The sequence below is a fragment of the Halomonas sp. KAO genome, from assembly GCF_015595025.1.
GTDB lineage: Bacteria > Pseudomonadota > Gammaproteobacteria > Pseudomonadales > Halomonadaceae > Halomonas.
The window spans coordinates 206405-249006 of the sequence record NZ_JADNRL010000026.1; the positions used below are offsets into that span (position 1 = coordinate 206405).

Below are 42602 nucleotides of genomic sequence, written 5' to 3' on the forward strand. Positions count from 1 at the left end.
GCGACCCGTGCGGGCCGCGACCAGCGGCGTGGAGGAGCTGGCACTCGAGACCAGCGTGTTTCTATCCGCGCGACCCGTGCGGGCCGCGACCCCGCGGATCCTCGGGCGGGTGTTTTGGGTGGAGTTTCTATCCGCGCGACCCGTGCGGGCCGCGACCAACGGCTGGATGCTGGCCCTGTCACTCGCCGCCGTGTTTCTATCCGCGCGACCCGTGCGGGCCGCGACTGCTCCCTTGTAACAGGTTGATTCAACTAATGAAATACTAGTGAACCAGCGAAAGATCGCGGGAACTCCGGTCAGAATCGCCAACATTTGATTAGGGCATGAAAATATCAATTAAAACATAATGTTAAAGAGCCGCGAACAGATCGGAAAAAAGCAGGACGCTTGGGGTTCGCAAAGCACCGTGGCTGCTAAAAAACGAGTGGGCCATTCATATCCAGTGCCGGTTTGGCACCGACATGCTCGATGCGTTTTTGCCACTGTCGCCCCAAGAAATAGAAACGCAGGCTATCGACCTCTTCATCGATCAAGTCACACAGCTGCTGACGTAGCCGTGCCCACTGGTCCGGATCGACTTCGATCTCGAATACCGAATACTGCACCCGCTGTCCGAAGTCACGACACGCCTTGGCCACACGTCGCAGCCGCCGAGGCCCACCTTCGGATGTAGTGCTCACGTCATAGCTGACCAGTACCATCATTGCATTCGCCTCCCAAGCAAGACGCTATTTCCAGAGAAAGGGCGGATAGGCATCCAGATCCCCACGAAGATGGCGTGCCAAAAGCTGGGCTTGTAGTGATGGCAGTAAACCGATCGGCGCCTTCTCACCGATAAAGGCATGGTTGAGCTCGTCACGCTTTCGCTCCTGGTAGGCGGTCAGCACGGCCTTGCGAGCATCATCCGTCAATATGACGCCACCACTCTCGGTCACCGTGAAGTCCCGCTCACGCAGCTGTCGCCGATTGATCAGAGACAAAGCCAGTCGGTCCCCCAGCAGCGGCCGGAATTCCTCGGCGAGATCGAGTGCCAGGCTGGGACGCCCTGGCCGGTCGCGATGCAGAAAACCGACGGATGGATCGAGGCCAACACTCTCTAGCGCCGAACGACAGTCGTGAGTAAGCAAGGTATAGAAGAACGACAGCAGCGCGTTGGTACGATCCCGTGGCGGCCGACGATTCCGCCCCTGAAAGCGAAAGGCCTCATCGTCACGCCGAATAAGTCGGTCGAACACGCTAAAGTAGACCTGCGCAGCTTCGCCCTCGAGTCCTCGTAGCCCGCTGGTCAGCGGTTCCGTCAGCAGGTCGCGGGCAATCCGCTCCAAACGCGAACGTGCCTGCGCTAGACGGCTACGTTCACCTTCCGGGAGTTTGGCACCGTAGTCTCGCAGGCCACGTGAGAGCACGGCGCGCTGATTGTGGACCTTGCCGACGAGAATGCCACGCACGATGGCCGCACAACCGGCTTCATCGTCACTTCGCCGGTACTGCGTACGCCGTAGCAGCACGTTGCCCGACACCGGCCCCTCGATACGGGCCAGAAACTTGCCGTTGGGCGAAAGATGCGTGATGGTGACGCCCTGCTCGGCGCAAAACCCCATCAGGGGAGGCGAGACCAGAACGCGGCCGAAACAGATCAGCGATTCGAGCATATGGATGGGCAAGCGTGCACGCTCCTTGCCCTCGACCTGCATGACAACATTAGCGCCTTCTTTCTTTAACCAAGCGCCTTCGGTCGTAATGTAAAGGGAATTCAGCTGACGTCGCATGGCGTTTACTCGTTGCCCAGGGTTTGGAGCTGGCGCGCCAACCAGCGACTCGCCGAGCGTTGCTTTCCCATTATCTGGGGCTGGCAACAATCGATCAGGGAGCAGCGATCGCAGCGCTTAGGTTCATAGATGGCCGCAGGCGTCTCGACGCCTTCGAACAGCGTGCGCGTGTTCGCGATGACCTCCCGGGTCAGCGCTCGGAGCGCCTCATCGAAGGCGATGATCTTGCGCCGCCGTGTCTTGCCATAGTAGAGCGCACCCTCGCCGATCGTGACCTCAAGCATCTCCTCGAGGCAAAAGGCCTGGGCGCAAAGCTGCACTTCATCGGCGCGATGCGCCTTGGGCCGGCCCCGCTTGTACTCGATCGGCCGGACCACTATCGTCGCTTCGCGCTCATCGAACTCGACCACATCCGCAACGCCCGTCAGTCCCAGTCGCTCGCTGGCGAGCGGCAAGGCCGTGGCGGTGTGAACACCGCGACGTCGCTCGTGCCCGGAGCGATCGACGCGTTCATGCAGGATGCGCCCTTCAGCGGTATAGCGGTTTTCTGCCCACTGCTGCTCAAGGTGAATCAGCGCGCACTGCCGTGGACAGAACAGGTAGTGCTGCAGCGCCGACAGCGGTAACGGACGAACCTCATCCTCCATGCCCTGAACCGCCTAAAGCCGCACATCGATCGTAATGCCGGACGGCAGCTCGTCGCGGTCGACGGTGACGGCATAATTACTGTAGTAACGCGCCGGCGTGTCGGTTTCGCCTTCGACGCGCTTGACCTGGACGCGGTCGAATAGGGTGTGAGCCGGCGCATTGCCCATCGGGTTTTCGTGCTTGAAGACGATCAGTTTGCGCGCCGACATTTCCCCTCGTGAAGCGGAGCGATCATGTTCAAACATGTTGATCAGGGCACGCCAGAGCAGCTCAAGGTCGTCTTCAGTGAAACCAGTGCGCTCACCAAGCTTGGCGGAGATATAGCCGTGAACCCGATAGAGCCCATAGGGGATGATATGCTTACGCCCCATGGTGCGCTCTTTTTCGAGATCCTTCTCATTGGTCACCGCCATGCGTGTGATCGAGACTTCCATCGGTACGACGGGATCGATCGAGGTGGCGAACGCCATCTGCACCGGGCCGCGTACCTGACCGGAATTGACCTCGGTGGTCATGACCGCACCAAAGGTTCGCACGTCGAAGAAGTTGGCACACATCCATGCGGTCAGCTCTCGTGCCTTCGCCTGGTCTTTCGGCAGCTTCTTGGCCTCGGGCTCGATACCCAATGCCTCGTATGCCTTCTTGTGCTGATTGTTCAGTACCGACTTTTCCTGCATATAGATCGCGTAGCCCGCGTTGCCTTCCTGCTCCAGCGCCACATAGTTACGGATCTTGCGCTTGAGGCACACATCGGTCACCAACCCCTGGTTGGTCTCCGGGTCGAGTCGCGGCAAATTTCCGGCATCCGGATCGCCATTGGGGTTGCCGTTGGTCACGTCGAACAACAGCACGAATTCATAGCGATTGGCGATAACACTCATTTTGACTCTCCCTGTTCATCTTCTGCGTTGTTAGCGGCGCCATCTTTCGTGGCAAAGCGTGCTTGCGACTGATGGTAGTAACCGATCGCAAAACGCCCCTGATCCTCGATGCGAAGACTCTTGGGAAAGCTTTCTCCAAGCCCATCGATGATTGCCCCGATCTCGCTTTCGATCTTGTGTGCCAGCCCTCCCTTTTCTTTCTTTCGCATATTCGATAGGTGGTGCTGGACATTGCGCAACAGCATCGGGAAGACGCTGGCCGGCGTCGCCGAGGCGGCACCGTAATAGCGATCACGGATAGTGGCGTTAAGCTCTTTTCCCAGCGCACTACGTTGGGCATTTTCCAGTTCGGCGAACAGTCGACCAAGCAGATAGCCTTGGTGGGTGGAGTGTGGATCGAGACTCACGGGCACCTCCTGTGTGGATGACGTCATATGCGCCGCGAGACGCGCTTCACGCGCGAGCACGGCCTTGCAGAGGGCAACACGTGGACCAGTAACCTGTCCATCGCTGCGAAAGCGCATCACAATATTGTTCAACAAAGCCCGAGGATAACGGCATCCGGTGATAATCGAACGCATCAGCTCTCCGGCTAGCTGAGGTGGAACATCCTCGGCACTTGGCTTGCCATCTTTTTTTCGAATTGGCGCAGTCTGTTTTGTTAACCAAGAGCTACTCGGCGCCACCCCTTTCCAAGGCGAGGGCTCCAAGGCAAGGTCACGCCGATGGTCGACGTAATGACGGACCAGATGATCGAGATCGTTGACGCACCAGAAACGAATCGAGAGTCGAGCGGCATTTGGGGCCAACCCCAGTACAAAGAATTCTGTGCTGCCGTCCAGTTCAGGATCCAGGCTAGCCAGCGGCCGCCCCATCGCCACACCCTCGAGCACGGTCTTCAACCGTGCAGCCTCCTGCTCATCCGTAGGCGGGTTGTTGAGCAATGCAAACAACCCCTCGGCGGCTTCGGCATGCACCGTGTCTTGCGCCCGCGCCCAGAACACCACCGTGGCGTCACCGATCTGCAGACGTTGGTGGTTGTGCGCATCACGTCGCAGTATATGGTTGAGCGCCGTGGCATAACCGAAAACGGCGGCCTTCGAGATCGAGGCATTGGCCATGCCACCCTTGCTATAGGATTCGTAGGCGTCGCTGTTGAAGGAGATCAACGCCGCGCCCGAGCTTTGAGCCCCGTTGACTTCGCGGATACGAGGATGGCCCGGTGCCAGTGGCCCAGTCTCGCCAGTCACCAGGCACTGCCCATGGGCTCCATCGTCTTTCTCCATCACCTCGCGCCAAATATCGCGCACAGCCGTCTTTTCATGCAGATAGGCGTGCTGGCCATCGATGCGAAAGACGAAATTGGCATCCAGCGCCTCATCGCTATATCCCGGCAGTGTCTTCAGCCGCTCCGGCTGCCATTGCTCCATCAGCCGCAAAAAGGCACGCAGATCCGGATCATCGCTATCGCCGAACAGCTCAAGCTGACGCTCTTTGAATGCGGCATGCTCATCGGCAAGTCGCTTGCCTGCGCCCTTCGTCACACCGAAGGCGTAAGCGGTCTTGTCCCATAGGGGATAGGCGTGAATGCCTGAAGTTCGCGACTTATCGATGGGAACCTGCATCAGCACCGGCCGCGGTTTCTTTCCGGTGGTGTCGCGAAGATCGGCGATTTCTATCGGTTGGCCATCGGCAGACAGAATCAGTGCGAAGCTGACTTTCTCGCTGCTAAACCCCGGCGCCGGCACCTTACCCTGCACCGCCAGGCGGTGATAATAGTCGTTCAGAGCGGAAAGCATCATGCCAGGGCCTCCGCGAAGGGCGGAACTTCGATCACGCCATCGCGCATGCCGGCACGAAAGAAGCGTGGCGTCTTGCCGTTGGCGAAATCGATATCGTGAAGCATGAAGCCCAGATCTCGCTCGCCGGCCAGTTGCTCATCGACCGAGGGCATTGCCTCGTCGGACTCGATCAGCGCAAACGACGCCGGAAACTCACGTGTTCCCAGGCACGGCATATGAAAACATTGTCCCTGCCTGGCGCGACGGTTGAAGATATCCAGGTGCTTGCCGGGCGTGTCGCTGTCATCGGCGCGTGAGGTGAACTCGAAGTGCGCTTCGATCACATAACCCACATCGCGTAAGACGGTGGCCGCGCGCTGTTGGCGTCCCTGGTCGACGTAATAGGCAACATCATCCACGCGCCCGGCCTTCATCGCCTTCGAGACCGTTGATGCTGGCAACTTATGCCCTACCTCGTTGCGTCGAATCGACTCGAAGCGAATCGGTTTCAGAACATGGATGCGATCAACACACCATCGGATCGCCGGCTTCCAGTGGATGGCCTCCAGGATGCCACGTGCCGCCGAGGGCGTGATCACATCGTAAGATACCCGTTCCACCTTCATCTCGGGGCGAGTAAAGCAGGCCCGCTCTCCCCAGATATGTAAACGCACCCCGAACGTCATCCTTTACTCCTTGTGGTGTCTTCTATCGCTTCATCAGCCGACATCACCAAATGTTTGACTCGCTTGCACGAAACGTCGGCTCATTCCAATTCAGGCCCAGCCAATCGTCGTAGAGGTCCTCGTTAATCAGCACCATGAACTGCTCGCCGAATTTCGCCGGCTCTACCGCGGCAATGGCGCCGGCGTGCTGGAGCGCCTCGAAGCCCCGCCGCGGCACCTGCACCGTGTAGGGCTGAAGCCGGCGGGCAATGCCACCGACGCCCTCGACATGGCTGAGCCGCCTGATGGCGTCGCGGGCGGTATCGTCGAAGGGAATGATCACGGCTTGCTGGGTGTTCTCGATCATGCGGAACTGCTGTGCCACCGTATCGAATGGCAGCCCCTCTAGCCCGCCACGCTCGAAAAGCCCCAACAGGTCATGCTTGTCGAGCGTATCGTGCCCCTGCTGCCAATAGAGCAGACGGAAGTAGGCGTCGATGGCATCCAGTGCTAGGGGGGCATCGCCGTGGCTGCGCAGCACCTCGCGGGTCACCTGGGCAAACTGCTTGAGCTCCGGCGGCGGCGCCCAGTCTTCGTTGGCCGTAGCGAAGATGCGCACCTCGCTATCGGAGGCCACACGCTTGCCCTCACGATTGCAGCGCCCGGCCGCTTGAGCAATGGAGTCCAGTCCCGCTTCGGCGCGCAGCACAAGAGGGAAGTCGACATCGACCCCCGCTTCAATCAAGGACGTTGATACGACTCGACAGGGTGAACCGGCTTTAAGCGCTTTACGTATGTCGGCTAGCACTTGCCGACGATGCACGGCACACATGGAGGTGGTGAGGTGAAAGGCGCCAGGGTGATCCTCGATCGACTCAAATAGAGCACGGGCATGTCGGCGATTATTGACGATACACAGCACCTGATCGCACTCGATCACCTGATCACGCAGTGTCACATCATCGAGCGTACCAATATGGCATACACGAACGCGCTCCAACTCCTGGTAGAGCCTTTGAGGACAGGGAGCTAGCTCTTTAAGGTCACGGAGCCCACCCTTGAAACTATGCTCGGGTTCATCCAATTCCGCGAGCGCTGGCTGGGTCGCGGTACACAGCACAACACTGGCGTGATAGTTCAGGGCCAGCTCGTCCAACGCCGCCACGCTGGGGCGCAGCAGTGGCAAGGGCATGGTCTGCGCTTCATCGAGGATCACCACGCTGCGCGCGATATTGTGCAGCTTGCGACACCTCGAGGTCTTCGCCGCGAACAGGCTTTCGAAGAACTGCACGGCAGTAGTGACGATAATGGGTGCATCCCAGTTCTCGCTGTCCCGACGCAGCTTATCGATGCTTCTGCTATCGCGCCCACTAGCACCATCATTGGCGTCGAACGCACTATGGTGCTCCAGCACGGCAGCCTCGCCATGCTCGCCCAGCGCCTGGCGAAACACTGCCGCATTCTGCTCAACGATGCTGGTGAAGGGGATCACGTAGATGATGCGATCCATGCCATGGGCGATGGCATGCTCGAGCGCAAAGGTAAGCGACGCCAGCGTCTTGCCACCACCGGTCGGAACCGTCAACGTGAAACGTCCCGGTGGTTCGCTCGCCTGGCCACGCACATGGGCCAGAATCTCACCGCGTAGCCGATTGACCTCGCTGTCGGCCTTGAATCTCGATAAGTGCCGATCCAGCGATTCACACAACACCTCGAGCGATGGACCACCACCACGAGCGACGCGCAACCCCCGCTCATGCTGGGCGTAGAAGCGTTCGGTATCGATGAAATCGGCATCGACCAGACAGGAGAAAAGCATGCGAACCAAAAAGCCTAGCTGGAAGCAGGCGCGATCTTGGCGCGGCGTAAAAGTGGCCGGTGCCGGCACGCTGGCCGGCAGAGCGACTTCATCCCGCCAAGCCGTATCCAGTTCCGGCAGTTCGGCAAGCAAGCGCTGGCTCAGCGGCGTACGCTCGCCGAGGTCGCGCCCATTAGCGAGCCCGGCATGATGGCCAGCGATGGCATAGGCGAGAAGATGACCTAGCTGCCCGAGCTGCTCCTTAGCGACAACGGCTCCAGCTGTGGAGTGATCGACTCGTTTAGGTGCCCCCTCGAGTCGCTGCTGAAACGGCTCTGTATATTTGCCAAGATCGTGCAGAAGCCCGGCAACTCGCCCCAGCTCGGCAGAACCGAAGCGCTCGGCCCGGCATGCCGCTAGCCGTCCGACCTCAGAAAGATGACTCTCGAGTGTCTGCCAGTCGGATTTATCGGCCACAGATGTGGAGTGCGCGTAGTACATGCGTCCCTGCTACTTTTTAATTAGCTTTCTCCTAGCTAAGCATCCCGAACCCCACTTTGCCACCCTGCGCATCTGTCCACGTTATTCTTCCGTCCGGCGTTGATGCAGGTCATCGTCGCACTATACCTGGACGGGAATTCTGTGGAGGCATCTGAAACATTTCCCTGGGCCACCCTGGCCCACTGCCGGCTGATCGAGATTCTGCCCCCCTGAAGGTCGGGTAGTGGTCGCACAAATCGGCGATGCCGTCAGGAGCTTCTCCGTCGCCGACGTCGCCAGAATCGCCTTGGCGACAATCACCGCACCCCTGGCGAAGCCTGCGCCATGCAACGCCGAATACCCTGGCAAACAGGGCCGCCCGCAGCTGGGCGTTGCACTGCTCGATGTCACGAATTTTTGGGTTCGGGTTGTGGAAGGCCATCGGCTCCTCCGCGGTCATCTCACCCCTTAGCGACCTTCACCGCGGTCCCGGTCGCCACCAGAAACAGCATCGACTTGCCGCCGCCGGAGATCTCGCTGTAATCGAGGTCGATGCCGATGACCGCATTGGCGCCCACGGATTCCGCCTCCTTTCGCAGCTCATCCAGGCAGGTCTTTCTGGCATCGCGCAGCGCGTTCTGGGACGACTTGTTGCGCCCGCCGAAGAAGTCGCGGAAGCCGGCGAACATGTCCTTGAGAACGTTCATGCCGAACACGCATTCGGCGGAGACGATGTCGATATGCTCGGTGACTCGGTAGCCCTCGAGGTGCGATGAGGTGGTCAGGATCACGCGTTCAGCCATGGTCGGGTCACTCCTGGGGTGGTGATTACTGTGGTGATTGCGGTGGTAAATGATATGGCGACGGCGGTAGCGAACAGGCCACCTGGGTTCGGTTCCTGCGCCAAGGCGCTACAGTGGAGAGTATGTCTTCCTTTACCCCATGGCGACCTCGCCGGCAGACCCTGGCGGCGCTAAGCGGCGACATTTCCGGCGCCTTCGGCGACCTGGGCACGCTGCTGCCCTATGTGATCGCGGCGACTGCCCTGGGCGTGCTGTCGCCGCGGCCGGTGTTTGTCGGCCTCGCCATCGGCTATCTGCTGGTGGCCCTGCTCTACCGCGCGCCCATCGCCGTGCAACCGATGAAGGCGCTGGGCGCGATGATACTTGTCGGCGGCCTCACCGCCGGTGAAACGGCCCTGGCCGGCGCCACGCTTGGTTTGGTACTGCTGGCGCTGGCCGCCACTCCCTATCTTGGCCGTGCGGCCCGGGCGCTGCCCCAGTCCGTGACGGTCGGCCTGCAGGCCGGCCTGGGCCTGATGCTGATGGCACTCGCGTTCGAGATGATGGCCGCAGGCTGGTGGCTGGCACTGCCGGCCGTGGCCGCCCTGGGCCTGTCCTGGCGATGGTCACGTGGGCCCTGGGCGCTGGTCGTGGTCATCGCCGCCATCTGGCTGGTGCCGGCTGACGCACTGCCCGAGGCAGTGCATTCGACGCCGGCGGGCGAAGGCATCTCGCTTCCATCGGTGGCAGGCGGGATCCTGGCCCAGCTGCCGCTGACGCTGCTCAATGCCGTGGTGGTGGCCACCGCCGTATCACGGTCACTGTTTCCGGCCGCCGCCTCACGCGTCAGCGAACGTCGCCTGGCGGCGTCCAGCGGGCTGCTCAACCTGGTGCTGACGCCGCTGGGGGCCATGCCGATGTGTCACGGCGCCGGTGGCATGGCCGCCCACTATCGCTTCGGCGCCCGTAGCCTGATCGCTCCGCTGACCATGGCGGCAGCCTGCGCTTTGGCCGCGCTGCAGGGTAGCGCCGTGATCACCTGGCTGGCGGCGATTCCCACGCCGGTGGTCGGTGCCCTGCTGGCCTTTGCCGGGCTCGAGCTGACGTTGAGCAGGCGGCTTTTCGACGCCCGCCCCGACTGTCGGCCGGTAATCGCCGCCACCGCCGTGGCAACTCTCTTCGGAGGAGCGCTGATTGGCCTGGGGGTAGGACTTGCCAGCGAGCGCCTGCGCCGGCATCTTGTGCGCAGGCGCGCCGAGGGCACGCCGCCTGACAGGGGCCAATGCCCCTGACCCACCACACTCGAGGAGACTCAAGGATGAAGATCAGCGCACGCAACGTGATCAAGGGCACCGTGCTGGAAGTGAAGGAGGGCCCGGTCAACAGCCAGGTCCGCGTCGATATCGGCGGCGGCAACACCATCAAGTCGATGATCACCAGCGACGCCATCGAGGAGCTCGGCATCGCCGTGGGCAGCGAGGTTCAGGTAGTCATCAAGGCCTCGGATGTGATGCTCGGCATCGACGACTGAGGTAAGCGAATCGCCCAACGGTGCACTAGGCCACAGCCTTGGCCTCGGCATCCAGCCGTTGGGCGGTCTGGTCCACCCCGCGCAGCCACACCAGCAGCACCGCCCCCAGGGCGACGAAGCCACCCGCCAGCCACAGGCCGATATCGTAGTGGCCGGTGGCCTCGGCCAGCATGCCGGTCAGCGCCGGGGCGATGATCTGGGCGGCGCCATAGGCCAGTGTCATGCGCCCCATCATGCGCGCCGGGCTCTGGGGGTAGAGCCGGCCGGCCATGGTCAGCACCAGGCTGACACAGCCCAGGAAGGTGCCGCCGTAGAGCACCGCACTCGCCAGCACCCCCGCCAGGCTGTCGGTCACCGCCGGCAGCACGATCCCCACCACCTGCAGGCCCATGGCGGCGATCAGCGCGCCGAGATAGCCGATCCAGCGCGCGATCAGATCCCACAGCATTACCGCGGGCGCCGCCGCCAGGCCCACCAGGGCGAAGGTCCAGTTGCCGGCCCCGGCCAGCAGCGGCTCGCGCTCGACGATGGCGACGATAAAGGTCGCGCTGATCACGTAGCCGTAGCCGGCACAGAAGTAGGCGGCCAGCATCAGCCTCATAAAGGTGCGGCTGGGCGGCTGGGCCCGGCGCTGCTCTCCCCCGCTGCCCGGTGCCGGCTTCGCGGGTCTCGGCAGCCAGCACCAGGCGGGGATCAGCAGCGCCACGGCCAGGGCGGCGAAGCCCCACCATTGAGCCTGCCAGTCAAACGAGAGTCGCAGCATCAGCTCGACCGCCAGGGCCGCCAGCAGCATGCCCAGGCCGACCCCGGCGAAGTGAATGCCAAGCTCGCCACGCTGCCGATGGCTGATCAACCAGTGCAGGATCAGCCCCGAGGCGAGCAGCATGGCGCCGCTGCTGGAGAAGCCGGCCACCAGGCGCATCGTCGCCCATAGCCAGAAGCTTTCGGCCAGCGCCATGCCGGCGGTGGAGAGCAGCGCCAGCACCAGGGTGAGGCGGTAGAGCGTATCCTTGAGCCGGATGCTGCTGATGGAGGCCGCTGTCAGTGCCCCGAGCATATAGCCGGCGTAGTTGAGAGCGGCCAGCCAGCCTCCCTGGGCGTCACTCAGCCAGGTCTGCTGCTGCATCACCGGTAGCAGCGGGGTATAGGCGAAACGCGCCACGCCCACACACAGCAGCTGGCTGAACAACCCGGCCAGCAGCACGCGGTAGCGCGGTAAGAGTAGAAAGGGCTTGGCCATGCCTGGCGCTCCGTGATCCTTGGAAGGTGGCGCCGATAGGGGGCGCATCACCGGCCAACCTACCACATGCTCGGTGATAGGAAATCGCGACGTTCGCCCAACTGGGCAGGTGCGTCCCGGCAGACGAGTCAGGCTTGCACGGAGAGGACCCGGCCCATGGGGGCCACCGGATAGCGATTGCGAGCGGGAAGATGATGCAGGCCACATCATCTCTTTTTTGGTCGCAGCCAATGCATGGAAGCAGTCAATGCGTAGAAAAGTGCCATGCCTTCACCGCCCCTCGAGACGAAATCGGTGCGATCGAGCATCGTGACAAGCCGCTTAATCAGCCGTGTAGGAGGCACTTTTCTGCTTTCATTGACGGCCAGCGCCGAATGGCGACGGCTGGACGATGGCAGGGCCGAAAGGATAGCATTGAGCGATCACTCAAGCTTTATCCTCAAGGGTTGAAGCGCTTAAATCATGGACCGGCATCATGTCCCGAGTTACACAACACAACCGGCAAGAGTCTCTGGAACGTGCCTTGCAGCTATTTTGGCACAAGGGGTTTCATGACACCTCACTCAAGGATCTCGAGCGGGCGCTGGAGATGCACCCCGGGAGTATCTATGCCACTTTCGGCAGCAAGGGTCAGCTATTCCAGGAAGCGCTGGAGCGCTATGCCCACCTGGCACTGGTTGAGCTTGAGCGCACCCTGGCGGCTCACGAGTCACCGCTAGCCGGACTGGCTGCCTATTTGCGCCAGCTTGGCGGGCTTCGCGATCAAGCGGTACCCAGCCGTGCCTGCATGCTGGTCAAGAGCCTGCTGGAACTGGGGGAGCGGGAGAAGGACGCCCGAGAGAAAGCAGAGGCGCTACTGACGACGATGGAGAAGCGCTTTATCGACAGCTTCGCGAAGGCCCAGCAGACAGGAGAGCTGGACGAGGAGCTCGACCCCACCCGGCTTGGCCGACGGTTACAGGCCGAGGTGATGGGGCTGCGCTCCTTCGCCCAGCGCGATGTCGATAGTGCAGCCGTACATGCTCTGGCCGACGACATGGCATCCTCTCTGGAAGCGCTGCGCTCCTCTGCTCACTGAGCGGTAAAGGCGTGGCCCGTTGAGGCGATCTCCTCAACGGGCCACGTAACGCCTCTCGATACCCAGGCGCCTAGCCTCGGATGTTGCGATCCAGCAGGGCGTCCAGGCTCTCCTTGGGCTGCACTCCACTGAGTGACTCGAGCTTTTCCCCTTCCCTGTAGAGGGTCACGGTAGGCAGGCCCCGCACGCCATTCTGGGCAGCCAGCACCGGCGCTTCATCGACATTGAGGGTCACCACCTTGAGGGTCTCCCTGCGCTCCTCGGCGATGGATTCGATTACCGGGTCGAGCATCTTGCAGGGTGCACACCACGGCGCCCAGAACTTGATCAGTACGGGCTTGTGGCTTTCCACTACCTCGTCGACGTAACTGCCTTCATCGACTGCTGTCAGATTATTCACGTCGTCTCCCTATCTCAGCTGACCTTGTGCCACTCGAACTTCTTGAAGGGTTCGTCGAGCGGTGTATCGGCAAGGTGGTTGGTGTAATTGCTCATGACCTTTTGCGCCACCGCCAGAACCACCTCAAGGATCTGACGCTTGGTGAAGCCCATCTCCAGGAATGCCTGAACGTCGCTGTCCTCGACGTTTCCGCGCCCGCGCACCACTGCAAGCGTGAAGTCTCGCAGGGCTTCCAGACGTGCCGTAGGCAGCGGAGTTTCGTTGCGCAGGGCCTCCGTGATGGCATCGTCCACCTGCATGCTCTTGGCTATGCCGGTATGCGCGGGCACGCAGTAGTGGCACGCATGCTCAACGTTGATGGTTTGCCATACCACGGTCACTTCTTCGTCATTGAAGCTGCTGTCCAGAAACAGCTGGTGAAGCTGCTGGTAAGCATCGAGCAGGCCGGGCGCCTCCGCCATCACGGCGTGCAGGCCCGGGACCATGCCGAAGGCTTGTATGGAGTTATCAAGAAGCTTCTGGCTTTCTTCTGGTGCGCTTTGCTTGTCGTGAAGGGTAAATTCGGTCATTTGGCGAATCCTTGAGTCAGGTAAAGTAGCGGTAGACCGACAACATGTCGTCGGGACCAGCACGCGCTTGAGTGATCGCTCAAATTTAGACGCATGCATGGCTACGCCGTGTTTCATTGGTCACCCTAACCCATCTTGAGCGATCGCTCAAATTTCGACGCCTGGTCAACCGATCAGGTGGCGTCGACCCGACCTGCCCTTCCGCCTGGAGACAAGAAACGGTATCAGGTAGCGGCCAACGGGATGGCGTATCTTGATACTCTCGGGGCCCAGGCGGTGACCATGGGGGACGCCCTCATCTGCATCGCCAGGTGAACCGAGCCTGACACTTGGCCGCGTGGTGAAGATTGTCGCCTGCCATCTCTGAACACACTGCAAGGAACCGTGATGAACCCCCTGATCGCTCGCCTCAAGGCCGTCTCCTCCCCCGCCATCGGCCTGGGCTGCATGAATCTCTCCCACGGCTACGGCCACTCGCTTTCGGAGGCCGAGGGGCGGCGCGCCCTGGAGGAAGCGTTCGAGATGGGCTATCGCCACTTCGACACCGCCACCCTGTATGGCGCCACCGCCAACGAGCGCCTGGTGGGCAGGGCGCTCGCCGGCAAGCGTGACGAGATTCTGCTGGCCAGCAAGTGCGGCATGGCCATCGACCCCGAGCTGGGCCGAAAGGTGATCGATGGCCGCCCGGCCACCCTGCGCCGCCAGTGCGAGGCGAGCCTCGAGCGCCTGCAGACCGACCACCTCGACCTCTACTACCTGCACCGCTGGGACAAGGGGGTACCCATCGAGGAGAGTGTGGGCGCACTGGGTCGACTGATGGAGGAGGGCAAGATCGGCGCCATCGGCCTCTCCGAGGTATCCGCGGCCACCCTGCGTCGGGCGCGCACCGAGCACCCCATCGCCGCGCTGCAGACGGAGTACTCGCTATGGACCCGCAACCCCGAGATCGCGGTACTCGAGGCGTGCCGCGAGGCCGATACCCTGTTCGTGGCCTTCAGCCCGCTGGGGCGTGGCTTCCTCGCCGGGTCGGTCCGCGAGCGGGAGAGTCTGGTCGAGGGCGATGTACGCCTCGGCATGCCCCGCTTCACCACCGAGAACCTCACCCGCAATCTGGAATTGCTGACCGAACTCGAGCGCCTGGCCCACGAGCGGGAAGCCACCACTGGCCAGCTCGCCCTGGCCTGGCTGCGTGCCAAGGGCGACGACATCCTGCCCATCCCCGGCACCCGCCGCGTGGCCCATATGCGCGAGAACCTGGCCGCGAAGGAGCTGACCCTTAGCGCCGACGACGTAACGAGCCTGGATGCGCTGTTCGCCCCGCCGCGTATTTCCGGCGCACGCTATGCCGAAGGGCCGCAGGCCGAGGTCGATACCGAGCAGTTCGGCGAATAGCGGGCCCCTATAAGCCCGCCTCCCGACCACACTCCCGGATCATGGGGAGATGGCAGCCTCGACGCGATTGCCCCCGGGCATGCAAATGAAAAAGGAAAAGGAAAAGGAAAAGGAAAAGGAAAAGGAAAGGCCACACCATAACCATAAAAAGAGCAAGGCCGCCCCCCGAAGGGTGCGGCCTTGTTAACGACTCGCGCAGTCAAGGTGCGCCATTAGTCATCGAGTGCTGCGGTGTACGCGTCTGCTGAATCGCGCTGGATCCACAGCGGGTTACTCCAGGCGGTATCGTCATCCTGATCGTCCACCTCCAGGGCGACCCAGCCCTCCACGTCGCTATCAAGCTCCAGTGCCAGCTCCGCCTGGCGACCATCCAGCGCAACGGTCTGCAGGACCTCGCCGCCGCGACCGATCAGGCGTGCCTCGGCCAGGCCATCCACGGCCTCCACGTCCAGCGTCCAGGTGTAGGTCTCACCTTCGGTCAGGCGCAGCGTATCGCCGAACAGTCCGTTGCGCGGATACAGCAGCGGACCTTCGGTGGCGTAACCGTGGCCATTCTTGAGGGCCCGGGCAAAGGCACGCGGCGTCAGTTCGCCAGGCACCCGTGCCATCATGCGGATACGGCCGGTAAGGTCGTTCCAGGCATCGTGGGTGTCGGTGCCGGCGGTGAAGTAGACGCCTGTGCCGACGTCCCAGAGATTATGGGCGGTCGCCACGGTCGGCTCATTGTCGACCTCGGCGTTGATCTCCAGCAGGTCGAAGCCGGTCGCGAAGCCACCGGGTACATTGTCGGCGGCTAGATTGCGGAGATAGCCATAGTCGTTGAAGGGGTGGTTGAGCGGGATCACCTCGGCGTTGAGACGCCGGGCCTCGGCCAGCACGTCCTGTACGCTATCGGTGCCCGGGTCAACTTGCAGCTCTGCACCGATGTCGATGGGGAAGGGGTTCTGATGCCCCCAGGAGGGCGAGATCTCGATGGAGGGGATAAAGGGCACCCCACGCCGCTCGGAGAGCGCCTGAAACTCCGCATGGTTGACCGTGGAGTCGTGGTCGCTGACGAAGGTCAGGTCGAGATCCGTGGCCAGCTGGGCGCGCACCACCATCTCGGGCGGCGTGGTGCCCTCCAGCACGTTGGCATGGTGGTGCAGGTCACCGCCGTACCAGTCCTGGTCGTTGGGCTCAGCCAGCCGCTCGATAACGAAGGTCTCGTCGACCGTCTCGCCGGACGCCAGGCTGACCTCAAGCTCCTGGGCCTTGGCGGTGAAGCCGGCACCGGCATTCACCCCCAGACGATAGTCGCCGGGTGCCAGCTCGAGCCTGGCCTGGCCCGCGGGCTCCAGCTCGGTGAAGAAGGTCTGCTTGCCGAGGAACTCCACCGGCGGCTGCTGGCCCTCGAGGATCACCAGGCGTGCGTCGCGAGGAGTATCGGAGCCCGCCTCACGCACTTCGAGATTGAGCGTGCCGGGCCCCTTCAGGCCATCGACATCGAGCGTTTCCGTGTCACCCGCCGCGATACTCAGCGACACAGGCTCACTGCTCGCGTGGCCAAGCCCCGTGGCATAGGCCGAGTAGTCGCCCTCAGGCAGGTCGATCGCGTACTGACCCTCCTCTGCCAGTGTCCAGGCATAGGGATGGCCATCCTTCTCGATCATCACCAGGCCATCCGATGGCGCCTCGCCCTGATCGTTGCGCAGGCTACCGCTCAAGCGCCCGGTCGCCTCACCGCGACGCTCGGCCTCGGCGGCGACTACCGGTGCCAGGTCGCCATCCGGAACCACCTGCAGCCAGCCCTCGAAGGTGCGCGACTCACCGGGCGCCAGATCATGCTCCAGGTACATGTCCTGGCCCTGATAGTTGACGCGGTCGAAATAGGGCGCATGCAGGGCAAAGGCCCAGTCACGGTCATAGGCCACCATGCGATCGCTGCGCGCGTTCTCGGCGGTGGTCTCCTTGGCATCACCGAGGCCGGGCACGCCAAACAGGTAGCCGGTATCCGGCCACAGGGTAAAGCCTGAACGAATGGCCTCGAGGGGCTCCTCGCCCGCGTTCTCCAGCTCGGTATGGAGGTGGATCCGGTCACTACCGGCTTCCAGCGTATAGGTGGTGGTCACCCAGGCATCGGCCCAGTTGCGCCGAATGCGCACCACGGCACGCTCGGGAGTGTCCTCGACGATCTCCACTTCCTTGCCGTCGTTGGGCCAGGCGGACCAGTTATTGGGAATAAAGTCGGCGAAGGCGATACGGTCGAGGTCGATCTCGCCATCCTTGACCGCGGCCAGGTCCACCAGGGTTCCGCGTGGCACGCCCCAGGGTGGGCGTGACTCCGTGGCGATGGCAAAGGCCAGTCGATCGTTGGCGACGGTCAGGTCCTGGTCGGCCTGGGCTTCACCGTCGGGTATGGCAGTCGCACCACGAGTGATGCTGACATCGGCCTGCACGCCCGAGGCACCCGCCAGCAGGCCGGCCAGCACCAGGCCACTGAGTCGCTGATTCATCGGAGACTCCTTTGCGTTTCGTGTTGTATTGGAAGCGTCGTATTTTCAGCATGATTTATTTTAAATGAACATTCAAACAAGGATCTGGAGCGCTCTCGAATCCCATGGCGTCGCCGAACGCGTTATGCTGCCAGCCCCGTACGGCAATCTGGCAAGGCACCTGGCGAGGAGAGAGGCATGAACGACACCCTGGATGCGGTCATCGTTGGCGGCGGCATGGTCGGGGCGGCCGTGGCGGCGGCGCTGGGTCAGGCCGGCATGCGCGTGGCACTGGTGGAGGGCGGCGCTCCACCGGCGGCGATTCCCGATGACGCTCCCTTCGACCTGCGGGTATCGTCGCTCAACCTCGCCTCCCAGCGCCTGCTGGAGGAGGTCGGCGCCTGGTCCTTCATTCCCGAGTCGCGGCGTTGCCCCTTCCGCCATATCGAGGCGAGCGATGCGGCCGAGAAGCGCCATATCCGCTTCAGTGCCATCGACCTCGAACTGCCCGACTTCGGCTTCTTCGTCGAGAACCGGGTGATCCGTCGCGCCCTGTGGCAGCGCCTGGCCGAGTTGCCTGGCGTCACCACGATCTGCCACGCCGGCCCGGTGGCCTGGGTGCCCGGCGGGCACCGCTGCCTGCTGGAGCTCGATAACGGCCGCCTGCTGGCGACGCGGCTGGTGGTGGGTGCCGACGGCGCCGGCTCCCACACCCGGGAGCTGGCCGGCATCGCCACCCGCGACGAGGACTACGGCCAGCGCGCCCTGATCACCAACGTGCGTACCCGGCTGCCTCAGCAGGATGTCAGCTGGCAACGCTTCGCCCCCCGGGGGCCCCAGGCGATGCTGCCGCTGCCCGGTCACTACGCTTCGCTGATCTGGTACGACACTGCCGAGGCCACCCTGGCCCGGGAGGCGCTGGATGACGAGGCGCTGCGCCTGGCCATCGAGCACGAGTTTCCCACTCGCCTGGGCGGCGTGGAGGAGGTGCTCGGGCGGGCCAGCTTCCCCATTCGGCGTCGCCATGCCGAACGCTATGTGCGCCCGCGCCTGGCGCTGGTGGGCGATGCCGCCCATGTGATCCACCCGCTGGCCGGCCAGGGACTCAACCTGGGCATGCAGGACGCCGAGGCGTTGAGCCGGCGGGTGATCAATGCCTTCCGGTCGCGGCACGACCCCGGCGGCCGGGCGCCACTGGCCGGCTATGCCCGGGAGCGGCGCCCCCAGACCCTGGCGATGATCGCCGCCATGGAGACCTTCCACCATGTCTTCACCGGCGCCGCCCCGCTGCGCCACGCCGGTGCCGCCGGCATGGCCGTGGCCGAGCGCCTGGAGGGTGCCAAGCGCGCGGTGATGCGTCACGCCCTGGGGCTGTAGGCCCCCCCCCCTACGAAGCCCCGCGCAGCGACCGCTCCAGGCAGGGGCCAGTCGGCCTATAGGCACTGGTCAGCCGGCATTTTGTTATGTTATAACCTTTGCCGCTTTCCGCCGCCTACTGCCCAGAGGACCCCATGGCACACCGCAGACACCGGCACCGCCCGGAAGGACCCTGCCACTTCTCGCTGATGTCGCTTTCGGCCACCCGCCGCCTGCTGCTGGCGGCACTGCCGCTGGTGGCCCTGTGGCTGGCGGTGGCCTGGGCCGCCGGCTGGGGGGTGTGATGTCACGCCTGCAGCTCGAGAACCTGACCCTGGCCCGCGGCGGGCGCACCGTGCTGGAGCATCTGGAGGGTCGCTTCCAGGACGGGGCCATCACCGCCCTGATGGGCACCAACGGGGCCGGCAAGAGCACCCTTATCAGCGCCATCATGGGCATGCTGCGACCGATCTCCGGCCGGGTGGCCTGCCAGGTGCCCAAGGAGCGCCGTGCCTGGCTGCCCCAGCAGCTGGCCCTGGATCTCACCTTCCCGATGAGCGTGGAAGAGCTGATCATGACCGGCAGCTGGCCCAGCCACGGCGCCCTCAAGGGGTACTGTGCGGCCCACTACCGCCGCGGCCGCGAGATCATGGCGCGCCTGGGCATCTCGCACCTGGCCCATCGCCAGCTGGGTGAGCTCTCCGGCGGCCAGCGCCAGCGCGCACTGATCGGCCGCACCCTGATGCAGGAGGCCGAGCTGCTGCTGCTCGACGAGCCCTTCGCCAACGTCGATATCGAGACGGTGGACGTGCTGATGGATGTGCTGCGCGACATGGCCCGGAATGGCGCCACCATCGTGGTGGTGCTGCATGACCTGGAGCAGCTCTCGCGCCTGGCCGATGACGTGCTGATACTGACCGGTGGCCACGGCCGTTGGGCGAACCCCGCCTCTCTGCTGGAGCGTTACGCCGGACAGCCGCCCCGTGCCCCCCGCCTGCCCCTCACCTTCCCGGATACCTTCGATGCTGGAACTGCTTGACGCCTGGCTGCTTGCCCCCCTCGACTACGGCTTCATGAAGCGCGCCCTGGTGGCCGGCCTGGCGCTGTCGCTGGCCGCACCGCCGCTGGGGGTGTTCCTGATGCTGCGCGGCATGAGCCTGATCGGCGATGCCATGGCCCACGCCATCCTGCCCGGAGTGGCCCTGGGCTTCCTGGCCGCCGGCTTCTCGCTGCCCCTCATGAGCCTGGGCGGCATCCTCTCGGGCCTGCTGGTCGCGGTGCTGGCCGGCAGCGTGTCGCAGATGACCGGCCACCGCGAGGACTCGGCCATGGCCAGCTTCTTCCTGATCTCGCTGGCCGCCGGCGTCATGCTGGTCTCCATGGGTGGCAGCAGCGTCGACCTCACCCATGTGCTGTTCGGCTCGATACTGGCCGTCGACACCACCGCCCTGCTGCTGATCGCCGCCATCAGCAGCCTGATCGTGGTGGTGCTGGCGGTGATCTTCCGCGCCCTGGTGGTGGAGTGCCTGGACCCGCTGTTCCTGCGTGGCCAGGGCAGCCCGGTGAGCCTGATCCATGGCGTCTTCCTGGGCCTGGTGGTGCTCAACCTGACCGCCGGCTTCCAGACCCTCGGCACCCTGATGGCGGTGGGCCTGATGATGTTGCCGGCGACCACCGCCCGCTTCTGGAGCCAGCGCCTCGAGGGGCTGATCGGCATCGCCATCCTGGTCGCCCTGATCGCCAGCAGCGGCGGGCTGCTGCTCTCCTATCATCTCAACCTGCCCTCGGGCCCCTCGATCATCCTGCTCGCCGGGAGCGGCTACCTGCTCTCGGCCCTGGTGGGTCGCCACCACAGCCTGCTCGCCCGGCTGCGTCGCCGCGCCACGCCGCTGGGCGCCCCGGAACCCGAATGACTCAACGGAGATCCCCTGTCATGCGTCCGCTGTCCCCCGCCATCAATGCCCTGGGCCTGGCCGCCCTGCTCGCCCTGCCCACCGCCCATGCCGAGGAGCCCGTGCAGGTGCTGGCCAGCTTCAGCATCCTCGCCGATATGGTCGAGAATGTCGGTGGCGAACATGTCGAGGTCACCTCCCTGGTGGGGCCCAACAGCGATGCCCATGTCTATTCACCGCGGCCCACCGACGCCCGAGCCCTGGCCGAGGCGGATCTGGTGGTCTTCAACGGCCTGCAGTTCGAGGGCTGGATGGAGCGCCTGGTGGCAGCCAGCGACTACACCGGGCCACTGGTGGTCACCACGGAGGGCATCGAGGGGCTGGTCGATGCCGAGCATGAGGAGCACGGTGGCCATAACGAGCATGACTACAGTGACCAGGACGAGCAGCACGGCGACCAGGACGCACATGGCCACGCCAGCCAAGATGCGCATGACCATGGCGACCAGGACCCCCACGCCTGGCAGAACCTGATCGCCGGCAAGCGTTATGTGGCCAATATCCGCGACGGCCTGGTCGAGGCCGACCCGGAGAACGCCGATGCCTATACCGCCAACGCGGCCCGCTATATCGACGCGATCGAGGCGGCCGATGACGAGGTCCGCGCGCTGATCGACGAGATCCCCGCCACCACCAGCGTCATCACCGGTCACGCCTCCTTCGGCCACTTCGCCCACGCCTACGGGCTGCGCTTTATGTCACTCCAGGGACTCTCCACCGACGCCGAACCCAGCGCCGCCGATATGGCCGGCCTGATCGAGGTGATCCACGAGCAGGATGTGCGCGCCCTCTTCCACGAGAACATGACCAGCCCCGCCCTGCTCGAGCAGCTGGCCGAGGAGACCGGCCTGCCCATCGCCGGCACCCTCTACGCCGACGCCCTGGCCAGCGAAGGCGAGGCCAGCACCTGGCTGGGCATGATCCGCCACAACGCTCACACCCTGCACGACGCCCTGGCCGAGCCGGGCCAAGAGGACCACGATCACGAGGATCATGGTCACGATCACTGAGCCACTCAGCTACTCAGCCACTCAGCTACTCAACCACTCAGCCACCGAGTTTGACCAGTCAGCATGAGGCGCCTTCGGGCGCCTCCTTGCGTTATTGGGGGTCTCATATCTTGGCCGCATATGTCGACTAACCGAGGCCTTGATTCCGCCAGCACGGCGATATGGCCGAAAAATTGGCAGTAAATGCAAAAATCCTGGCCCGATAGATCAACCCCTTCCCGATCTTTGTTCCTACCATGGGTCACGGGGCACCGGTTCACCACCCGCTCCAAGATCGACAACAACAACGCAAAAACGCAAAGGCACCCACATGATCCCTACCCGCACGCCTGCCCTCGGTGCTCTCGCCGCCTCCATGCTGCTCGCCTCACAGGCCGCCACCGCCGCCATCACCGATAACGAGATCCGCATCGGCTACCTGGCCGACATGACCGGCGCCTATCGAGACCCCATCGGCCCCCTGGGCGAAGACGCCATCCGGATGGCCATCGAGGACATGGGAGGCAAGGTGGCCGGTGCCAAGGTGGTGCTGTTCAGTGCCGATGACCGCAATAGCCCCGACGTGGGCTCCAGCGTGGTACGCGAGTGGATCGACGAGCGCAACGTGGACATGGTGACCGGCCTGGTGGCCTCCTCGGTAACGCTTGCCACCGTCAAGCTCCTCGAGGAGGAGAACCGCCTGGGACTGGTCAACGGTGCGGTCTCCTCGAGCATCACCAACGAAAACTGCTCACCCAACCATGTCCACTGGGTCTACGACACCTGGGCCATGTCCAACGGCACTGCCAGTGCCATCACCCGGGAAGGCAACACCGACTGGTACCTGCTGAGCGCCGACTACTCCTTCGGCCACGCCCTGGAGCGCGATGTCGCGCGAGTGGTGGAGGAAAGTGGCGGCAACGTGGTCGGCAGCATCCGCCACCCCTTCCCCAGCAGCGACTTTTCGTCGTACATGCTGCAGGCCATCGAGTCGGCCGCCACCGATGAGGCCCAGGCGGTACGCGCCCAGATGGCGGCGACTCCGATCGACGACATCTTCGCCAGCGGTGGTTATATCCGCGAGGACGGGCGCATGGTTCATGACATGTACCTGGTGGAAGTGAAGTCACCGCAGGAAGCCGCCGACGAGGACGATATCTTCCGCCTGGTACGCACCATTCCCGCCGCGGAAGCGTTTCGGCCCCTGGACCAGAGCGACTGCCGCCTGATCACGCCCAGTGATGCCTGACGCCCCTCTCCCCCCAACAAGACAGCACAACTCGTGGAGATGAGATGACCATGCAGAATCGCATCCAGCAGCACACCATCGGCGCCGCCCTGGGGCGCACCGCCCGCAAGCACGCCGTCCGTTCGGCACTGACCTTCAACGATCGTCAGTGGACCTATGGCGAACTCGACCGGGCAGTGAACCGGGTGGCCAACCGCCTGCTGGCCCTGGGCCTCGAGCCGGGGGATCGCCTGGCGGTCTACGGCAAGAATTCCGACGCCTATGTGATTGCCTGGCTGGCCGCCACCCGTGCCGGCCTGGTGCATGTGCCGATCAATTTCGCCCTGAGCAGCGAGGAGCTCAGCTATATCCTCGAACAGTCCGGCGCCAGCGGCCTGCTGAGCGACCTCAGCCTGGCCGACAAGGTGGAGGCCGCCTGCCGGGGCCGTGACCTGGTACTTTCCGGCACCCTGCATGCTCAGGAGGGTGACGATTTCGATGTGATTCGGGAGGCCCTCGGCACGGGTGATGCCTCCGAGCCCGAGGTCATGCTCGATAGCCAGAGCCTGGCCCAGCTGCTCTACACCTCGGGCACAACCGCCGCCCCCAAGGCGGCGATGATGACCCACCAGGCCCTGCTCGCCGAGTACATGGCCTGCATGGTGGAGCTGGATATCAAGGCCGACGAGCCGATGCTGGCCGCCCTGCCCCTCTATCACTCGGCACAGATGCACGTCTTCTTGATGCCGGCCCTGCTGCTGGGCGCACCGATACATCTTCGCGAGGCGCCGGCCCCGGACGACTGCCTGGCACAGATCCAGCGGCACGGCATCGTGTCATTCTTCGCCCCGCCCACGGTGTGGATCGGCCTGCTGCGCCATCCGGAGTTCGATCGGCATGATCTCGGCCGCCTGAAGAAGGCCTACTACGGTGCCTCGATCATGCCGGTTCCGGTGGTGGAGGAGCTGCATCGCCGCATCCCCGGGGTAGGGCTCTACAACTGCTACGGCCAGAGCGAGATCGCCCCGCTGGCCACGGTGCTGCGCCCCGAGGAGCACGATGCCAGGCCGGCCTCGGCGGGGCGCCCCATCCTCACCGTGGAGACCCGCATCGTCGACGCCGAGATGAACGACGTGCCGGCCGGGGAGCAGGGCGAGATCATTCATCGCTCGCCTCAGCTGCTCACCGGCTACTGGGGCAAGCCCGAGATGACCGAAGAGGCGTTTCTTGGCGGCTGGTTCCACTCTGGCGATGTGGGCTACCTCGATGAGGAGGGCTATCTGTTCATCGTCGATCGCATCAAGGACGTGATCAATACCGGGGGTGTGCTGGTGGCCAGTCGCGAGGTGGAAGACGTGATGTTCCAGCACCCCGCCGTCTCCGAGGTGGCCGTGATCGGCCTGCCGGATGAGAAGTGGATCGAGGCGATCACCGCCGTGGTGGTGCTCAAGGAGGGGGAGGAAGTCAGCGAGGAGGCGCTGATCGAGCATGCCCGAGCCCGCATGGCCCACTACAAGGTACCCAAGCAGATTCACTTCAGTGATGCGCTGCCCAAGAGCACCGCCGGCAAGATTCTCAAGCGACACCTGCGCAAGGAGCTTCACCCGTGACCGTGAGTACACCACAGGACGAGATGACCCCGCTGTTTCACGACATGATCTGCCGTTTCCTCGAACAGGAGGTCACTCCCCACTATGAGGCCTGGGAGGAAGCCGGCGAGATGCCTCGCGCACTCTGGCGCCAGATGGGTGAGGCGGGGCTGTTGGGTATCGACATGCCGGAAGCCCTGGGTGGAGCCGGCGCCGACGTCGCCATTACCCAGCTGGTCATCGAGGAGATCTCGCGGCACGGCTTCGGCGGGCTGGCCAGCGCCTACAACATCCACGCCAATATCGTCATGCCCTACCTGCTGCATATCGCCACCCCGGCGCAGCAGCAGCGCTGGCTCCCCTCCATGGCCAGTGGCGAGGCGATTGGCGCCATCGCCATGACCGAGCCCGGGGCCGGCAGTGACCTGGCGGCCATCAAGACCCGGGCCCGGCGTACCCCAGCGGGCTGGCGCCTGGAGGGCAGCAAGATCTTCATCACCAACGGCCAGGTGGCCGATCTGGTGATCGTCTGTGCCAAGACCGATCCCGATGCCGGCGCCAAGGGCGTCTCGCTGTTCCTGGTCGACACCTCGCTGCCCGGCTTCACCCGTGGTCAGCCGATCAAGAAGATCGGCCAGCACGCCAGCGACACCGCCGAGCTGTTCTTCGACGGCATCGAGCTGCCCGAGGATGCCCTGCTCGGCGAGGAAGGCGCCGGCTTTGCCTACCTGATGCAGGAGTTGCCCCGGGAGCGCCTCGGCGTCGGTGCCCAGGCACTGGGCGCCATGCAGGGCGCACTGGAGCTGACCCTCGAGTACGTGAAGGAGCGCCGCGCCTTCGGCCAGCGGGTGGGCGATTTCCAGAATACCCGCTTCACCCTCGCCGAGGTGCGGGCGGATATCGACATGGGCCGTGCCTATCTCGAGAAGTGCATGGCCCAGTATCGCCAGGGCACCATGGGCCCTACCGAGGCTGCCATCCTCAAGCTGCGCCTCACCGAAATGCAGTGCGCCACCGCCAATACCTGCCTGCAGCTGTTCGGTGGCTATGGCTATACCCGCGAATACCCCATCTCACGCTTCTATCTGGATGCCCGAGTGCAGACCATCTACGCCGGCACCTCGGAAATCATGAAAGAAGTCGTCGCCCGCTCGCTGCTGGGCAAGGCCTGAACCTGGAGGATCCCTTATGCATCTCGATTCCGTTGTTATCCTGGACGGCGCCCGCACCGCCATCGGCGGCTTTGGCGGCAGCCTCGCGGGGCTGGCCCCCCATGAGCTCGGCACCATCACCGCTCGGGAGGCGTTGAAGCGCGCCGGGGTCGAGGCCGAGGCGATCGATCACGCCGTCTACGGCCATATCATCACCACCGGCCCCGAGGACGCCTACCTGGCACGCCATATCGCACGGGATGCCGGCGTTCCCGATGCCGCCGGCGCCTTCAACGTCAATCGCCTATGTGGCTCCGGGGTGCAGGCGCTGCTGTCGGCCGCCCAGCAGATCGCCCTGGGCGATAGCCGCTTCGCCCTGGCGGGCGGTGCCGAGTCCATGAGCCGTGGGGCCTATCTGCTGCCACCCCAGGCGCGCAGCGGCTTGCGCATGGGCCACGCCGGGGTGACCGACCTGACCCTGGGCATTCTCAGCGACCCCTTCGGCAGTGGCCATATGGGCGTTACCGCCGAGAACATCGCCAGCCGCTGCGGGCTGAGCCGGGAGACGGTCGACCGGTTTGCCATGCAGAGTCACCACAAGGCGGCCCGAGCCATCGCCGAGGGGCGCTTTACCGAGCAGATCGTGCCGGTCACCGTGCGTGAGGGGAAGCAGGAGCGCGTCTTCGAGCGTGACGAGCATGTGCGCGACGGTGTCACCCTGGAGGAGCTCGCCCGCCTCAGGCCTGCCTTTCAGAAGGAGGGCCTGGTCACCGCCGGCAACGCCTCGGGCCTCAACGATGGTGCGGCAAGCCTGGTGCTGGCCCATGCCGACGAGGCGGAACGCCAGGGTCTGAGGCCCCGAGCGCGGATGCGCGTGGGCACCAGCGCCGGAGTCGAGCCACTCCTGATGGGACTGGGGCCGATTCCCGCGGTACGCCGCTGCCTGGAGCAGGCCGGCCTCTCCATCAACGATATCGATGTCATCGAATCCAACGAGGCCTTCGCCGCCCAGGCCATCGCCGTCGCCGATGCGCTGGAGTTTCCCGCCGACAAGCTCAACCCCAATGGCGGTGCCGTGGGGCTGGGCCACCCCGTCGGCGCCACCGGCGCCATCCTGGTGATCAAGGCGCTGGCCGAGCTGGAACGTATCGATGGCCGCTACGGCCTGATCACGCTCTGCATCGGTGGCGGCCAGGGCATCGCGCTGTTGATAGAGCGCTGCTGATTCATGAGCTGCTTCAGGGTGGTGCATGACCGGACCCAGCCAGGTCATTGGGCTGCGTCCTGAGAGCGACGAAGTGGCCGTTGCCGGTGTGTCCGACGACAAGTTCGACAGCAACGTCGTCAGCAGGCATGGGCCAATGCCGCCCGCCGGTAGGCGGCGGGCGTATCACCGGTCCAGCTACGAAAGGCGCGGCTGAAGCAGGCCTGGTCCTCGAAGCCGAGCCGCTGAGCGATACTCGCGAGAGGCTGGTCGCTGCGAGTCAGAGCCTGCACGGCGACATCGCGTCGGCACTCGTCCTTCACCGCCTGAAAGCGCGTGCCCTCCGCGGCCAGGTGGCGCGACAGGGTTCGCACCGACATATGCAGCGCCTCGGCTACCTCGGCCACCCCGGCGGCATAGGCATCTTGGCGAGTCAGGTGCTCGCGCACCCGGTGGGAGAGCAGCCGCTCCTCGAAGGAGACATAGAACCAGTCCGCCGGGGCGCGCTGCAGAAAGGCACCCAGGTGACGCTTGGTCTGGCGGATCGGCTCGTCGAGCACCGCCCGATCGAAGTAGATCGCGGTCTGGGGGCGATCGAAGAGTAGCCGGCCGGGATAGAAGTAGCGGTAGTCGGCGCTATGCGCGGGCTGGGGGTAGGCGCACTCCAGGGTGATCGGCGGAATCTTGCGGGCGATCATCCAGGAGGCGATGCCATGCCAGAGCTTGAGCATCAGCTCATGCACCAGGATTCGGCTGCCCGTCGGCGGGCGATGTTCCACCAGGCCGATCCGCACCAGGTCATCGGCATGACTGATCTCGTAGCCAAAATCATCAAGCAGGATATGGAAGAACAGCCGATAGCGGTGCAGGGCCACCTTGAGGGTGGGCGCCTCCAGCAGACTCAGGCAGAGCAGCTTGAGGGTGCCGCCTCGCAGCGGCCGCGAGAAGAAGCCCGGGGTCTCGTCGTCACACTCGTTGACCAACAGTCGATAGAGGGTGGCAAACTGCCCGACGGTCACCCGGCCATGTGACGACTCCAGCAGCCGCGGCGATATGCCGGCGCGCCGCAGCAGGCTGGCTCGCTCGGCCGCCATGCCCGGCACACCCTGGAATAGCTCACCAACGAAATGCCGTGACACCGTCACCGTCATGCTCTTCGTCTCCCTCTTGCCATCCGGCCCATGAGTGCTTCGGTTATACCCGATCATGGCGTCGGTCACACTCCTCCCACCGTCGTCTGGGGCTGACACGAGTTCTGTGCCACCATTCCAGGCTGGACTGCATCCGCTCACTCCAGCGTCTGGGAGGCCGCCATGCTCGAGTTTCACCAGGTCTACAAGGCCTATACCACCCCTCAGGGGCCCCTCGAGGTGCTGCGTGGCGTCGACCTGACGCTGGAGGCGGGCCAGAGCCTGGCGCTGATGGGCGAGTCGGGCAGCGGAAAGTCCACCCTGCTGCATCTGGCCGCGGGCCTCGACCTGCCGGATAGCGGCGAGGTGCGCCTCGCGGGCCGAGCGGTCTCCACCCTCGGCGAGCCCGAGCGCGCCAGGCTGCGCCGCGAGAGGCTGGGGCTGGTCTTCCAGCAGTTCCACCTGGTGCCCAGCCTCAGCGTGATCGACAACCTGCACCTGCAGGCGCGCCTGGCCGGCGTGGAGAAGAGTGCCTGGTCGAGGGAGCTGATCGAGCGGCTGGGGCTGGCCGGGCTGGAGGGGCGCTATCCCGAGCAGCTCTCCGGCGGCCAGCAGCAGCGCCTGGCCATCGGCCGCGCCCTGGCGCCACGCCCCTCTCTGCTGCTCGCCGACGAGCCCACCGGCAATCTGGATGAGGGCAGCGCCGACGCTATCCTGGCGCTGCTGCTGGAGCTGGTCCGCGACACCGGCTGTGCGCTGCTGATGGTGACCCACAGCCCGAGAGTCGCCGCCCCTCTGGATCGTCGCCTGGTGCTCTCGCACGCCCGGCTGGCCTCGCCGCAACAGGCCGCGCAGGAGTCCATATCGTGATGGCCACCCCGCTTGCCACGCTACTCGCCACCCTGCTCTCCCACTACCGCCGCCACCCCGGCCAGCTGGCCATGCTGCTGCTAGGCCTGTGGGTGGCCAGCGCCCTGTGGAGCGGCGTGCAGGCGATCAACGCCTCGGCCAAGGAGAGCTATGCCCGGGCCGAGGCGCTGTTCACCACCCGCCTCGACCGCCTGGAGCGACTCGATGGCGCCCCCCTGACCCGTGACGACTACCTCGCCCTGCGCCGCCAGGGCCTGCCGGTCTCCCCACTGCTGGAGGGCGAGCTCACCGCACCCGACGGCACCCGACTGACGCTGATCGGCATCGACCCCCTGACCCTGCCCGGCGACAGCGTCTTCGCCACCGCCAACAACACCGGTGATCTGACCGACTTTCTGACGCCACCCTGGCAGACGCGCATCGCCCCGGACACCCTGCCGGCCCTGGGCCTGGCACTCGATGACGCACCAGGCGCGACGCCTGCCCTGGGGGCGGGGCGACTGCCGCCGCTCTCCCTGGCCCCCTCGCTGCCACCCCACACGCTGGTGATGGATATCGCCGCGGCGGCCAAGCTGCTCGAGAGCGGCGCGACCCTGAGCCGACTGGTCAGCGCCCCGGGGGCGCTGGAGGTGGCCCCGGCAGGCCTCACCCTGACCCGTTCGACCCGCCTGGTCTCGCCGGGCCAGCTGACCCAGAGCTTCCACCTCAACCTCACCGCCCTGGCCCTGCTGGCGCTGATCGTCGGCCTGTTTATCGTCCAGGCGGCCCTGGGCCTGGCCCTGGAGCAGCGCCTGGAGATGCTGCGCACCCTGCGCGCCCTGGGAGTGTCGGGTCGCGCCCTGGTGGCCGGCCTGGCCCTGGAGCTGCTGCTGTTCGGCGTTATCGGTGCCCTGGCCGGCATCGCCGGCGGGGTGTGGCTGGCCCGGGCGCTGCTGCCCGACGTGGCCGCCACCCTGGGCAGCCTCTACGGTGCCGGGGTGGGTGTGGAGCTGCGCCTGCCCTGGCACTACTGGTTCGGCGGCCTGGCGGTCACCCTGGGGGGCCTGCTGCTGGCCGGCACCGGAGTACTGTGGCGAGCCGCCCGCCTGTCGGTGCTCGACCTCGGCCGCGCCCAGGCATGGCGCACCGGCTACCAGCGCCAGCTGTGGCGCATGACCCTGGCCGGCGGAGTCGTCGCGCTGAGCGGCCTGGGGCTATGGACCTGGCTGTCGCGACAGCCCGCCGGCGAGGGGCTAGCGGCGGGGTTTGCCCTGATGGCCGCCATGCTGCTGCTGGGGGCGCTATGGCTGCCGCCGCTGCTGGCCGCGGCCCTGGCGGGGCTTGCGCGCCTGGCCCGCCGGCGCCCGCTGGCCCAGTGGGCGCTCGCCGATCTGCAGCTGCAGCTACCGCGGCTGTCGCTGTCGCTGATGGCGCTGCTGATCGCGCTCTCGGCAAGCCTGGGGGTCAACAGCATGGTCGGCGGCTTCCGCCTGACCTTCCTGGAGTGGCTCGATCAGCGGCTGGTGGCCGACCTCTACCTGGACCCACCGGCGGAACGCTTCGTGGCGGTGCACGCCTGGTTGGGCGAGCGCCCGGAAGTGGAGGAGCGCCTGGCCACCCGCCACGGCGAGAGCACCCTGCTGGCGGTGAGCGGCGATTCGGGGGAGCGCCCCCTGGAGGTGCCGGTCTCGCTATTCGGCCTGACTCCGGGGAAAAGCCTGACCCCGACCTGGCCGCTGCTGGAGACCCACCAGGATGTGACGGCGGCCTGGGCGTCGCTGCGAGACGGGGCCGCCTTTATCAACGAGCAGCTGGCCATCGCCGAGGGGCTCGCCCCCGGGGATCGCCTGACCCTGGCCTCATCCGGCGGCCGGGAGATCCTTCAGGTGGCGGCGATCTATCCCGACTACGGCAACCCGCGGGGCGAGGTGCTGATGGCCACCGACGAGCTGGGCAGGCGTTTCGCCGCCCCAGCGGACTCCATCGGCATCGTGCTGACCCGCGGCGCCGATGCCGAGGCCCTCGCCGCGGCGCTGGGCCGCGAGTTCGCCCTGGGCCGTGATGCCCTGCGCGACCAGGCCGAGGTCAAGCGCATCGCCACCGACATCTTCGAGCGCACCTTCACCATCACCCGCGCCCTCAACACCCTGACCCTGGCGGTGGCCGCCCTGGCGCTGCTGGCCAGCCTGCTCGCCCAGGCCCGCGAGCGACGCCGGCGGCTGGCGCCGATGTGGGCCCTGGGCGTGCCGAGGGGCCGGCTGCTGCGCGTCCAGCTCGCCCAGCTGGGTGGCGCGGCACTGGCGGTGGGCCTGGTTGCCATGCCGCTGGGCATCGCCATCACCTGGGGCCTGGTGGCGGTGATCAACGTGGCCGCCTTCGGCTGGCGGCTGCCGCTGCATCTCTTTCCTGGAGAGATCGCCCTGACCCTGGCCACCGCCGTGGTGGTGGCGCTGCTCGCCGCGACGCTGCCGGCACTGCGCCTGTGGCGCACGCCACCCCGGGCGCTGCTGGCCGAGGAGCAGGCCTCTTGAGTGACGCTCGCCCCGGGCACTCAGGCGCCCCGATGCGGGCCCGCCCTTCGGGTTAGCGCAGTTGCCAACAGGGTAATGTGAAAGGCGACAGGGTCTGTCTCCGGAACAGTCTGAGCGGTGCTGCTCTCCGCGAGAGTGCTGGCCTGCCCTCGGCGCTAGTAGAAAATCACGGAATCACCATGCCACCTAGGTCCAACCCCTCGACTCGGGGCAGTGGTAGATGACGCAACGTCACTGCTGCTGCCCTTCTCCACATTATTGCCCCATGGCAACAATATCATTCCCTGCTGCAACGGTGCGGAGTGATGCCCTTTGCTATACCAGAGGCTGCAAGGCAATAAAACTAATATAAAAAAAGGCCGGAACAGCATATGCCTTCAATTGAGTCATGCCGGCGACCGTCATCTCGATACGGCAGAAATATTGACCGGCAGTTGTTCGCTTAATAATTCAACAAGAAAGGAAGACAGGATGCTCAAGAAGTCCCTCTATCGCACGGGGCTGGCCGTGTCGCTAAGCTCCCTGCTCATATCGACCGCCTGGGCCCAGCTGGCGAGAGAAAGCTATTCGATCGAGACCCTCGACGAACCGGATCAACACCGCACCTATATCGTCGACAACAACTTCACCCATGCGCTCTCCACCCGCATTCGCGTCGTCGATCCCGACGAGCAGAAACTTCTCGGCACCATATCGACGGGTTATATGGCTCCCATGGTGCTGTCTCACGATAAAAGCACGATATATACGGCCGATATCTTCTACGCTCGCGGCACCCGCGGCGAGCGCACCGATGTCCTGACTGCCACGGACGCACAAACACTGAACCCTCTGTGGGAAGTCGAACTCCCCGCCAAGCTCGCCAACATGTTGACCGAGCTGTATATGCTGACCATCAGCGATGACGACCGCTTCGTCTACGCCTACAACTTCACGCCGGCGACCTCGATCACCGTCGTCGATGTGAAGAACCAGGAGATGGTCAATGAGATCGAGATTCCGGGCTGCATGCTCAACTACCCGGTGGGCGATCGCGCCTTCGCCTCCATCTGCGGCGACGGCACCCTGCAGAAGGTGGTGATCGACGACCAGGGGCAGGAGGTCAGTCGTAGCAAGACACGGTTCTTCGACCCCGACAAAGAGCTGATGAACGAACGGGCCATTCTCAACGGGGACACCTACTACTTCACCACCACCGATGGCGTGATCCAGCCAGTGCATATCGTCGATGGCGAGCTTCAGGCCGGCGAGCGCTGGTCGCTGTTCGGTGAAGATCACCAGCAGGAAAACTGGGGTGTCGGTGGCTGGCAACTACTGGCCGCCTCCCCTCACCTGAACCGCCTCTATGCGCTGGTGCACCCTGACCATGAGCCACGCAAATGGGAAGACCCCAGCGATACTGTCTGGGCCTACGACCTGGAGAGTGGCGAGAAGGTCGGCGAGATCACGCTTCCCAATCACGTCTGGAGCATTCATGTCACCAAGGATGAGTCGCCGCTGCTGCTCGGCGGCACGGTAGAGGGTGACATGGAGGTCTACGACCTCTCCCAGGATAGCCATGTGGCCACCATGGAAGAGATCGCCGGCACCCCCATCCTGATGCTGAGCCACTAAGGGGGACGGCATGACACTCTATCCCGTTTTTACCCTGGCGCTCTCGGCCATCCTGGCCGTCATCCTGCTGAGCGCCGCGATGCACAAGCTGCGGGCCCCCCAGCGCTTTCGACGACAGCTGGATGACTACGCGCTGCTGCCCCCAGACAGCCTGAGAATCGTTGCCCGCATGGTGCCGGCGCTGGAAATCGCCCTGGCCATCCTGCTGCTGACCCCTGCCCTGCGCGTGGTCGGCGCCCTCGGTACGGCGCTGCTGCTGGGCGGCTATGCCGGTGCGATGGCCATCAACCTGTGGCGCGGGCGCAGCGACATCGACTGTGGCTGCAGTGGCCCGGGGATGGAACGCCCGCTGAGCTCGGCCCTGCTGTGGCGCAATGGCCTGCTGGTGCTGATAGCACTGCTGGCCGCCCTGCCCACCCACCCGCATCCCCTAGGCGGCTTCGATCTGTTCCTGATCCTGGCCTGCAGCCTGATGGGATTGATGATCTACACCTCGGTTGAGGGTCTCCTGGCCAATCGGCCACGTCTCAATGCACTACAAGGAAAATAACGCTATGGATGCCAACATGATCTCGCACATCCTGCTCTGGATCGGCCTCATCGCCCTGGCCCTGGTGGTGGTGGCTCTGGTACGACAAATCGGCGTGCTTCACGCCCGCATCGCCCCCGCCGGCGCCCTGATCCTGGACAAGGGTGTCGAGGTGAACAACCCCGCCCCACAGGTGACCTCCGCCGACCGGCACGGCAGGCCGGTCAACGTCGGCTACAAGGGCGAGCGCGGCCAGCTGCTGTTCTTCCTGTCGCCCACCTGTCCGGTGTGCAAGTCGCTGCTGCCGACGCTGCGCTCGCTGGGCAAGACCTATCGCCAGGAGCTCGAGGTGATCTACGTCAGTGACGGTGATCAAGAACAGCAGATGGAGCTGATCAAGCAGCACCACCTCGAGGATGCCCGCTATGTCATCGGGCCGGAGATCGGCATGACCTATCAGATCGGCAAGCTGCCCTATGCCGTGCTGATCGATGCCGAGGGCGTGCTCAAGGCCAAGGGACTCGTCAACAACCGCGAGCATCTGGAGAGCCTGTTCGAGGCCCAGACGATGGGCGTCGGCACGCTGCAGGAATACATGCGCCAGCAGACCGCGGCGACTCAATAACAGGCACAACAACGAACACAACAACAAGCACAACAACAGGAGGACCGCTCACATGAGCCTACTCGACCGCCTCTTCGAACGCACCTCACGCCGTGTGGCCCACTCCACCTCCCGCCGCAACACCCTGTTCAAGCTGGGCTCCTGGATGGTGGCCGGTAGCGCCCTGCCGCTGATCCTGCCCATCGACCGCAGCGCCGGCAACGCCCATGCGGCCGAGAAGGGCGAACCCGGCGACCCAGGCGATCCCACCTCGTGCGACTACTGGCGCTACTGCTCCATCGACGGCTACCTGTGCAGCTGCTGTGGTGGCAGCAAGACCTCCTGCCCCCCGGGCACCGATATTTCCCGGGTGGCCTGGGTGGGCACCTGCCGCAACCCGGCGGACGGTCGCGACTACATCATTTCCTACAACGACTGCTGTGGAAACCAGCCGTGCGGCAAGTGTGCCTGTAACCGTAACGACAGCGAGCAGCCGATCTACCGGCCGTTCAACAACAACGACATCAACTGGTGCATCGGTGCGGAGAGCAACACCTATGTCTGCACCATCACGGTCATTCAAGGGGTAGCCACCTGATTGCCATGATGACGCTACGTATTTCCAACGGCGCCAGAACGCTGGTGGGACTATTCAGCTTGATCGCGGCCAGCTCGCTGGCCGCACAAAGCCTGCCCATGCCCAACACCAAGCCGGCACCGGGCAACGAGATACGACCGGCCCCACCACACCAGATGGCCTACCGTCCCGAGGTCTACTACCGGCTCGAATGTGGCGGCTGCCACCTGGACGATGGCGAAGGCAAGCGCAAGAACGACATCCCCCGCATGAAGGACTTCGTCGGCCACTTCCTGTCGGTCGAGGGCGGGCGGGAGTTTCTCGTCCAGGTGCCCGGCTCGGCCTACTCGAGCTTCGCCGACGACCAGCTGGCCGAGTTGATCAACTGGATCATCACCGACGGCATCGCCGGCACCAGCAAACCCGAGGAGTTCACGCCCTACACCGCCGAGGAGGTGGCGGCACTGCGTGCCCAGCCGCTCGGCAAGGTCGAGGAGACCCGCGATGTGCTGCTCGACCGCATGCGGGCCAAGGACATTGCCATTCATGATGGCCTCAAGGATCGCCCCTAGCGGCAGCGCCGCAAGGGGCGGCCCTTGCCCAGGCCGACAACGGAGAGCTCACGCGTGGCAACGCCGATAGTCATCGGCGCCGGGCCTGCCGGCATGCACCTGGCGCGCCGGCTGGCCCGGCACGAGGAGGTGCTGGTGCTGGACGCCGACCCCGATAGCCCCCAGGCCACCGAGGCGCGTCCGCAACTGCTTGCCCATCTACCCTTCGACCCCTCCCACTCCGCTCGCGTGTCTCCGGACACGCCCACGAACCCCGGCCCCTTGCCGCCGACAGCAGGGCTCCGTCTGCTTTCCGGACGCCGGGCGGTAAGGATCGACCGGAATAACCACCGTGTCATCGACGAGACCGGCCAGGCCCATGATTACTCTCGCCTGTTCCTCGCCCTGGGCGCCTCGCCCCGCTGGCCCACGCTCCTCGGAAGCCGGCTCGCCGGAGTGCAGACCCTCTATACCCGCCGCCAGCTCGACACCCTGCTCGACGCCCTGGATCATCGGGAACCTCTGCTGATCGTGGGCGGCGGCCTGCTGGCCGTCGAGCTCGCCGCCCTGGCGGCAGAGCGCGTCAGCGTCACCCTGGTCGCCCGCCGCCGGCTACTGGGACGCTACCTAAGCCCCGACATCGGCGCCAGCGTCGTTCGGCATCTCGAGAAACGCGGTGCCCGGGTGCTGGAGCAGGCGCCGCCGCACCGCCTGCTGGGCCGTCACAGGGTGACCGGCGTGGCGCTGGCAGACGGCCGGACCCTGATGACACGACGCATCGTGCTGGCCTGCGGCATCACCCCCAATACGCGACTGGCCCGGGAGGCGGGGCTCGCCACCGACGCGGGCACCCTGGTCAATGCCGACATGCGTAGCCCCAGTGACCCCAGGATCTTCGCCGTGGGCGACTGTGCCCAGCCGCCCTGGCCATCGATGCGGGGCAATATCACCCTGGTCCTTCACCTCGCCGATCTGGCCCTCGCCACGGTCGGTGGCGAGCCGCCACCGGCGCCCCCGGAAGGGCTGCATCGGGAGTGCCGGCTGGGAAACGACACCCGGCTGGTCGTGGCCGGGACCCACCCGCCATCGGTCTCGTCCTCAAGCGCTACACCCACCAAGGGGGAGACGCTCACGGCTCGACGCGGAGGCCGCGTACTGCACGCGACGCTACATCAGCAGCGCCTCGTTGCCTTCGAGGCACTGCTGCCCTCCCTTCAGGCCAGGCGGCTCACCGAGCGCTGGTCGGACCGTGGGGCACTCAGCCGAACGGACATGGTGGGACTGCGCTGGCTGGCCTGGCTGCCACCGCGCCGCCCCTCCGATCCCCTGATCTGTCGCTGCGCCGGTGTTCGCCACTCGGCCATTCGGGCGGCCATCGCCGAGCACGGTGGCGAGCCGGCGATGATCCGCCGGGCCACCCGGGCAGGCAACTACTGCGGCAACTGCCTCGATGAGATCGCCAGCCTGGCCGGCCGACGCCCGTGGCGCAGCCGCCTGATGCGCTGGTCGCTGGCCGTGGCGACACTGCTCCTCGTCGGCGTGCTGGGGGCGCTGCCGGTCTGGTCGGTTCCCGACAGCGTGCTCCCGGCGCATGTCTTCATGGCCTACCGCCTGATGACCGATGCCATCGTCCGGGAGCTCAGCGGCTACCTGCTGCTTCTCGCCATCCTGCTGACGCTGGTGATCCGCGGCGGCCCCCGCCGCTACTGGTGGCATGGCCTGCTGGGCGGCAGCGCCCTGCTGCTGATGCCCCTGCACGCCCTGGGCGGCCTTTCCAGCGGCGCCGGCCTGAATGCCGGACTCGTCGCGCTGATGCTGCTGGTCATGCTGAGCGGTGCCCTGGCGATGCTGCACCGGCGGCGGCTCCTGCTGCGTCTGGGCCATCGGGTCGCCACGTTGCTCCTGCTAGCGGCGACCCTGCTGCATCTGGTGTTCATCTATCAATATTGAGGGCGCATACCGACAATGATCTCCAGCCAACGCCTTCTGTTTATCGGCCTGTTGCTGGCCCTGCTGGCCGGCGCCGCCCTGCTGATGCTGGGTCAATGGCAGCACGCGGCCAGCCCGGCACCGCTCTCCCGTGGGCATGCCGGCCTCGAGTGCGCCGACTGCCATCTCGACATCAACAGCAGTCAGGCCACGCTGAGCATCGGCTGCCAGGGCTGCCACGAGGAAGTGCTCGGCGAGCAGCGAGCCCACTCGCCAGAGTACCTCTCCGTCGTTGGCCGCGGTGACTCCCCCTGGCACACCCGACCGGATGGCTGCCTGGACTGCCATAACGGGCATGTTCGCGCCGGTGACGGCTTCGCCAGCGCGCTGCCCGCCGATCAATGCACGCTATGCCATGCCGGCATCATCACCGAACACGACTACCACCTGGGTCTCGACTTCAACAGCTGCGCAAGCTGCCACCGCTATCATGACCGGGTCATCTCCCGGCCCAGGCCCGCTGACTAGCCGGGCGTTGTGCCGCTTCCGGGCTACGAGGCACCCCTCGCTTACAGCGAGCCGCCGGGCCGTTCCCACCGGCAGGCGACGGCGCTACTGTAGGGGGCATCTACCTCGAGGAGCGATTCGCATGCCGGTTCGTGCTATCTGGCGGTCTTGGCGGCCGGTATTGTTGCTGGGATCACTGCTGGGGGCCCTTCTGGCCATGACCGGGTGCGACGACGCCCCACCCGAGCGCTCGAGCGCCGGCTTCGCCGGACTGGGTGAGAGCGATGGCGGTTTCATGCAGGCCAGCCCCGACACGCCACTGCACTTTCCCGCGGATCACGGTGCGCACCCCGGCTACCGCATCGAGTGGTGGTATCTCACCGCCAACCTGGAGGATGAGCAGGGCGAACCGCTGGGGCTGCAGTGGACCCTGTTCCGCCAGGCGCTGCTGCCACCTGGAGCACCACCCGGGGAGACGCCCCCCGAGCCGGCCCCCTGGGTGGCCGACCAGCTCTGGATGGCGCATATGGCCGTCTCCCGGGGTGGACAGCACGCCGTCAGCGAGCGCTTCGCGCGCAGCCACTCGGCGGCCCCTCCCCAGCAGGCCGCCAGCCAGGCCGGCGCGACCGCCCACCCCTTCCGGGCCTGGATCGACGACTGGGCACTGGCCAGCGACGTCAGCGACCCCGAGGCCGACACCTTCGAGCGGCTGAGGCTCACCGCCTTCGACGGCGAAGGCGACAAGCGCTTCGGCTATCGTCTCGAGCTGACGGCGGAGGGACCCCTGGTGCGGCATGGCGACAGCGGCTTCAGCCAGAAGTCGGCCGACGGTCAGGGCTCCCACTACTACAGCCAACCCTTCTGGCGTATCGAGGGCGAGGTGACCCTGGCCGGCGAGACACGCGAGGCCAGCGGTCGGGGCTGGCTCGACCGCGAATGGAGCAGCCAGCTGCTGAGCCCCGACCAGACGGGTTGGGACTGGTTCTCGCTGCATCTCGACAGCGGCAACCGCCTGATGGCCTTCCGGTTGCGTGGCGGCGGAGACGACGGCGGTGACTACCGCTCCGGCAGCTGGATCCTGGCGGATGGCACCACCCATCCGCTGGGTTCGCAGGAGCTGGCGATGACCCCGCTGGCCACCACCCGCGTGGCGGGCCGCGAGATGCCAACCCGCTGGCGTTTGAAGGTGCCCGAGCGCGACCTCGACCTGATCGTGGAGGCGCCCCATGCCGAGCGCTGGATGGAGACCACCGTGCCCTACTGGGAGGGCGAGGTGATCGCCCGCGATCATGATGGCGGCGAGCGGCTGGGAGTGGGCTATCTGGAGATGACCGGCTACTGAGTGGCCACCCGGCTGTCCAACTGCGCAACTGCCCAACTGCCCAACTGCGCCACTACCCAACTATCCAACTATCCAACCGGGAATATGGAAAAAAAGTGATTGACTGTGCCGTTGGTGCAAATGAGAATGTATCTCCTTCTGATAATAGTTCTCTTCCACCATCTCCCCTGACAAGGAACTGTGCAGTGAAACCTGGCATCACCTCCGTCCAACGCTCCCCCTACCGTCTTCTGGCCTCGGCGGCGGGTCTCGCCATGGCGTCGGCCGCCGCCCCCTCCATGGCCCAGTCCAGTGAGGCGGTAGAGCTCGACTCGCTGACGGTGATCGGCGAGTACAGCGATACCGGCTACAAGAGCGAGCGTTCGGCATCCGGCAAGTACGTCAAGCCGCTGCTGGATACCCCCCAGACGGTCAGTGTGGTGCCCGAGCAGGTGATCGATGAGCAGCAGGCGCTGAGCCTGCGCCAGGTGCTCTCCAACGTGTCGGGCATCACCTTCGACGCCGGCGAGGGCGGCGGCGGCTCGGGTGACAAGATCAACATCCGTGGCTTCAGCGCCAACGCCAACATGAAGGTGGATGGCCTGCGCGACAGCAGCCAGAACAACCGCAGCGACATGTTCAACACCGAGCGCGTCGAGGTGATCAAGGGCCCGAGTTCGGTATTCGGCGGCGCGGGCACCGCCGGCGGGGTGGTCAATATGATCAGCAAGACCCCCAAGAACCGCAGCTTCGTGGATGCCGGCCTGGGACTTGGCAGCGACGACTACCGCCGCCTGACCCTCGATGCCAACCAGACGCTGGATGGCGTGGGGCAAGACAGTGCCCTGCGCCTGAACCTGATGGCCCATGAAAATGACGTGCCGGGCCGCGATGATATCGGTCGCGAGCGCCTTGGCATCGCACCCTCGCTGACCCTGGGGCTGAGCGATGCCACCCGTGCGACCCTGAGCTATGTCTACCAGAAGGATGACAACCTGCCGGACTACGGCCTGCCGGCGGAGAACGGCAGGGTGCTGTCCGGCGTCGACCACGAGGCCTACTACGGCTGGCGCAACCTCGATGAGGAGAGGATCGAGAGCAATATCGCCACACTCACCCTGGAGCACGACTTCAGCGACAGGACCTGGCTGGAGAACAAGACGCGCTACACCCACCTCGACCGCGATACCACCATTTCGGCGGCGCACGTCGATCGCGACGGCCTGGCGCCGGGACGTTACAAGCCGGCAGGCCCCCAGGCCTACCGACGGGACGTGACCACGGAGATGTGGATCAACCAGACCCACCTGACCACCCGCTTCGACACCGCGGGCTTCGAGCATGAGCTGCTGGTGGGCGCCGAGGTGTCCCGCGAGACCTACGACCGCACGGCCTCCAATCTGGGGTTGGGTAGCGATGCGCACCCCTACCCCGACGGTGGCTATGACCTCTCCAACCCGCCGGGCCGCTGGGATGGCGACACCACCTATACGCCGCGTGGCGCCAACGAGGCCACACTGAATAATCAGGCGCTCTATGTGTTCGATACCATCACCCTGGACCCGCAGTGGGACCTGAGCCTGGGCCTGCGCCACGACTGGATCGACGGCGAGGCGATCGACAAGGAGAGCAGCGAGCGTCAATCCACCCGCGACAAGGAGCTCAGCGGGCGCGCCGGGGTGGTCTACAAGCCAGCAGACAACGGCCGCGTCTACCTGGCCTACGGCACCTCCTTTGCTCCCTCCGCGGAAAACCTGGCCACCTCGGGCGGCCTGCCCCGGGGCAATGGTGGCGAGAACCTGTCGCCCGAGGAGAGCTCGACCTGGGAACTGGGTACCAAGTGGGAGTTCATGGAGGGTCGGCTGGGCCTGGAGGGTGCGCTGTTCCGGGTCGACAAGGACAACGTGCGTGAGCAGGATGCCAACGACGACCTCCGGCTGGCCGGCGAGCAGCGGGTACAGGGGGTCGAGCTGGGGATCACCGGCCAGCTCACCGATGCCTGGGGCGTCTATGCCAACTACACCTATCTCGACAGCGAGACACGCAAGTCGATCGCCGAGCCTCAGACCAACGGCCGTGACCCCGTCGGTCACTCCCTGGGCAACACGCCGGATCACAGCTTCAACCTGTGGACGACCTACGATATCGCCCCGGACCTCCAGCTGGGCTATGGCGCCCGCTACGTGGGCGAGCGACAGGTCGCCTCCGACGTGGCCGGCACCGTGGACAGCTACTGGCTGCATAACGCCATGCTGGCCTATCGGGTAACCGACAACCTCAGCGCCCAGTTCAACGTCAACAACCTGTTCGACGAGGAGTATGTCGAGCGCGTGCGTCCGCGCCCCGGCACCGCATCGCGCAGCTCGGCAGTGGAGATCGGCGACGGTCGCGCGGGCATCCTGACCCTCGACTATCGCTTCTGACCCAGTGCTTCTGATCGACCGGCAGTGACGACAGCTGTCTTTCCTCGCCCGACCCCGCTCAGGGGTCGGGCATGCTTCATTCAAGAGGGTCGTGACCCATGATGCTGCATATTCCCGAGGTGCTCGATAAGACGCAGGTCGCCGAGTGCCGCGAGCTGCTCCTCCAGGCGCCCTGGCAGGACGGCAAGTCCACCGCCGGCTTCCAGTCGGCACTGGCCAAGCACAACCTGCAGCTGCCGGAGGAGGCCGAAGTGGCCCAGCGGCTGAGCAGGGTGGTGCTGGCGGCGCTGGAGCGCCATCCGCTGTTTGTCGCCGGCGCCCTGCCGGCCAGGATATTTCCGCCGCTGTTCAACTGCTATCAGGGCGGGCAGTCGTTCGGACTGCATGTGGACAACGCCATGCGCATGGATCGCCGGCGCGGCGAGTACCTGCGCACCGATCTGTCGGCCACGCTGTTCTTCAGCGAGCCGGAGAGCTACGACGGCGGCGAGCTGGTCGTCGAGGACACCTATGGTGCGCACAGCGTCAAGCTGCCGGCGGGGGATCTGATCCTCTATCCCGCCTCCAGCCTGCATCGGGTCACCCCGGTGACCCGTGGCGCGCGCCTCGGCGCCTTCTTCTGGATTCAGAGCATGGTCCGCGACGAGGGCCAGCGCAGCCTGCTGTTCGACCTGGACACGGCCATCCAGCAGACCCATCAACAGCTCGGGGCCGACCACGCGACCAGCATTCAACTGACCGGGGTCTACCACAACCTGCTGCGCCGCTGGGCGCTCTAGCTGTGATCTCTCTATAGGTTGTTCATCCGGAACCAACCCGGAAGACTGGAGATGCGAACCAACCAACCGCTCCAGGAGGCCCGGATGAACACCCATAAGAATGCCCGTCTCACTCCGCATGGTCGAGCCCTGCTGGCCGCTCGCGTCATCGATGAAGGGTTACGGCCCAGAGATGTTGCGCAAGCTCAAGGCGTCAGTGTGAGAACAGTCTATAAGTGGGTGCGTCGTTTCCGAGAGGAAGGGCAGGAGGGGCTCCAGGACCGTCGGTCACGCCCGGCCCGAAGCCCGTTGGCGACCGACGCAA

General features: G+C 65.2%; 40 protein-coding genes. 27 read left to right on the forward strand and 13 right to left on the reverse strand.

All coding sequences use genetic code 11. The features are described 5' to 3' along the window. On the forward strand, positions 1-238 hold a 238-nt coding region (locus IOC61_RS17975; protein WP_420706353.1), incomplete at its 5' end, for a hypothetical protein. A 175-nt stretch (positions 239-413) separates the two neighbouring features. On the opposite strand, the gene cas2 is transcribed toward IOC61_RS17975, so the two are convergent. From cas2 to IOC61_RS14795, 8 genes are all read right to left on the reverse strand, one after another. Next, positions 414-704 (reverse strand): CRISPR-associated endonuclease Cas2, encoded by a 291-nt coding sequence (gene cas2, locus IOC61_RS14760; protein ID WP_195689497.1) that lies wholly within the window; start codon positions 702-704, stop codon positions 414-416. Positions 705-728: 24 nt separating this feature from the next. Further along, positions 729-1769, reverse strand: coding sequence for a type I-C CRISPR-associated endonuclease Cas1c (gene cas1c / locus IOC61_RS14765; protein WP_195689498.1), 1041 nt, complete (start codon positions 1767-1769; stop codon positions 729-731). 5 nt (positions 1770-1774) lie between these two features. Continuing rightward, complete coding sequence (gene cas4 / locus IOC61_RS14770; protein ID WP_195689499.1) at positions 1775-2416, reverse strand: CRISPR-associated protein Cas4; 642 nt, start codon at positions 2414-2416, stop codon at positions 1775-1777. 12 nt (positions 2417-2428) lie between these two features. After that, positions 2429-3298, reverse strand: coding sequence for a type I-C CRISPR-associated protein Cas7/Csd2 (gene cas7c / locus IOC61_RS14775; RefSeq protein WP_195689500.1), 870 nt, complete (start codon positions 3296-3298; stop codon positions 2429-2431). Continuing rightward, positions 3295-5100 carry a type I-C CRISPR-associated protein Cas8c/Csd1 gene (gene cas8c / locus IOC61_RS14780; RefSeq protein ID WP_195689501.1) on the reverse strand — a complete coding sequence of 602 codons (1806 nt, stop codon included), beginning with the start codon at positions 5098-5100 and terminating at the stop codon, positions 3295-3297. The genes cas7c and cas8c overlap by 4 nt, the downstream gene beginning before the upstream one ends. Then, a complete protein-coding gene (cas5c, locus tag IOC61_RS14785) occupies positions 5097-5765 on the reverse strand; it encodes a type I-C CRISPR-associated protein Cas5c (RefSeq protein ID WP_195689502.1) in 669 nt (222 codons plus the stop codon). Before cas5c ends, cas8c begins: the two co-directional genes overlap by 4 nt. A gap of 43 nt (positions 5766-5808) precedes the next feature. Further along, entirely contained in the window at positions 5809-8043 is a 2235-nt protein-coding gene (locus IOC61_RS14790; RefSeq protein WP_195689503.1) for a CRISPR-associated endonuclease Cas3'', read from the reverse strand. Between the two features lie 440 nt (positions 8044-8483). Beyond that, positions 8484-8825: a YbjQ family protein gene (locus IOC61_RS14795; protein WP_195689504.1), complete on the reverse strand. Its 342-nt coding sequence runs from the start codon at positions 8823-8825 to the stop codon at positions 8484-8486. 122 nt (positions 8826-8947) lie between these two features. Between IOC61_RS14795 and IOC61_RS14800 the strand changes: the two genes are divergently transcribed. Further along, a complete protein-coding gene (locus IOC61_RS14800) occupies positions 8948-10096 on the forward strand; it encodes a putative sulfate/molybdate transporter (RefSeq protein WP_195689505.1) in 1149 nt (382 codons plus the stop codon). A 26-nt stretch (positions 10097-10122) separates the two neighbouring features. Beyond that, on the forward strand, positions 10123-10335 hold the full coding sequence (locus IOC61_RS14805; RefSeq protein ID WP_195689506.1) for a TOBE domain-containing protein: 213 nt from the start codon (positions 10123-10125) through the stop codon (positions 10333-10335). Positions 10336-10360: 25 nt separating this feature from the next. Here IOC61_RS14805 and IOC61_RS14810 read toward each other — a convergent pair whose 3' ends face one another. Beyond that, on the reverse strand, positions 10361-11575 hold the full coding sequence (locus IOC61_RS14810) for a YbfB/YjiJ family MFS transporter (protein ID WP_195689507.1): 1215 nt from the start codon (positions 11573-11575) through the stop codon (positions 10361-10363). A gap of 523 nt (positions 11576-12098) precedes the next feature. On the opposite strand from IOC61_RS14810, the gene IOC61_RS14815 reads away from it, so the two are divergent. Then, entirely contained in the window at positions 12099-12653 is a 555-nt protein-coding gene (locus IOC61_RS14815; protein ID WP_229333160.1) for a TetR/AcrR family transcriptional regulator, read from the forward strand. A 70-nt stretch (positions 12654-12723) separates the two neighbouring features. Here IOC61_RS14815 and trxA read toward each other — a convergent pair whose 3' ends face one another. Both trxA and IOC61_RS14825 read right to left on the reverse strand, forming a co-directional pair. Continuing rightward, the gene (trxA, locus tag IOC61_RS14820) at positions 12724-13053 is read right to left on the reverse strand and encodes a thioredoxin (RefSeq protein WP_195689509.1); all 330 of its coding nucleotides are present in this window, start codon (positions 13051-13053) and stop codon (positions 12724-12726) included. Positions 13054-13067: 14 nt separating this feature from the next. Then, positions 13068-13622, reverse strand: coding sequence for a carboxymuconolactone decarboxylase family protein (locus IOC61_RS14825; RefSeq protein ID WP_195689510.1), 555 nt, complete (start codon positions 13620-13622; stop codon positions 13068-13070). Positions 13623-14009: 387 nt separating this feature from the next. On the opposite strand from IOC61_RS14825, the gene IOC61_RS14830 reads away from it, so the two are divergent. Beyond that, positions 14010-15014, forward strand: a complete 1005-nt coding sequence (locus IOC61_RS14830; protein WP_195689511.1) for an aldo/keto reductase — start codon at positions 14010-14012, stop codon at positions 15012-15014. Positions 15015-15226: 212 nt separating this feature from the next. Here the strand turns inward: IOC61_RS14830 and IOC61_RS14835 are convergent, their stop codons facing one another. After that, positions 15227-17506, reverse strand: coding sequence for a CehA/McbA family metallohydrolase (locus tag IOC61_RS14835; protein WP_195689512.1), 2280 nt, complete (start codon positions 17504-17506; stop codon positions 15227-15229). A gap of 177 nt (positions 17507-17683) precedes the next feature. On the opposite strand from IOC61_RS14835, the gene IOC61_RS14840 reads away from it, so the two are divergent. The 9 genes from IOC61_RS14840 to bktB all read left to right on the forward strand — a co-directional run bounded on the left by IOC61_RS14840 (position 17684) and on the right by bktB (position 26975). Beyond that, positions 17684-18862: an FAD-dependent monooxygenase gene (locus tag IOC61_RS14840; RefSeq protein WP_195689513.1), complete on the forward strand. Its 1179-nt coding sequence runs from the start codon at positions 17684-17686 to the stop codon at positions 18860-18862. A 134-nt stretch (positions 18863-18996) separates the two neighbouring features. Next, a complete protein-coding gene (locus IOC61_RS14845) occupies positions 18997-19146 on the forward strand; it encodes a hypothetical protein (protein WP_165927470.1) in 150 nt (49 codons plus the stop codon). Beyond that, a complete protein-coding gene (locus tag IOC61_RS14850; RefSeq protein WP_195689514.1) occupies positions 19146-19880 on the forward strand; it encodes a metal ABC transporter ATP-binding protein in 735 nt (244 codons plus the stop codon). The genes IOC61_RS14845 and IOC61_RS14850 overlap by 1 nt, the downstream gene beginning before the upstream one ends. Then, on the forward strand, positions 19864-20754 hold the full coding sequence (locus IOC61_RS14855) for a metal ABC transporter permease (RefSeq protein ID WP_195689515.1): 891 nt from the start codon (positions 19864-19866) through the stop codon (positions 20752-20754). Before IOC61_RS14850 ends, IOC61_RS14855 begins: the two co-directional genes overlap by 17 nt. A gap of 20 nt (positions 20755-20774) precedes the next feature. After that, a complete protein-coding gene (locus IOC61_RS14860) occupies positions 20775-21803 on the forward strand; it encodes a metal ABC transporter solute-binding protein, Zn/Mn family (protein ID WP_195689516.1) in 1029 nt (342 codons plus the stop codon). A gap of 310 nt (positions 21804-22113) precedes the next feature. Continuing rightward, positions 22114-23031, forward strand: coding sequence for an ABC transporter substrate-binding protein (locus tag IOC61_RS14865; protein ID WP_195689517.1), 918 nt, complete (start codon positions 22114-22116; stop codon positions 23029-23031). Between the two features lie 44 nt (positions 23032-23075). Next, the gene (locus IOC61_RS14870; protein ID WP_195689518.1) at positions 23076-24620 is read left to right on the forward strand and encodes an acyl-CoA synthetase; all 1545 of its coding nucleotides are present in this window, start codon (positions 23076-23078) and stop codon (positions 24618-24620) included. Between the two features lie 23 nt (positions 24621-24643). Further along, positions 24644-25771 carry an acyl-CoA dehydrogenase family protein gene (locus IOC61_RS14875; protein ID WP_195689712.1) on the forward strand — a complete coding sequence of 376 codons (1128 nt, stop codon included), beginning with the start codon at positions 24644-24646 and terminating at the stop codon, positions 25769-25771. A 16-nt stretch (positions 25772-25787) separates the two neighbouring features. Then, a complete protein-coding gene (gene bktB / locus IOC61_RS14880) occupies positions 25788-26975 on the forward strand; it encodes a beta-ketothiolase BktB (protein WP_195689519.1) in 1188 nt (395 codons plus the stop codon). A gap of 119 nt (positions 26976-27094) precedes the next feature. Here bktB and IOC61_RS14885 read toward each other — a convergent pair whose 3' ends face one another. Continuing rightward, positions 27095-28105 carry an AraC family transcriptional regulator gene (locus tag IOC61_RS14885; RefSeq protein WP_195689520.1) on the reverse strand — a complete coding sequence of 337 codons (1011 nt, stop codon included), beginning with the start codon at positions 28103-28105 and terminating at the stop codon, positions 27095-27097. 162 nt (positions 28106-28267) lie between these two features. Here IOC61_RS14885 and IOC61_RS14890 point away from each other — a divergent pair, with 162 nt between their 5' ends. From IOC61_RS14890 to IOC61_RS14950, 13 genes are all read left to right on the forward strand, one after another. Continuing rightward, complete coding sequence (locus IOC61_RS14890; protein WP_195689521.1) at positions 28268-28954, forward strand: ABC transporter ATP-binding protein; 687 nt, start codon at positions 28268-28270, stop codon at positions 28952-28954. Next, positions 28954-31464 carry an FtsX-like permease family protein gene (locus tag IOC61_RS14895; RefSeq protein WP_195689713.1) on the forward strand — a complete coding sequence of 837 codons (2511 nt, stop codon included), beginning with the start codon at positions 28954-28956 and terminating at the stop codon, positions 31462-31464. The genes IOC61_RS14890 and IOC61_RS14895 overlap by 1 nt, the downstream gene beginning before the upstream one ends. Positions 31465-31935: 471 nt before the next feature. Continuing rightward, positions 31936-33078 carry an amine dehydrogenase large subunit gene (locus IOC61_RS14900; protein WP_195689522.1) on the forward strand — a complete coding sequence of 381 codons (1143 nt, stop codon included), beginning with the start codon at positions 31936-31938 and terminating at the stop codon, positions 33076-33078. A 10-nt stretch (positions 33079-33088) separates the two neighbouring features. Continuing rightward, positions 33089-33628: a MauE/DoxX family redox-associated membrane protein gene (locus tag IOC61_RS14905; RefSeq protein ID WP_195689523.1), complete on the forward strand. Its 540-nt coding sequence runs from the start codon at positions 33089-33091 to the stop codon at positions 33626-33628. 16 nt (positions 33629-33644) lie between these two features. Further along, complete coding sequence (gene mauD / locus IOC61_RS14910; protein WP_229333161.1) at positions 33645-34232, forward strand: methylamine dehydrogenase accessory protein MauD; 588 nt, start codon at positions 33645-33647, stop codon at positions 34230-34232. Between the two features lie 52 nt (positions 34233-34284). Continuing rightward, a complete protein-coding gene (locus IOC61_RS14915) occupies positions 34285-34809 on the forward strand; it encodes a methylamine dehydrogenase light chain (protein ID WP_161422942.1) in 525 nt (174 codons plus the stop codon). A gap of 5 nt (positions 34810-34814) precedes the next feature. Next, positions 34815-35360, forward strand: a complete 546-nt coding sequence (locus tag IOC61_RS14920) for a cytochrome C (RefSeq protein ID WP_229333162.1) — start codon at positions 34815-34817, stop codon at positions 35358-35360. 54 nt (positions 35361-35414) lie between these two features. Further along, a complete protein-coding gene (locus IOC61_RS14925) occupies positions 35415-37289 on the forward strand; it encodes an FAD-dependent oxidoreductase (protein WP_195689525.1) in 1875 nt (624 codons plus the stop codon). Positions 37290-37304: 15 nt separating this feature from the next. Next, entirely contained in the window at positions 37305-37796 is a 492-nt protein-coding gene (locus tag IOC61_RS14930; protein ID WP_195689526.1) for a cytochrome c3 family protein, read from the forward strand. Positions 37797-37917: 121 nt separating this feature from the next. After that, positions 37918-39117 (forward strand): lipocalin-like domain-containing protein, encoded by a 1200-nt coding sequence (locus IOC61_RS14935; protein WP_195689527.1) that lies wholly within the window; start codon positions 37918-37920, stop codon positions 39115-39117. 185 nt (positions 39118-39302) lie between these two features. Beyond that, positions 39303-41519, forward strand: a complete 2217-nt coding sequence (locus tag IOC61_RS14940) for a TonB-dependent siderophore receptor (protein WP_324254725.1) — start codon at positions 39303-39305, stop codon at positions 41517-41519. Between the two features lie 98 nt (positions 41520-41617). Further along, a complete protein-coding gene (locus IOC61_RS14945; protein ID WP_195689528.1) occupies positions 41618-42298 on the forward strand; it encodes a Fe2+-dependent dioxygenase in 681 nt (226 codons plus the stop codon). Positions 42299-42382: 84 nt separating this feature from the next. Then, the coding region (locus tag IOC61_RS14950; protein ID WP_195689716.1) for a leucine zipper domain-containing protein at positions 42383-42602 on the forward strand (220 nt) is incomplete at its 3' end.

What these genes read in the sequence shown, in the direction of transcription:
- IOC61_RS14945 (WP_195689528.1), top strand. Translation starts at nt 41,618, where the DNA reads ATGATGCTGCATATTCCCGAGGTGCTCGATAAGACGCAGGTCGCCGAG.
- IOC61_RS14850 (WP_195689514.1), top strand. Translation starts at nt 19,146, where the DNA reads ATGTCACGCCTGCAGCTCGAGAACCTGACCCTGGCCCGCGGCGGGCGC.
- IOC61_RS14805 (WP_195689506.1), top strand. Translation starts at nt 10,123, where the DNA reads ATGAAGATCAGCGCACGCAACGTGATCAAGGGCACCGTGCTGGAAGTG.
- IOC61_RS14835 (WP_195689512.1), bottom strand. Translation starts at nt 17,506, where the DNA reads ATGAATCAGCGACTCAGTGGCCTGGTGCTGGCCGGCCTGCTGGCGGGT.
- IOC61_RS14800 (WP_195689505.1), top strand. Translation starts at nt 8,948, where the DNA reads ATGTCTTCCTTTACCCCATGGCGACCTCGCCGGCAGACCCTGGCGGCG.
- IOC61_RS14905 (WP_195689523.1), top strand. Translation starts at nt 33,089, where the DNA reads ATGACACTCTATCCCGTTTTTACCCTGGCGCTCTCGGCCATCCTGGCC.
- IOC61_RS14840 (WP_195689513.1), top strand. Translation starts at nt 17,684, where the DNA reads ATGAACGACACCCTGGATGCGGTCATCGTTGGCGGCGGCATGGTCGGG.
- cas2 (WP_195689497.1), bottom strand. Translation starts at nt 704, where the DNA reads ATGATGGTACTGGTCAGCTATGACGTGAGCACTACATCCGAAGGTGGG.
- IOC61_RS14915 (WP_161422942.1), top strand. Translation starts at nt 34,285, where the DNA reads ATGAGCCTACTCGACCGCCTCTTCGAACGCACCTCACGCCGTGTGGCC.
- IOC61_RS14810 (WP_195689507.1), bottom strand. Translation starts at nt 11,575, where the DNA reads ATGGCCAAGCCCTTTCTACTCTTACCGCGCTACCGCGTGCTGCTGGCC.
- IOC61_RS14870 (WP_195689518.1), top strand. Translation starts at nt 23,076, where the DNA reads ATGACCATGCAGAATCGCATCCAGCAGCACACCATCGGCGCCGCCCTG.
- IOC61_RS14830 (WP_195689511.1), top strand. Translation starts at nt 14,010, where the DNA reads ATGAACCCCCTGATCGCTCGCCTCAAGGCCGTCTCCTCCCCCGCCATC.
- IOC61_RS14935 (WP_195689527.1), top strand. Translation starts at nt 37,918, where the DNA reads ATGCCGGTTCGTGCTATCTGGCGGTCTTGGCGGCCGGTATTGTTGCTG.
- cas5c (WP_195689502.1), bottom strand. Translation starts at nt 5,765, where the DNA reads ATGACGTTCGGGGTGCGTTTACATATCTGGGGAGAGCGGGCCTGCTTT.
- IOC61_RS14860 (WP_195689516.1), top strand. Translation starts at nt 20,775, where the DNA reads ATGCGTCCGCTGTCCCCCGCCATCAATGCCCTGGGCCTGGCCGCCCTG.
- IOC61_RS14900 (WP_195689522.1), top strand. Translation starts at nt 31,936, where the DNA reads ATGCTCAAGAAGTCCCTCTATCGCACGGGGCTGGCCGTGTCGCTAAGC.
- IOC61_RS14895 (WP_195689713.1), top strand. Translation starts at nt 28,954, where the DNA reads ATGGCCACCCCGCTTGCCACGCTACTCGCCACCCTGCTCTCCCACTAC.
- cas7c (WP_195689500.1), bottom strand. Translation starts at nt 3,298, where the DNA reads ATGAGTGTTATCGCCAATCGCTATGAATTCGTGCTGTTGTTCGACGTG.
- IOC61_RS14920 (WP_229333162.1), top strand. Translation starts at nt 34,815, where the DNA reads ATGATGACGCTACGTATTTCCAACGGCGCCAGAACGCTGGTGGGACTA.
- IOC61_RS14825 (WP_195689510.1), bottom strand. Translation starts at nt 13,622, where the DNA reads ATGACCGAATTTACCCTTCACGACAAGCAAAGCGCACCAGAAGAAAGC.
- cas8c (WP_195689501.1), bottom strand. Translation starts at nt 5,100, where the DNA reads ATGATGCTTTCCGCTCTGAACGACTATTATCACCGCCTGGCGGTGCAG.
- IOC61_RS14790 (WP_195689503.1), bottom strand. Translation starts at nt 8,043, where the DNA reads ATGTACTACGCGCACTCCACATCTGTGGCCGATAAATCCGACTGGCAG.
- IOC61_RS14795 (WP_195689504.1), bottom strand. Translation starts at nt 8,825, where the DNA reads ATGGCTGAACGCGTGATCCTGACCACCTCATCGCACCTCGAGGGCTAC.
- cas4 (WP_195689499.1), bottom strand. Translation starts at nt 2,416, where the DNA reads ATGGAGGATGAGGTTCGTCCGTTACCGCTGTCGGCGCTGCAGCACTAC.
- IOC61_RS14845 (WP_165927470.1), top strand. Translation starts at nt 18,997, where the DNA reads ATGGCACACCGCAGACACCGGCACCGCCCGGAAGGACCCTGCCACTTC.
- IOC61_RS14875 (WP_195689712.1), top strand. Translation starts at nt 24,644, where the DNA reads ATGACCCCGCTGTTTCACGACATGATCTGCCGTTTCCTCGAACAGGAG.
- IOC61_RS14930 (WP_195689526.1), top strand. Translation starts at nt 37,305, where the DNA reads ATGATCTCCAGCCAACGCCTTCTGTTTATCGGCCTGTTGCTGGCCCTG.
- IOC61_RS14890 (WP_195689521.1), top strand. Translation starts at nt 28,268, where the DNA reads ATGCTCGAGTTTCACCAGGTCTACAAGGCCTATACCACCCCTCAGGGG.
- bktB (WP_195689519.1), top strand. Translation starts at nt 25,788, where the DNA reads ATGCATCTCGATTCCGTTGTTATCCTGGACGGCGCCCGCACCGCCATC.
- IOC61_RS14885 (WP_195689520.1), bottom strand. Translation starts at nt 28,105, where the DNA reads ATGACGGTGACGGTGTCACGGCATTTCGTTGGTGAGCTATTCCAGGGT.
- IOC61_RS14855 (WP_195689515.1), top strand. Translation starts at nt 19,864, where the DNA reads ATGCTGGAACTGCTTGACGCCTGGCTGCTTGCCCCCCTCGACTACGGC.
- mauD (WP_229333161.1), top strand. Translation starts at nt 33,645, where the DNA reads ATGATCTCGCACATCCTGCTCTGGATCGGCCTCATCGCCCTGGCCCTG.
- IOC61_RS14865 (WP_195689517.1), top strand. Translation starts at nt 22,114, where the DNA reads ATGATCCCTACCCGCACGCCTGCCCTCGGTGCTCTCGCCGCCTCCATG.
- cas1c (WP_195689498.1), bottom strand. Translation starts at nt 1,769, where the DNA reads ATGCGACGTCAGCTGAATTCCCTTTACATTACGACCGAAGGCGCTTGG.